Genomic DNA, 52,985 nt, shown 5'->3' with positions numbered 1-52,985 from the left:
GCGCGCGGCGAGCAAGCGGAGGCCATCCATCGACCTCCTCGAGGACCCCCGGACTCTCCATCGTCCGGGCTTCATCGCTCGACCACAGCCCGCCGTCGTCGAGGAGCGTGGATCCGACGCCCTCCCCATCGACGGGATGGGTAAAATATGCGCCCGGAATCCAGCGTGCGCAGAAGATCGGTTCGAGAAAAGGCGATGTGTCTGGAAAGGCGGGAGATCGTCCGCGCTATCCGACTATAGATTCGCGGATTGTCAGCACAGCGTCACGGCTTCCTTCTCCCCCAAGGGGAGAAGGGGACCTAGTTTGGCCGCCCCACGACCGCGTCGACCGAGTTGGTGGTGACCGGGTGATAACCCGGGCGGGCCCGGGCGTAGACGCGGGTGGCGATGGGGCGGCCCCAGTCGCCCTCGGCCCACAGGCTCTGGAACAGGGGCAGGACGAATTTGCGCCGGCCCTGGGTGGTGAGGAATTTCTCCAGCGTCGGCACGGCGGGCTGGTAGCGGTGCTGGACCGCGATCTGCAGCCACGAATACAGCACCTCGGCATTGCCCTCGTCGCGCAGGTTCAGGGTCGCCTCGAGGTCGGCGAGCTGGGCGGGGGTGAGCCAGTCGGCGCCCTCGCGCAGGTTCTCCGGCCGCCAGGCGAGGAAGCGCTGGCGCTCCTGGGTGGACCAGCCCGACCACGGGATGGCCGAGGCCGGACCCTTGTCGGCGAAGAAGGCGCGGGCGGCGGCGTCGACGGGGACGAAGGCGGTCGAGACCGGCGGAACCCAGTTCGACGGCATGCCCGGCTGGTAGATCCAGGCGTCCATCATCAGCTGCCGCTCCAGCTCCGGCGTGGTGACGAGGTGGGCGCGGATGTCCTCGAGGAATCGTTCGGTGGTCATCGGCCGGAAGGCGTTGCGTTCGAAATAGCCCTTGAGCCAGGCGTCGAAGCGTTCGCGGCCGACGATGCGCTCGATGGTGCGCAGGAAGGCGGCGCCCTTTTCATAGGCGACGTCGGTCATGCCCTCGTCCGGATCGCGGCCGGCGAGGTCGAGCTTGAGCCGGGTGTCGGCGGCGGGAAGGTCGGCCATGGTCGACTGCAGGTCGCCCCAGCCGAGCGACTGCAGCATCAGGGCGCGCTCGGGGCCGTAGAGGGCCTCCATGATCCGGTTCTCGAAATAGACGGTGAAGCCCTCGTTGAGCCAGAAGTCGGCCCAGGTGGCGTTGGTCACCAGATTGCCCGACCAGGAGTGGGCCAGCTCGTGCGCCACCAGCGACACCAGCGAACGGTCGCCGGCGATGATGGTCGGGGTGGCGAAGGTCAGGCGCGGATTCTCCATGCCGCCGAAGGGGAAGGAGGGCGGCAGGACCAGCAGGTCGTAGCGGCCCCAGCGGTAGGGGCCGTAGAGGCGCTCGGCGACGTCGACCATCCCGGCGGTGGGGACCAGTTCGTCGTGGGCCGCGTGCAGCATCGACGGCTCGGTCCAGACGCCGGTGCGCTCGTCGATGGCCTGGAAGGCGACGTCGCCGACGCCGATGGCGATCAGATACGGCGGCACCGGATTGGTCATGCGGAAGCGGGCGGCCGTGCGGCCGGGGCCGGCGGGCTCGGGCGCGCCGACGGCCTCGGCGCTCATCACCACCTTGAGGTCGGACGGAGCGACGATGCGGGCGTCCCAGGTCTGACGGATGCCCGGACTGTCTTGAGTAGGAACCCAGGTGCGGGTCAGGATCGCCTGACCCTGGCTGAACATATAGGGCTGGCGGCCGCCGGCGGTCTGGGCCGGGGTCAGCCACTGCAGGGCGGCGGCGTCGGGCCGGGTGGCGTAGCGGACGACGATGCGGCGGCGCTCGCCCGGGGCGAAGGCGGGGAAGCGGATGGTCAGGGGCTGGCCGAGGATCGGGTCGTTGGGCCCGGTCTCGAACTGCAGCGGGTTTCCGGCCGCGTCGCGGACGTCCTGGATGTCGAGGTTGCGGACGTCGAGGACGATCTCGTTGGCGCCCGGCTCGGCGGTGATGTCCAGCGCGGCCGTGCCCGACAGGGTCTTCGCGTCGAAGTCGGCGGCGAGGTCGAGGGCGACATGGGTGACGCGGGCGATCTCGGGCCGGGCGTACGAATGGATGTCGCGGACGTAGTCGACCGGCGCGGTGGCGGTCACGGGGGCGCGCGTCGCCTCCATGTTCAGGGAATCCATGGCGGCGCAGCCTCCGAGGGCGGTCATCAGGGCGAGGGCGGAAACGAGGCCGAGCTTGCGGATCATCGGGGCGTCCTTTGCGATTGTGCGCGGACAACGCCCCGATGGGCCGGAAAGATCAAGCCCCTCGGTTCAGCTCGCAGCCGCGGCCGGCGCCAGATGGTGCGCCTTGAACAGGCGTCCGCGCTCGGCGATCAGGACGAAGACGAGAGCGGTCAGGCCCATGACCATCATGCCGAGCGCCATGGGGGCGACCGAGCCGTTGAACTGCTGGCCGATCAGGAAGCCGAGGGTCGAGCCGGCGGTGGTGGAGATGAAGCCCTGGGCCGAGGAGGCGGTGCCGGCGATGTGACCCATGGGCTCCATGGCCATGGAGCCGAAATTGCCCGCGATCAGACCGAAGCAGAACATGGTCAGCCCCTGCAGGACGGCGAAGGTCCAGATCGTCTCGTGGCCGGTGAGGGTCACCGCCGAGTGGAGGGCCGCCATGGCGATGAAGCCGAGCAGGGCGGCGTGCGAGATCAGCCGCGAGCCGAGCCGCTCGACCAGCCGGGCGTTGAGCAGCGAGGCCACGGCGATGCCGCCGGCGACCACGGCGAAGACGGTGGTGAACAGCTGGGGGGCCTCGAACACGTCGAAGAAGATCTGCTGGCTGGAGTTGATGAAGCCGAACAGGGCCCCCGTGATGCAGGTCATCGCCAGGGTGTAGCCGATCGACTGGCGGTTGGTGACGGCCTGGCGGAAGGCGGAGGCGATGCGGCCGACCCGGATCGGCATGCGGTCTTCCGGATGCAGGGTCTCGGGCAGGCGGATGGCGGCCCACAGCATGAAGGAGCCGCCGGCCAGCGCCAGGACGCCGAAGATCCACGGCCAGGGGGCGACCGTCAGGACCAGCTGGCCGAGGGTCGGGGCGATGATCGGAATGCCGAGGAAGACGAGGAAGCTGAGCGACATGACCCGGGCCATGGTCCGGCCGCTGTAGCGGTCGCGCACGATGGAGACGGCGAGCACGCGCAGGGCCGCGGCGCCGAGGCCGGTCCCGACGCGGGCGGCGATGAGCAGCTCGAAGCTGGGGGAAAAGGCGGCGAGGACGCTGAACAGCACATAGAGCGACAGGCCGGCCATCAGCACCGGCTTGCGGCCGAAGCGATCGGCGAGCGGGCCGTAGACCAGCTGGGCGGCGCCGAAGCCGAGCAGATAGGCGGTGATGATCCACTGGCGGCTGTTCTCGGCCGCCACCTCCAGGGCGTCGCCGATGGCGGGCAGGGCCGGCAGCATGGCGTCGATGGCGAGGGCGTTGAGCGCCATCATCATGGCGATCAGGGCGACGAACTCGGGGAAGCCCGGCCCCTTGACGGCGGGCGGCGGCGTGTCGGCGGCGGGGGAGGTCATCCGGGGCCAGATGCGGACGACGGGCCCGGGACGCAACCGGCGGGGCTTGAAATAGCGGCGGCGAAACGTGAAGTGAGGGCCCCGCCCTCTTCCGCGAGCCACCCATGACCTACTTTCCCGTGACCGTGTTCCACAACCCGGCCTGCGGCACCTCGCGCAATGTGGTGGCCATGGTCGAGGCCGCCGGCTACCGGCCCGAGGTGGTGGAATATCTGAAGGCCGGATGGGACGCCGACCAGCTGCGCGCCCTGTTCGCCGAGGCGGGGCTGACCCCGCGGGAGGCGCTGAGGGAGAAGGGGTCGCCGGCCGCCGAGCTGGGGCTGCTGGAGGCCGGCGCCAGCGACGAGGCGATCCTGGCGGCCATGGTCGAGCACCCGATCCTGGTGAACCGCCCGATCGTGCGGACCCCGAAGGGCGCGGCGCTGTGCCGGCCGTCGGAGGCGGTCTACGACCTGCTGGAGCGGACGCCGGAGGGCTTCGTCAAGGAGGACGGGCAGGCGGTCTGAACCGCCGCGCCACGCCGAGGCTTCGCAGCGCATCCTGTTTGGCTTCAGCCGCCTGGATCGGTCCTGCGAAGCCCGGAGGGCCAAGCAGGATGGTGCGGGCGGTCGGGCTCGAACCGACACTCCTTTCGGAACCGGATTTTGAGTCCGGCGCGTCTACCAGTTCCACCACGCCCGCACAGGCCGTCTGGGTTATCCCGGCAGGCGGGACGTAGCGCGGGCGCGGCGGAGAGGCAATCGGCGCCGCGCCCGGATTCGGCGCCGGTCCGCGGCCGGCGCTAGCGCCGCGCCTCCCGCTCGCGCCGCTGCTGCTCGCGAATCCGCTGCTGGTCCTCGCGCGTCTCGTAGCCGCTGATGATGAAGTTGGTGCGGTAGAGGATCCGGCCGAGCGGCACCGCGGCGTCCGGGTCTTCGATGGTCGCCACGCGGGCGCGGCGGGTCGCCCGGAGCGCCGCCTCCCCGAAGCCGGCCTCGTGCGGGTGTTCGGACTCGATCGTGCAGTCGCGCAGCGAGCCGTCCGGATTGGTCAGACACATGACAGCCGCGAAGCCACGGGCGTAGCGCGTCCCGCCCGGGAACCGGGGGGTCGGCCGCCGCGCCCAGCGCAGGCCCAGCGGCAGGCCGCCCTCCGGCAGGGCCGCGAGTTCGGCGTCGCGCGGGTCGACGGAAGGCCGGCCGCATACCGTCAGGGTCTCGTCGATGGAGGCGGCGGACTCCGGCAAGGTCAGGTCGTACAGCAGGTTGCGCCCGCCCTCGGCCGCGCCCGGGATCATGATCCGCAGGCGCCCGCCTTCGCGCAGCTTGCGGGCGAACGGCGCCGGCAGCTCGCTGACCGCGACGGTGTCCTCGATGGCGACGTTCCAGCGCTGGCCATGCAGTTCGTCGTCGCCGAACGCGACGCGGAGCTCGCGCGTCTCGGCCTCTCCCGCGGGGGGCAGGCCGGTGATGAGGGCCTCGTAGCGGCCGTCGATGCAGCGGGCGGCGATGCCCGGCCCGGCGTCGAACTGGGTATAGGCCATGGTCAGTTTGAGGCGCGGGTCGCGCAGCATGTCCCAGTCGCGACCGGCGTCCTGGGCGAGGGCGGGGAGGGCGACGGCGCAGGCGAGGACGGCGACGAGGGGACGGGACATGGATCACGGCTCCGGAAGGGCGGGCGCAAGGTGAGGAAGGCCACGCAACCTAAAGGAATTCGCCGGCCGGTGAACCCGGGGAAGCTGTCGTCGTCGGGAATTGTCAGCCAGCCGCCTCGACGTGGCTGTCCGTTTCGCCGGCCAGGATGCGGCGGGCCCGGATATAGATCTCGACGCGCTGGGCGACGACGAGGCCGACGGCCAGCATCATGAAGGCGTCCTGCACCGCGAGGACATTGAGACCCCAACCGGCGGCATGGGGCTCGAGCAGGGCGCGCAGGCCCTGGCGGCCGACCAGCAGAACCACGATCAGGATCAGGCCGAGCGGCGAGGCCTGGGCCTTGAGCTCGCCCCCGGGCGTCTTCTGGATCATCACCATCTTGCCGCGCCACCAGCCGGCGGCGACGCCGAGCGCCAGGCCGGCGGCGAGCAGGGCCCAGTCGACGGGGCCGAACGGCACATGATCGGGATCGAAATAGATCGGCGCCCACAGGCCGAAGCCGATCAGCAGGACGATGATCAGCGGCACGACCCACATCCACCGCGGGCGCAGGGTGCGCGGACGGCGATTGCGCAGCAGCACCAGCGGCAGGACGATCGCGACCACGATCAGCGGGATCAGTTGCTCGGTCGGCATGGCGGTTCCCCCGGCGCCACGGGATGGGCGCGAACCTGTCGAAAGCTTAACCGGACCGGCGCATCCGTAAAGCGCCGTCGTCGCCTCCTGACCGGGCAAGGAGACGACGATGAAGCTCAGACATGTCATGACCGCGGCCCTCGGGGCCCTGGTGCTGTCCTGCCAGGGACCGGCGGCGGTGCTGGCGCAGGAGTCGGCGGCGAACGGGGCCGCAAGCCCGCATGCGGCGATCACGGAGGCGCACCGGGTGCGGGCGCTCGACACCCTGGACCGGCGGCTGGCCCACTATGTGATGCATGAGCGCACGCCGGCGATCCGGGCGCGGCTGGCGGAGCGGCGGGCGGACTACATCGCCCTGACCGACCCGGAGGCGTTCCGCCAGGCGGTCAACGCAGACCTGCTGGCGGTCTCGGGCGACAGGCATCTGCAGGTGTGGATCGAGCCGCGCAGCCGCGACGAGGTGATCGCGCAAGGCCCGCCACCGACCATGGAGCAGATGTCGGCCGAGGAGGCGCGCAACGGCTTCGGCGTGCGCGAGGCGAAGGTGCTGGACGGCGGCGTCGGCTATCTGGACCTGGCCTGGTTCAGCGGCCATCCGGACGCGGGCGCGGCCATCGACGCGGCCATGGCGAAGCTGGCGGGATCGCGGGCGTTGATCCTCGACCTGCGCAACAACGGCGGCGGCGGCGAGGCGGCGCTGAAGCGGCTGATGGGCCATCTGGCGCCGGCGCCGATGCGGCTGGAGGACATCCGGATGCGCCGCTGCGCGCCAGATCCGGCGGACCCGGAAGGCTGCATCCAGGACGGGTCGCGCGACGTGATGGAGCGCCATGCGGACGCGGTTGCGGCGCCGGCGTTTGCGACCCATCCGGTCTATGTGCTGACCTCGAGCGGCAGCTTCTCGGCGGCGGAGGCGGTCGCCTATGCGCTGCAGGCGAGCGGCCGGGCGACGGTGGTCGGCGAGGTCACCGGCGGCGGAGCCAATCCCTCGATCGCGATGGACCTGGGCCCGTGGTTCACCGTCATCATGCCCATCGGCGAGGCGCGGCATCCGGCGACGGGGTCCAACTGGGAGGGCGTCGGCGTGCGGCCCGACGTGGCCGTGCCGGCGGACGAGGCCCTGGACGAGGCGCTGAGGCGGATCGGTCAGGAGCCCCGGCGGAACCGCATTGTCGCCAGCAGAAGCGTTCCCGGCGGCGGTCCGCCCTCGTCCACTGTCGCCACCCGGGCATCACGAAGCGACCTCAGAGAGGCCTCTCCGAACCCATAGCGGGGGGCGTGACTCTCCCGCTCGGTCCGGCAGTCCGTCAGTCGGCCGTCCTCGGCGACGACGCAGCTGAAGGTGGCGAATCCCGAACCGAGATGAGCCGCCGCTTCCGGATAGTCGGGGACCGGCTGGCGGCGCCAGAGATCGGTCGTGCCGATCGGTAGATTCCAGCGGACCAGGTCGTCGCGCGGATCGGGCGCCCGGGCGCCGCAGGAGTCCAGCACACGATCCAGGTTGGCCGACCGCGTGGGCAGGTCGAGGGAATAGCGGCGAAGCGGGCTGGTCGTCGGAGATTCGAGGGCGACGGACAGCTGCAGCGGTCCACCCTGTCGCAGTCGGCGCGCATCGATGGCCGGGGCCGGACTGAAGATCAGCGAGCCGTCGTTGGCGGTGATCCAGGAACCGGCCTCCGTCCGCCCGTCCCGGTAGGTCGCCTCGATCCGACGGCTGGCTCCCTCCATCGGGGGCAGTCCGGAAACGAGGACGTCGAGTTCGCCGCCGCGACAACGGACCGCGACGGCCTGGCCGCTCGAATAGCCGACCGTGGCCAGGGTCACGCCCTGCGCCTCGTCGACGGTCAGGTCCCAGTCGTCGCCTCCCTCTTGCGCGAAGGCGGGGGTCGCAGCCATGGCCACGACGGCCGCCAGGACCGCGCTAGGCATCAGGCCGGCTCCACCGTCTGTTCGATGGCGCCGAAGATGGAGTGGTGCTGGTCGTCCAGCATCTCGATGCGGACGGTGTCGCCGTGGCGGAGGAAGGGGGTCTCGGGCTTGCCGCGCAGGATGGTCTCGACGGTGCGGACCTCGGCGATGCAGGAGTAGCCGAGGCCGCCCTCGCTGACCGGCTTGCCGGGGCCGCCGTCGGCGTCGCGGTTGGAGACCGTGCCCGAGCCGATGATGGTCCCGGCGCACAGGCTGCGCGTCTTCGCCAGATGGGCGATCAGGGTTCCGAAGTCGAAGGTCATGTCGACGCCGGCGTCGGCCTTGCCGAAGTCCTGGCCGTTCAGCTGGACGTTCAGCTGGCCCTTCAGCTTGCCGTCCTGCCAGCGGTCGCCGAGGGCGCGCGGGGTGACGAAGACCGGCGACAGGGCCGAGGCCGGCTTGGACTGGACGAAGCCGAAACCCTTGGCCAGTTCGGCCGGGATCAGGTTACGCAGCGACACGTCGTTGACGAGGCCGACGAGGCGGATGTGCGTCAGGGCCTCCTCGCGCGACACGCCTTGCGGCACGTCGCCGGTGACCACCACGACCTCGGCCTCGAGATCGCAGCCCCAGCTTTCGTCGGCGAGCGGGATGGGGTCGCGGGGAGCGAGGAAGCCGTCGGAGCCGCCCTGGTACATCAGCGGGTCGGTCCAGAAGCTGTCGGGCATTTCGGCGCCGCGCGCCTGACGGACGAGGGCGACGTGGTTCACATAGGCGGAGCCGTCGGCCCACTGATAGGCGCGGGGCAGGGGCGAAGCGGCCTCGCGCTCGTGGAAGCGGCCGCGCGGGACGCCGCCGTGTTCGAGGCTTTCGGCCAGGGCGCGCAGGTCGGGCTCGACCCGGTCCCAGTCGTCCAGCGCGGCCTGCAGGGTCGGGGCGATCAGGAAGGCGTCGGTGAACCAGGCGAGGTCGCTGGAGACGAGGACGAGGCGGCCGTCGCGGCCGTGCTTGAGCGAGGCGAGTTTCATGCCTCAGGCTTAGGGGGTTTCTGCGGCCGGGGAAACAGCCTGCGTCAGTGGTGATCGCCGCCGTGGCTGAGGCGCGGGCGGCGCGGCCCCGGGTTGCACAACTCGGCCACCACGGCGCGCATGTCGTTCTCGCGGGCGGAGCGGTGGCGCCAGTAGTCGTTGAAATCGGCCACCGCGAGGCGCAGGGCGTCGTTGCGCTCCTTCGTCGACATCGGCCGCCTGCCGTGTTCGGGCGGGTGGGGATGTGGGTGGACGGGCGCCGACGGGGCGTGGACCGAGACGATGGTGACGCTGGCTGCGGCGGAAGAGGCCGCGTGGCCGGCGTCTCCCACGCCGTGCCCGTCGTGACCGTGCCCGGCCTCAGAGGTGGGCGCCGGGGCGGGGTGATGGCCCTTGTCCTCACTCTCGCCCTTCAGGGCCGTGTCGAGCGCCTTGACGCGTTTGCCGAGGTCGCCGCCGAAGGCCAGGGTCTTGCCGAGCCGGGCGCCCAGGACGCGTTGAAGGTGAGAGGCGTGTGCGGGCAGGGACTCGGTGTCGGCCTTCATGGCGGCCTTGGCGGCCTCGTCAATCGCCTCCCAGATGTCGCCGGCCGCGTCGATCCGCTTCGATCGCGAGCCGCCGCCGATCAGCCAGCCGATCATGGCGGCCACCAGCAAGGCCAGCAGGACGGCGCCCCAGAAGACCGGGTCGGCCCCGATCATGATGGTCGGATCGAGCGGCGCGCCGGCCGTGTCGACGGTGGCGAAATCGTCGCCGTAGGACATGGAGCTCCCCGCTGGACCGACCGCCGTTCGCGGACGGCGCATCTTGCCCTGACCGCACCCGTTGGCAACGGTAAAGGTTAACGGCGGGGTGGATTCGCCGCCGAAGCGAGCGGCTCAGTCGGGGGTGATCAGGGCCTTGGCCTCGGCCCCGGTGCGGGCCCCGACATCGCGCACCTCGACCTCGACGGAGACGGCGCCCTCCGGCTCATGCGCCCAGAGGTAGCGGCGCTCGACCTCGACCTCGCGGCCGGAGGGGGCGAAGCCGGTGAAGCTGTCGCCCCAGGGCGTGATGGCCTTGATCTCGGGCCAGGCCAGGGCGCAGGCGGCGTCGAGCTCCTCGATCGCCATCAGGGACAGCTCGTCCTTCGGATCGGGGCGGGAGCCGGGGGCTACAGCCATCGCCGCACCCGGGCGCGGTACGCGTCGTGCTCCGCCCCGAATCTGGCCGACAGATAGCGCTCCTCGCGGGCGATGACGAAGCGGTCGACGACGAGCAGGCAGGGGATCAGCAGGAGCAGGACGAGGACGCTGTCCATGGCGATGGCCAGGCCGACGTAGGTGATGGCGAAGCCGAGATAGATGGGGTTGCGGCTGAGGCGGTAGAGGCCGCCGGTGGCGAGGGCGGTGCTGGGCTTCCAGGGCTCCACGGCGGTGCCGAGGCGGCGGAAATGGCCGGCGGCGGCGCCGTCCAGCAGCAGGCCGCCGATGACCAGGACCAGGGCCACGATGCGGCGCGACAGTGTCTCCATGCCGAAGCCGAGGCCCAGCCAAGCAGCGGCGACGGGGCCGACGAGTCCCGGCGTCGCTACGAAGCGAAAGATGACCCAGCCGAGCAGCAGGAAGCCGAGATAAATCAGCGGCGGCGGGGCGATGACGCCGGGGGTGTCGCGCCGGGCAGTCACGGGCGCAGGGCCTCGTCGCCGTAGATGGCGACGCGGGCGGGCTCGCTCGCCGAGACGGCGCCGCGGTACATTCCGGAGGTGTTCATGGCGAAGGCGGGGGTTCCGTCGAGCCCCATGACGATGACGCCGCCGTCGCCCCCGATGGAGCCGACGTCGGCGATTTCGGCTTCCGCGGCGGTCTGCACGCCGGCGCCGGCGGCGGTGCGGTGGCAGATGTCGCGCGCCACGGTCGCCCGGATGAAATACTCGCCCGAGCCGGTGGCGGACACCGCGCAGCCGTCGGCGTTGGAGGCGTAGGTGCCGGCGCCGATCACCGGCACGTCGCCGACGCGGCCCCAGCGTTTGGCGGTCATGCCGCCGGTCGAGGTGCCGGCGGCGAGGCGGCCCTGGCTGTCGAGGGCCACGGCGCCCACGGTGCCGAATTTGCGCTCGTTCAGCGGCGGGGCGGGAAGATCCGCGGCGGCCTGGGGCGAGGGGGCGCCGGCGGGGCGTTCCGGGATCGGCTGGTTCTGGCCCTCGAGCGCGCGCACCAGGCCCTGCCAGCGGCGCTCGGTGAAGAAGAAGGAGGGGTCGACCTGCTCCAGCCCGACCGAGGCGGCGAAGCTGTCGGCGCCCTGGCCGATCAGCATGACGTGGGGCGACCGCTCCATGACGGCGCGGGCGGCGGCGATCGGGTGGCGGGTGGTGGTCAGGCCGGCGACGGCGCCGGCGGTGCGGTCGGCGCCGTTCATGATGGCGGAGTCGAGCTCGTTGCGTCCGGCGGCGGTGAAGACGGCGCCACGGCCGGCGTTGAACAGCGGATCGTCCTCCATGATCTGGATCGCGGCCTGCACGGCGTCGAGGGCGGAGCCGCCGTTGGCCAGAACCGCGCCGCCCGCGTCGAGGGCGCGCTTGAGCGCGGCGCGATAGGCGGCGTCCTGCTCGGGGCTCAGGCTGTCGCGCTCGATCACCCCGGCGCCGCCGTGGATGGCGAAGGACCAGCGGGGAACCTCCACAGTGACGTTGTCGGGCACAGCCTGGGCGGCGACGGGCGCGGCGAGCAGGGCGAGCAGGGCGAGGGCGGCGGCGAGGGTCGCGCGCGAAAGGGCTTTCATGGCGTAATCCTTCATTTCGCGCTATCTATGCGCCATGTCGGAGATGACCGAAATCGTCGTTCCGGTGCTTCAGAAAATCCAGGCGCAGCTTGGACGCATCGAGACCGATATGGCCAACATCAAGGAAGACATGCACCACATCAAGGTGCGTCTGACCGGACTGGAGGCCAACGTGAACAGCCTCAACCGCCGCATGGATAATTTCGACCAGCGGATGGAGCGGGTCGAACGACGGCTGGAGTTGGTCGAGGTCTGACCTCCTGCCATCCTCAACTCAAGGCCTGACCGCAGCAGGGGCAGCCGGGCGTCTCGACGCCGAACAGGGCCCGGATGCGATCGGGGCCGAGGGCGTGCGCCGGGGCGGCGGCCTCGATCCAGTCCGGGCCGATGGCCAGCACGCGGTCGGCGCGGGCGGCGAACGGGAGGTGATGGGTCGAGGCGAGGACGATGCGGCCTTCGGCGGCGAGGGCGCGGATCGCCGCCTCGACGGCCTGCGCATGGGCGGGGTCGAGCAGGGCCAGCGGCTCGTCGAGCAGACAGACGGCGGCGTCCTGAACGAACAGGCGGGCGATCAGGACCAGCTGCTGCTGGCCGCTGGACAGGCGGTCGAAGGGTCGGTCGGCGAGGTCGGAGATGTCGAGCCGGGCCAGGGCGGCGCGGGCGGCGTCGACGTCGTCGGGGGTCAGGCCGGGAGACCAGCGCCGCCGGACGGCGCGGCCCAGGGCGGCCAGATGCAGGGCGGAGAAGCCGGCGGAGACGGCTCCGGGCGGCGGGAGCCAGGCCACGGGGCCGGGGCGGTCGATCTGGCCGGCGAGCGGCGGCAGCAGGCCGGCCACGGTCTTCAGCAGGGTGGTCTTGCCGGCGCCGTTGGGGCCGATCAGGGCCACGACCTCGCCGGGCCCGAAGCTCGCGCTCAGCGGGGGCAGGCGGAAACCGGCGCCCCGGCGCACGCGGCGGCCGGCGACGAGGTCGTGGAGGACGAGGGCCTTCACGCCCGCCTCGAGGTGGCGACGAACAGGGCGAGGAAGGCGGGGGCGCCGACAGCGGCGGAGAGCAGGCCGACGGGAAGCTCGGCCGGACCGAAGGCGGTGGACAGCCGGTCGATCAGCAGGGCGAACAGGGCGCCGACGGCCATGGCCGCGGGGATCAGCCGGCCGGCGCGCTCACCGACGATGCGGCGCGCGGCGTGGGGGGCGAGCAGGCCGATCCAGCCGACGATCCCCGCCACGGAAACCGCCGAGGAGGTCATCAGGGCGGCGGCGGCGAGAGCCAGAAGACGCAGGGGCGCGGCCCTCAGTCCGAGCGAGCGCGCCTGCTCGTCGCCGAGCGACAGGACGTCGAGCCGGAAGCCGAGCCAGAGCAGGATCGCCGCCCCGAGGCCGGCCGGAACGAGGGCCAGCGCGGCCTCGCCGGCCGTGGCGCGGGTGAAGGAGCCGAGCAGCCAGTAGGTGATCGACGGCAGCTGCGAATAGGGCTCGGCGGCGATGACCACGAGGCCGAGGCCGGCGGAGGCGAGGGCCCCGGCGACGATGCCGCACAGGATCAGGGCGAGGCGGCCGTCGCCGCTGCGGGTCAGGGCGGCGCAGGCGACGGCGACCGCGCCCGTGGCCAGGCCTCCCGCAAAGGCCGCGCCCTGGACCAGCACCGCGCCGGCGCCGAGCAGCAGGGCGAGGGCCGCCCCGAGGCCCGCGCCCGAGGTGACGCCCAGCAGGTCGGGCGAGGCGAGCGGATTGCGGAACAGGATCTGGAAGCCGGCGCCCGCCCCGGCGAGGGCCGCGCCGCAGCTCATCGCCGCCAGCAGGCGCGGGCCGCGCAGGGCCAGGGCCAGCTCGGCCTCAGGCGGACCTTGGCCGAAGAGGGCGGCGAGCAGGGCGCCCGGCGAGGCGGCGAGCGGGCCCGTGGCGAGCACGGCGGCGGCTCCGGCGAGGGCCAGCAGCACCAGGGCCAGGGGCGCGGCCGAGGCGCGCAGGGCGCTCAGGGGATCCACCGCGGGCGGGGAATTTCGGCCGGGGCCCAGCCGTAGAGCTGTCGGCTGAGCAGGGTCAGATCCATCCAGGCGCGATGCGGATCGGCCAGCCAGGCGCAGCCGAGCAGGCGGTTGATCGACGGCGGCCGGTCGATCCAGCCGAACGGCGTGGCCGGCAGCAGCAGGAGGCCGCGCCGGCCGCCGTCGCGCCGCCGTCGCCAGACCGGATCGCCGGCGGCCGCCCGGGCGAATTCGGCGCTAAGGGTGACGACGACCTCCGGATCCCAAGCCGCGACCTGCTCGCGGGTGACGCGGCCGATATCGCGCGAGCCCTCGGCCACATTGGTCCAGCCGGCGCCCTCCAGCACCTCGGTGGCGAGCGCGCCGCGAAAGCCGGTCTCGAGGCCGTCGACTCCCCGGGCGTAGTAGAAGGCCCGGCCGGCGGGGGCGCGGCGCCAGCCCGCGATGACGCCGGCGGCGGCGTCGGCGAGTTCGTCGCCCCGGCGGGCGGCGCCGAGCAGGCGACCGGTTTCGCGCAGCGCCTCGGGGATATGGGGCAGGGCGCCGTCGATCAGCCGCCAGTCGACCCCGAGACGAGCCTGCATGCGCGCAGCCAGCTCCTGGTGCTCGGGGTCGGCGTCGCCGTAGTCGATGACCAGCCGGGGGCGCAGCGCGGCGACGGCCTCGGGCGCGGCGGGTCGGCCGCCGCCGGCCAGGGCGCCGATCTCCGGCAGGTCGGCGGCGGGCGCGGGCAGGGCCGCCAGCGCGCCGGCGTCGGGCCTGCGCGGCCAGCCGGCGAGCCGCTCGCGCGCAACGGCCCAGACCAGAAGGGCGGCGGGCTGACCGGCCGCGACGACATCGCCGCCGACGGCGACGGGCGCCCGCGAACAGGCGGTCGCCAGCGCGGTTCCCGCCGCGGCGGAGAGCGTCAATGCGCGCCGTGTCAGCATGGCGGGCGGTCCTTCACAGCAGCGGGCGAGGCCTCTCACGATCGGTTACGGCTTGTAAAGGCTGCTGCACGGTGGTCCTATCGCCGCTTCGTCAGGGGAGGCGAGGTGCGCGGTTTCGCGCGCCTTCAATCGAGGGCAGTGCGTCCCCGCAGTCAAAGGTTTGGCATGAATTTAGTCATCTTGCTGGGGGTGGTCGTCACCCTCGTCACGGGCATTCCCGTACTTCTGCAGATCCTCAAGAACCATCCGAAGGGGCTGATCACCTGCTTCTTCGCGGAGATGTGGGAGCGCTTCTCGTTCTACGGAATGCGCGGGCTGCTGATCTTCTATCTGACCCAGCATTTCCTCTTCGATGACCGTTTCGCGTCCGGCCAGTACGGCACCTACGGCTCGCTGGTCTATCTGCTGCCGCTGATCGGCGGCATCGTGGCGGACCGCTACATCGGCACGCGCAAGGCGATCATGTTCGGCGCGGTGCTGCTGGTCATGGGCCACGGCCTGATGGCGTTCGAGGGCCGGGCGGCGACCCAGACGCTGGTCTATGGCGACCAGACGTACCAGGTCCAGATCGAAGGCCGCGGCGACAATCGCCAGACGCGCCTGCTGGTCGACGGCCAGCCCTACGCCTTCTCGCAGCGGGAAGCCTCGGGCCTGCAGATCGAGGGCGCTCCGGGCCTGCCGGCGACGCTGGCCGAGGACACCTACCAGATCACGGACCCGGTCGAGGTCGACAAGCCGGCCTGGGCGGTCCTGGGCGATCTGGTCGAGGTCGAGCGGACGGTGACGACGGAACAGACCCTGACCTACAACGGCCAGACCTATCCGGTCCGCAATGTGACCGAGGACGGCGAGACCCGCACCACCATCCAGGTGGCCGGCCGTGATTATCCGATGCCGACGACCGCCGGCCTGAACATCGAGGGACTTCCGGCGACGGCTTCGCTGCCGGCGTCGCTCGATCAGGAGGACTTCTCCTTCGAGGAGCAGCGCGATCCCCTGGGGCTGAACGTGTTCTGGCTCGCCCTGTCGCTGATCATCATGGGCGTGGGCTTCCTCAAGCCGAACATCTCGACCCTGGTCGGCCAGCTGTATCCGCAGGGCGATCCGCGCCGGGATTCCGGCTTCACCCTGTACTACTACGGCATCAACCTCGGTTCGTTCTGGGCCGCGGTGCTGTGCGGCTTCCTCGGCCAGACCTACGGCTGGGGATGGGGCTTCGGCCTCGCCGGCGTCGGCATGCTCGCCGGCCTGATCGTGTTCGTGCTCGGCAAGAAGCTGCTGCAGGGCAAGGGCGAGAGCCCCTATCCCGAACTGATCCGGAAGCCGGTCCTGGGACCGATCAACCGCGAATGGCTGATCTACATCCTCGCCTTCGTCGGCGTCGGGCTGCTGGCGACCTTCATCGTCTCCAACCACATGTTCGTCGGCATCGGCCTGGTCATCTCCACCCTGCTGTCGCTCGGCTTCATCACCTGGTTCATCATCACCAAATGCGACAAGGTCGCCCGCGAGCGGATGATGCTGGCGATGGTGCTGGTGTTCGGCTCGGCGGTGTTCTTCACCCTGTTCGAGCAGGCCGGTTCGTCGCTGAACCTGTTCGCCGACCGCAACGTCGATCTGGCGGTGACCAGCCAGGCCTACACCCTGTTCGGCATGCCGGTGGGTTCGCCGGACCAGCTGGCCGCGGCCGGGCTGGACACGTCGAACTGGTGGGGGTGGATCAACACCTCGCTGACGGCGTCGCAGACCCAGTCGTTCAACGCCGGCTTCATCCTGATCTTCGCGCCGGTCTTCGCCGCCCTCTGGGCCTTCCTCGCCTCGCGCAGGGTCGACCCGAACCCGGTGGTCAAGTTCGGCCTCGGCATCATCCAGGTCGGCCTCGGCTTCCTGGTGATCGTCTGGGGGGTCAAGTCCGGCATGGTCGACGAGGCCTTCCAGACGCCGCTGATGCTGCTGGCGCTGCTCTATCTGCTGCACACCACCGGGGAGCTGTTCCTGAGCCCCGTCGGTCTGTCGGAGATCACCAAGCTCTCGGTCCCGTCGATCGTCAGCTTCATGATGGCGGTGTGGTTCATGGCGTCGTCGATCGCCCACTTCCTCGGCGGCATCATCGCCGCGACGGCCGGGACGAACACGGTCGGCGGCGAGGTGACCGATCCGCAGGCGGCCCTGCAGAGCTCGCTGTCGACGTTCAACAGCATCGGCTGGGTCGGCGTGGGCATCGGGGTGGCCTTCATCCTGGCCAGCTTCTTCATCGCCAAATGGTCCAACGGCGTGAACGACCCGGACAACCATCCGGGACCGACGCTCACCGACCGTGGCGGGGAAGACGGCAACGTCGCCCGGCCAGGAACCTCGACCCTCGGCTAGGCCGGCGCCAAGCCGGACGGGAAAGGGCGGAGCCTCGCGGCTCCGCCCTTTTTTGTTGGCGCTACCGGCCTTCGGCCTGCTTGAGCGCGTGCTGTGTGCGCTATCGGCCTTTGGCCTGCTTGAGCGCTTTCTTGTTGCGCTATCGGCCTTCGACCTGCTTGAGCGCGTGCCGTGTGCGCTATCGGCCTTCGGCCTGCTTGAGCGCGGGGCGGGCGGTCAGAAGCTCCTGCGGATCTGCAGAAACAGCCAGGGACTCATCTTCGTGCGGCGCACCTCGCGGAAGGCGACCGGCGAGACGTCGCGCGGGCCCGTGTAGATGTCGCGGTCGTACCCCAGCTCACGGTCGCTGACGTTGGCGAGGTCGACCTTGATGGTCAGGTCCGACGACGGCTTCCACTGGCCGTAAAGGGTGATGAAGGGCTCGGCGTAGAGGGCGCGGACCTCGCGGACGCGGAACAGGCGACCCTTGTCCGTGTTGCAGCCGTGGTCGAAGCCCCAGGACCATTTCCCGCCCTGCAGGTCGTGGTTGAAGCTCACGCCGCAGCCGAAGGCCTGGTTGCCCTGGAAGCGGCGGGTCTCGCCCGTCAGCGGGTCGGTGACCTCGGTGTGGGCCCAACTGCCGCGCGCCTGCAGCCGGGCGTTGGGAATGCCCAGCCGGTCCATCGGCAGGGTCAGGCGGACCTGGTACTGATCGAACGAGCCGTCGCCGATGTTGCCGACGCCGTCGAAGCCGCCGGTCAGGGGGATGATGTCGACGACGTCCTCGACCTCGCCATGGGCCGCCGACAGCTCCAGCACGCCCTCGCCCCAGAAGCGGCGCTCGTAGACCACTTCGAAGATGGTCGTCTTGTCCGGTTCCAGGTCGGGATTGCCGCCCTCGACCTGGCCGATGTCGATGTCGGCCGAGGCGACGAAATCTCCGAAATTCAGCTGGCCCACCTGACGCTCGGCGCGGAAGCGGAACTGATGCCCCGCCCATGGCGTCCAGGTCAGCTGAACGCGGGGCTTGGGATAGACGAAGGACTTGCTCAGGTCGCTGTCGCCGGACTGGCTGATCTCGGACACCTCGACGCGCAGCCCGGCCTCGAGGGTCAGCTTCGGGTTCGGGCGCCAGGTGGCCTGACCGAAGACCTCGCCGCGCAGCTCCTCGACCTTGACCGCCGACGAGGGCAGCGGGACGGCCACGCCGTTCTCCTCGTAGGCCGTGGCGCTGTCGAGGAAGTTGTAGGCCACCTCGCCGCCGCCCTCGAAGGCCCAGCGGTCGTTCGGCCGGAAGCGCAGCACGGCGCGGGCGATGGATTCGCCCACGCTGGCGTCTTCCGAGAAGGTCGAGCTGTCGGCGCCGGTTTCCGAGATTCCGACGTAGTCGGAGGCCGAATAGCGCTGCAGTCCGACCAGTTCGAGACCCAGGCGGGGCGACAGGTCGCCGGTCCAGTTGAGCCCCAGCTCGCCGTTGACCGACTCCTGCTCCTCGTTGTTGAAGCTGTCGAGGCCGGGGCCCGAGCGGATCAGCAGGTCCTGCGACCAGGCATGGGTGTCCCAGCCGAGCAGGCCGTTCACCCGCAGGCGGCCGCCGGCGAACGGGCGCTGGATGGCGCCCGTGCCGCGCACGTTCTGGAACCTGTCCCACAGCACCAGGTCGGCGTCCTGGATCAGCGCCCCGGACGGGTCGTAGCGGCGGCGGAAGCCCTCGCCGGTGCCGTCGGTGCGGTCGGTGGTGGCGCTGAACGACCCCTCGATCGAATTGTCGCCCTCGCGGCGCGAAAACTGCCCGGCGATGATCGGCCCCATATAGCCGTCGGGATAGAAGTAGGTGTTGAGCTCGAGCACCCGCTCGACCGTGACGGTGCGGCGCAGGACGACGTTGGCGATGACGGGCTGGCCCTGCATGTCGATGCCGGGCGCGCCGCCGCGGATCAGCTCTATGCGTTCGACGCTGTCGGCTGAGATGCGGCGCAGCACCTGGTCGAGGCTGTCGCTCTTGGACGAGGGGCGGTCGCCGTCGATCAGGACGTTGCCGGCGGCGCCGGCGAAGCCGCGGGCGCCGGTGTCGCCGGTGTCGAGACCGAAGCCCGGCAGGCGGGCGATCATGTCGAGCGCGGTGTCGGGCCGGGAGTCGGCGAAGAAGGCCGGCTCGAAGACCAGCACGCCCCGCTGGGCGGCGTCGACTTCAGGGGCGGACCGGGCCGGGCCGGTCGGCACGGGAGCCTGGGCGGCGCTGTCGGGGGTGGGCGACGGGTCGGGCGCGGTCTGCGCCATCGCAGGGAGCGCCAGCACGGACAGGGCGGCGGTGGCCAGCCAGATGGTCTTCGTCATAGGTCCCTCTCCCGAAGTGAGCGGACCGTGCTCCCGCCCGTGCGGGAGCTTCCAGTTACAAGCTGGACAGGTGGATTAATTCGCAGACAGGCTTGCGGCGCGGGCGTGTTCCATCCTGACGGGCTGGCGGGAACAGGACATTGGTCGCCGCTAGGGCCGGCCCAGCTCCCTCGCCAGGGCGACCAGCACGGCGCGCTTCGCGGGCGGGAGGCGGCCTGTGATGCGGGCGATCTGGAGCACGACCCGCGTCTCCGGATCTTCGGCGGAGCCGCTGTCGAAGGCGTCGCCGATCAGGGCGCTCAGGGGCGTCTCGAGTGCCTGGGCGATCTGCACCAGACGGCCGAACGGCACCGCCATCTCGCCGGTCTCGTAGCGCTGGATGAGCTGGTGACCGCCGCCGACGGCGGCGGCGAGCTCGGCCAGCGTCAGTCCCCTGGCGGAGCGGGCGAGCGCGATGCGCTGGCCCAGCAGGCGGTTGTTCCGGGCCTCGGCCGCTCCGTCGGATTTGCGCTTGGTCGTCATCTTTCCCGGCGTCCCCGCTTCGGAACTAGCGCAGCGGCAACTCAGATTTGTGTCGTTTCGGGGAAGGTTTGCCGGCGCCCGCGCCGTTCAGCGAGGCAGGCCCAGCGGACCCAGAAGCCAGGTCAGCCACACGCCCAGCGCCAGGAAGACGCCGAACGGCAGGCGGTCCGAGCCCGAGATGCGGCCTCCGGTCAGGAGGCGCGCGGCGACCACGCTCAGTCCGCCCAGGGCGGCCCAGAGCAGGACGCTGGGCAAGCCGGTCCATCCGGTCCAGGCGCCGCCGGCGGCCAGCAGGAACGGGTCGCCGCCGCCCAGGCCCTCGCGGCCCCGGATGCGGCGGTAGGCGCGGCCGACAAGCCATAGGCCGGCAAGGCCGACCCCGGCCCCTGTCAGGGCGCCGGCGACGGAGAGCCGGTCGAGGACCGCGGCGGCGAGGATCCCGGTTCCGAGCAGGGGAAGGGTCAGCTGGTCCGGAAGCCAGAAATGCTCGCCGTCGACCACCGCGATCAGCAGCAGCTGCCATCCGAGCAGGGCCGTAAGCAGGGCCGCGAGGATCGATGGCTGGGTCAGGGCCGCACAGAGGCCGATGGCCGCGCCCGCCAGCTCCATCGCCGGATAGCGGATCGGAATGGCCGCCCCGCAGGCGGCGCACCGGCCCCTCGAAACCGCATAGCTCAGCACCGGGATCAGCCGCCATGGATCGAGCGGCCGGTCGCAGCCCCGGCAGCGGGACCGCCCGCCGACAAAACCCTCTCCCCGCGGAAGACGCAGGCTGACGAGGCCGAGGAAGCTTCCCGCCAGCAGCCCCAGGCCGCCGAGCGCGATGGCGAGAAGCGCGGGCCCTGTGTTGAAATCCATCGGCTTCCCGGAGTGTCACACATGTTTCGAGGCGGTTCAGACACGCCCCGGGCCGCCAGCTCTACCCTTCGATTGTGACGATCCCGCCGTACCGGGACGGTGTTTCACCGAACGGCCAAAACAACTTCACAGAGGTGCGCCGCAACCGTCACGGTTCGGCGGCCACGGTGTCACAACCGCCTTCTATCGAGAGCGCCGGGCAGGGGGGCGAGTTCGCCGCGACGGGACCGCGCGTCCGGTCGTCCTGCCGAATGATCCTTTGGACCAGACACGGTGGAAACGATGACCGGCCTTCGACTGACAACCCTGCTCGCGGTCTCCGCCAGCGCCCTGACCCTCGCCGCCTGCGGCTCCGCCGAGGTCGCCTCGCCCGGCGAGGGCGATTTCGGCGGCGGAACGGGTGGCGGCGGCGGACCGACCACGCCTCCTCCCGGCACCCCGGCCGCGGACTGCCCGAGCGGCTTCGCCAACGTCGGCCTGGTCGCCAACAACACCCTGCGGGTCTGCCAGCTGCCGCAGCAGATCCTCGGCGCCCTGACCGTGCCGCTGCGCGCCGGCACCATCTATTCCATCAGCGGCCGCACCGAAGTCGGCACCGACCGCGGCATCGACCCGGCCTCGCCCACCCCGGGCAGCACCCAGGGCATCCTGACCATCGAAGCGGGCGTGCGCATCTTCGCCTCGGGCGGTTCGGACTATCTGCTGGTCAACCGCGGCTCGCAGATCTTCGCCGAGGGCACCGCGACCCAGCCGATCATCTTCACCAGCCGCCAGAACGTGGAAGGCACGACCACCGAAACCTCGCAGGGGCAGTGGGGCGGCCTGGTCATCGCCGGGCGCGCGCCGCAGGCCAACTGCCAGCTGACCGCGCCGGTCACCTGCACCGGCACGGTGGAAGGCACCAGCGCCTTCTACGGCGGCAACACCCCGGCCGATAACTCGGGCCGGATCCGCTACGTCCAGATCAAGTATTCGGGCTTCGAAATCTCGGCCGGCAACGAGCTGCAGGGCCTGACCATGGCCGGCGTCGGCTCGGGCACCACGGTCGACCACGTCCAGATCCACAACAGCTCGGACGACGGCATCGAAATCTTCGGCGGCGCCGTCAACCTGCGCCACCTGGTCATCACCGGCGCCGACGACGACGGCCTGGACACCGACACCGGCTGGCGCGGCGGCGCCCAGTTCGGCATCGTGACGCAGCGTCCGCCGAACGCGACGAGCCGCAGCGCGGGCTTCGAGTTCTCGTCGGCCCCGGCCTCGACGCCGCTGGCCTCGCGCTTCGTGTCCCAGCCGAAGATCGCCAACTTCACCCTGGTCGGCCGCAACTCGCCGACCAATGCGCATACGGTGGCCCACTTCGACACGGGGACCGACCCGACGATCATCAACTCGGTGTTCACCAGCGTGGCCGGGTCGCAGGCCGGTTGCCTCGACATCGCCGACGCCGACACCGAGACCAGCATGCCGACCTTCAGCTCGGTCTATATGTCGTGCGGGATCTCGTATCGCCCGGCCAACGCCGCGCGGTCGCAGACGGTGTTCACCGCCGGGACCAACAACACGCCGGCCGGCGCCTCGACCCTGACCGCCCCCGCCTCGGGCACCAGCCTGAGCAACCAGGTGCTGACCTTCATCAACGGCGCCAACGAGACGGCGGTGACCCCGGCCAACGCCCCGGCGGTCCATTCGTTCTTCACCGCCACGACCTACATCGGCGCCGTCCAGAACGCCTCCGACACCTGGTGGCAGGGCTGGACCTGCGGCCTCACGTCCGGCGCGAACTGCTGACGACGGATGCGCGGCGGCGGCTCAAGCGAGCCGCCGCCGGCTTTCGCCCCGTCCGTTAAAACTCTCCAAGGCGCAGATCATGAAGACCGCTCCCCTGACCCTCACCGGGCTCCTGCTGGCGACCAGCGCGCTGATCGCGCCCGGAACCGCCCTTGCCCAGACCAGCCCCGCGCTTCCCGATCAGGACACGGCCACCGTGGTGGACGAGATCGTGGTCCTGGGCCGCAACATCCCCGAGCCCAATCGCGAGAGCTCGGAAGTGGCCGCCTTCCTGACGGCTGAAGACCTCGAGCGGACCGGCGATTCGACCGCGGCCGCCGCCCTGACGCGGGTCACCGGCCTGACCATCGTCGAGGGCCGGTTCATCTATGTGCGCGGTCTGGGCGAGCGCTATTCGTCGGCCCTGCTGAACGGTTCGCCCCTGCCCAGCCCGGAGCCGCTGCAGCGGGTGGTGCCGCTGGACCTGTTCCCGGCCAGCATCCTCGAGAGCGTCACGGTCCAGAAGAGCTATTCCGCGAACTTCCCGGGCGAGTTCGGCGGCGGCGTGATCGACCTTCGCACCGTGGATGCGCCGCGCGAGCCCTTCTTCAACATGTCCGCCTCGATCGGCGCCAACACCGAGACCACCAACGAAGAGAGCCTGATCTACTACGGCTCCCGCACCGACTTCACCGGCTTCGACGACGGCACGCGGGATATCCCGGGCCCGATCGCCCTGGCCTTCGGCTCCGGCCGCCAGATCAACCGGGCGAACTTCTCCACCGACGAGCTGCAGGTGATGGGCCAGTCCCTGGTCAACGCCCCGCTGCGCCTGCTGCAGCGCGAGACGACCCCGGTGAATTTCGGCTTCGACCTGGCCGGCGGCTTCTCCAGCGACAGCAGCATGGGGACGCTCGGCCTCATCGCGGTCGCGGGCTACAGCAACAACTGGAGCACGCGGCGGGGCTTCCAGGAGGAAGGCCAGTTCTCTGGCGACGTCCTCGTTCCGGTCACCAGCAAGGCCTTCGAGTCCAACCAGAACGACCTGCAGCTGAACCTGCTGGGCGGGCTGTCGCTCACCAACAACGACCACGAGCTGAAGTGGACCAATCTCTACGTCCGCAGCACCACCAAGGAAGCGCGGACCAGCGCCGGTCCGGACCTCAGCGTCGGCGGCGGCATCCTGCGGGACGACTATACCGAATGGTTCGTCCGTCAGCTGTTCTCCAGCCAGCTGGCCGGCGATCACTACTTCATGGACGGGGCGCTCGAGTTCGACTGGCGCGCGGCCTGGGCCCATACGTCCCGGGACGCGCCCTATGAATCGCGCTTCCAGTACGGCGTGAACGCAGCCGGGGACTACATCCACAATCCGTCGAACCTGATCTCGTTCAGCGAACTGGACGAGGACGTGCTCTCGGGCGGGGCCGACGTAAGCTACGCCCTGCCCCTGTCGGATGCGCGGGAGGCGGTATTCAGCCTTGGCGCGGCCTATATGGACAGCAGCCGGGAAGCGACCCGCTACGACCTGCAACTGGCGGCGGTGAGCGGGCTGACCGATGAGCAGCGCCGGTCGCGGATCGATTTCCTGTACTCCGACTTCAACATCAATCCGACGACGATCGAGCTGCGCCAGGTGGCGGGCACCAACGGAGCCGGCGCCTACGACGCCTCGCTCGAGGTCGCCGCCGTCTATGCCCAGGTCGACGCCGAGATCATCCCGCTGGTCCGCACCACGCTCGGCGTCCGCTTCGAGGACAGCCAGCAGTCGGTCACGCCGCGCGACCTGTTCGGGGGATCCACCACGTTTCCCGCGACGGAGATCGAGGAGCAGTACTACCTGCCCTCCTTCACCACGACCTGGAATTTCGCCGAGGACCAGCAACTCCGGCTCGGCGTGTCGCAGACCATCGGCCGGCCGCAGTTCCGGGAACTGGCGCCGCAGTCCTACATCGATCCGGACAGCGACCGCGAGTTCACCGGCAACCCCTTCCTGGTCGACACCGAAATCCTCAACGCCGACGTCCGGTACGAGTGGTATTTCGCCCCCCAGCAGTATGTGACGGCGGGAGTCTTCTACAAGGATCTGGACAAGCCGGTGGAGTCGGTCGTGGTGCTGACGGGCGACCAGCGCCAGCAGTCGTTCCTGAACGCGCCGAAGGCGACGGTCTATGGCGCCGAGGTCGAGGCCAAGAAGTATTTCGAGTTCCCGGACGCGGGCTGGTCCTTCATCGCCAACAAGCGCTGGCTCGTCCAGGCCAACTACACCTGGTCGACTTCGGAGGTGCAGGTGGGGCCGGACGACGTGGTCTTCACCCAGGGCGGCGGCGGCGCCCCCGAGCAGGCGTCCTTCTTCATCGAGGACGGCAGCCGCCTGCAGGGCCAGTCCGATCACGTGGCCAATCTGCAGATGGGTTGGGAGGATGACGCCGCCCGCTCGCAGGCGACCCTGATCGTCAACTACGTCAGCGAGCGGATCACCGCCCGTGGCGCCGGCGCCGCCGGCGCGCGCGAGCCGGACTACATCCAGGACCCGGGCGTGTTCCTCGACTTCGTGTACCGCAAGGACTTCGAGTATGCGGGCCGCGATCTCGGCTTCGCCCTCGAACTGCGCAATCTCCTGAACACCGATTACGACGAGTTCCAGGAGCTCGGGAACAAGATCCGGATCAACAGCTACGACCTCGGATCCTCGGCCACGGTCAGCCTGAGCGCCCGCTTCTGAGGCCCGGCGAGGCCGCCGCTCCCGGGCGGCGGCCTCGTCATTCCTGATTGCCGAAATGCGGCAGTTGCTCCGCATCCGCCCTAACCGTCACGGCAAGTTCTCCGCACCGTCATGGGCCCGTGAAGCCCGGACACGGACGATTGGTCTACGACGCTTCCGGGCCGTCGGGGCCCATCGGGGCCTGCGATCGTGATCGGCGCAATTCGCAACTGGAGCACGGGAGCGCGCGAGGCCCTCGCGGCCCGCCCGGACCGCGTCAGGACCGCAGCGGAGGCGACGCTGGCCCTGTTGCTGATCGTGCAACTGGGGCGGCTGGTCTGGATCGCCGTCGAGCCCGTCGACGTCCCGGCAGCCCCGGTGACGCGGCCCGAGGTGAAGCCCGTCGACTACGCCGTCTTCCAGCGCTTCGACGCCTTCTTCCGCACCGGCGGCCAGAGCAGTCTCGCCGAGGACACCGCCGCGGGCAGCGGCCAGATGCGGCTGTTCGGCGTCCGTGCGGACGGCTCGGGCGGCGGCTCGGCGATCATCGGCCTGGCTGACGGCCGGCAGGTGTCGGTCGCGGTCGGCGAGGCCATCGAGCCCGGGCTCCTTCTACGGTCCGTCGGCTCCGATCACGTGGTGCTGGCGCGTGGCGATTCTCTCAGCCGGCTGATCTTCAGCGATCTGCCCACAGGCGCGCCGCCGCCGCCGCCGCCGCCCGCCGGCGAGCAGACCGTCACCCCCGCGCCGCCTCCCGCAAGCGCCGCCACGGTCGACCCCGCCAGTCTGGTGGCGGAGGCCTCGCTGCGTCCCCGCATGCAGGGCCTCAGGATCAACGGCTTCACCGTGACCTCGGGCGGCGACGCCCCGGCGTTGGCCGCCGCCGGACTGAAATCCGGCGACGTCATCCTGGCGGTCAACGGCCAGCCCCTCGACGGACCCGCCCGGATCGCCGCCCTGCGCGGCCAGCTGGCCGACGCCGGCAGCGCCGAAATCCGCTTCGAGCGGAACGGCGCGGTTCAGACAACCACCATAAGGACAGGCCGTTGAAGCGATCGAACCGCAGCGTCCCCGGCCTCGCCCTGGCGGCCCTGCTCGCCCTCCAGCCCCTGGCGGCGCCCGTGGCGCTGGCCCAGACGGGCGGGCAGACCCTGAACGTTCAGGGCGCCGACATCCGGGCCTTCATTCAGGACGTGGCCCGGTCGACCGGCCGGACCTTCATCGTCGATCCGGCGGTGACCGGGACGGTGACGGTGACCAGCGACCGGCCCCTGTCGCGCGCCCAGCTGTTCGAGGTCTTCCTGTCGACCCTGCGCGCCAATGGTCTGGTCGTGACGCCGACCAGTTCGGGCGCCTACCGGATCAGCCCGGCCCAGGGCGCGGCCCAGGGACCGGCGACGGTGGGGGCGGAGCGGTTCGCCACCGAGGTCTTCCAGCTGCGCAACATCGACGCCGCCTCGGCCGCCGAAACCATCCGGCCGCTGGTCGGGCCGCAGGGGCAGGTGCTGCCCAATGCGGGCGCCAACAGCGTCGTCGTCGCCGACTTCGCCGACAACCTGGCCCGCATTCGCGCCCTGATCGGCCGCATCGACGTCGACCGGACCGGCTTCGAGGTGGTGACTCTGGAGAATTCCTCGGCGCGCGAGATCGCCGGGGTCCTGCAATCCGTGCTCGCCCCTCCGGGCGGACAGCCGGGGCAGGGCATGGTTTCGGTGACGCCGGTCGAGAGCTCGAACTCCGTCGTGCTGCGCGGCGATCCGTCGGCCGTGGCGCGGGTGCGTCCGCTGATCGAGGATCTCGACCGCCGCGCCCGGTCAGCCGACGACGTCAAGGTGATCTTCCTGCAGCACGCCAACGCCGAGGCCCTGCTGCCGGTGCTGCAGCAGATCGTCGGCCAGCCGGTGACGGCGGCCAGCGCCAATGCGGAGCCGGCCGGGGGGCGGGGCGGGGTCGGAAGCGCCGCCGAGGCCGATGCGGCGCCCGCGCCCGCCGCCGCCGTCGCGCCGGTTCCCGGCCAGCGCGCCACCATCGCCCGCTTCCCCGGCGCCAACGCCCTGGTCATCTCGGCCTCGGGCGACACCCAGCGGATGCTGGCCGAGGTCATCCGCCAGCTGGACCAGCGCCGCCAGCAGGTGCTGATCGAGGCCATCGTGGTGGAGCTGTCCGACAACGCCGTGCGCGAGCTCGGGGTGCAATGGCTGCTCGCCGGCGAGGACGGCAACCCCATCGGCCTTACCAACTATTCCGACAGCGCCACGCCGCTGGTTCCGATCGCCGGCGGCGCCGCGGCCGGCCAGCTCGACGAGGACGATCCGCTGCGCGAGCAGCTGCAGAACCTCGCGCTGAACACCCTGCTGGGCGCCAACGGCTTCGTCGGCGGCGGCGGCGGGCGGATCGGCGACGGCCTGTTCGGCTTCATCATCAACGCCGCCAAGACCGACGACGGCTCCAACCTGCTGCAGACCCCGTCGCTGATGACGCTGGACAACGAGGAGGCGACCATCCTCGTCGGCCAGGAGGTGCCGATCACCACCGGCGAGACCCTGCTGGACGGCAACTCCAATCCGTTCCGCACGACCCAGCGCCAGGACATCGGCGTCAAGCTGATCGTCCGTCCCCAGATCAACGCTGGCGGCTCGATCACCCTGTTCCTGCGCCAGGAGGTGTCGAGCATCAACGGCGTGCTCTCCAACTCGGCCAGCGACCTGGTGCTGAACAAGCGCGAGCTGGAGACGACCCTGGTGGTCGACGACGGCGACATCGCCGTGGCCGGCGGCCTGCTGGACCAGAACGACCGGCTGTCGGTCGACAAGGTGCCGGGGCTTGGCGACATCCCCGGCATCGGGGCCCTGTTCCGCTCGACCAGCCGGCAGCGGGGGCGGACCAATCTGATGGTCTTCATCCGCCCGACCATCATCCGCACTCCCGCCGACGCCCAGGCCCTGAGCGCCGACCGCTGGGGCTATATGCGCCAGCAACAGCTGACCAACGCCCCGGGCGTCGAGCCGAGTCTCGACGAGATGCTGCGCGACTACATGCGCACCCAGGCGCCGGCCGCACCGGTCGCCACGGAGTGAGGGCGGCATGATCACCCTCGTCAATCCGACCCTGCCCTACGGCTTCGCCAAGCGGCACGGCGTCATCCTGCTCGACGCCGGAGACATCGCCCTGGTCGGCCTGCGCGAGGGGGCCGATCCGGCGGCCCTGGTCGAGACCCGCCGGGCGCTGGGCCGGCCGCTGCGCCTCGAACGGCTGAGCCAGGCCGAGTTCGACCGGCGGCTGTCGCAGGTCTATGCGGGCGATCCGCTGAACGCCGCCGATGGCGATGATCTCGACATGCCCTCGGGCCTCGGCAGCCTGATCGACGACATCCCGGCCGCCGCCGATCTGCTCGACACCGCCGACGACGCCCCGGTGATCCGCCTGATCAACGGGATAATCGCCGAGGCGGTGCGGGCGGGAGCCTCCGATATCCATCTGGAGCCGTTCGAGAGCGCCCTGACGGTGCGCATGCGCGTCGATGGCGTGCTGCGCGAGGCGCTGTCGCTGAACCCCCGGATCACGCCGCTGCTGGTGTCGCGGATCAAGGTCATGGCGCGGCTCGACATCGCCGAGAAGCGGGTGCCGCAGGACGGGCGCATCCCGCTGGCGCTGGGCGGCAAGACGCTGGACGTGCGGGTCTCGACCCTGCCGTCGCGGGCGGGCGAGCGGGTCGTGCTGCGCATCCTCGACAAGGACCAGGCCGAGCTGAGGCTGGACGAGCTGGGCATGACCGGCGAGACGCTGGACGCCTTCCGCGCCGCCCTGCGCGAGCCCAACGGCATCATCCTCGTCACCGGCCCGACCGGCTCGGGCAAGACCACCTCGCTCTACGCCGGCCTGTCGCTGCTCAACGACTCGACCCGCAACATCCTGACGGTGGAGGACCCCGTCGAATACGCCATCGACGGCGTCGGCCAGACCCAGGTCAACACCAAGGTCGGCATGACCTTCGCCGCCGGCCTGCGCGCCATCCTGCGTCAGGACCCGGACGTGGTCATGGTCGGCGAGATCCGCGACGTCGAGACCGCCCAGATCGCCGTTCAGGCCTCGCTGACGGGCCATCTGGTGCTGTCGACGGTGCACACCAACGATGCGGCGGGCGCCATCACCCGGCTGCGCGACATGGGCGTCGAACCCTTCCTGCTGGCCTCGACCCTGCGGCTGATCGTGGCCCAGCGGCTGGTGCGGCGGCTGTGCCCGGCCTGCCGCCGCTCCGAGCCGGCGGACGGCGCCACGGCGCGGCTGATCGGCGTCCGGACCGGCCAGCCGGTGTGGCGCGCCCAGGGCTGCGAGCGCTGCCGCCAGACCGGCTATGTCGGCCGGGTCGGCCTCTATGAGGTGATCGCCGTCGACGACCGCATCCGCCGCCTGATCGCCGCCGAGGCCGACGAGGAAGCCGTCAACGCCGTCGCCTTCGAGCGCATGGACACCTTGGCGCGGCGCGCGCGGGCCTTTGTCCTGGGCGGCCTGACCTCGGTCGAGGAGGCGGTGCGGGTGACGCGGCAGGACGTCGGCGCCCTTCAGGACGACGCGTCCGCGGCCGGGGCGGCGGCCTGATGGCGGCCTTCGACTATGTGGCGGTGGACGCCGGCGGCCGCACCCTCACCGGCGCCCTGACCGCCGCCGACGAGGCCGCCGCGCGCGCGCTGCTCGAGCGCCGCAAGCTCCTGCCGCTGGAGGTCACGGGCGGGCGCGGCGCCCTGCAAAAGGCCGATCGCCTCACGCCGGCGAAGGGCGCCGTGCTGAACGCCAGGACCCTGGCCCTGACCACCCGTCAGCTAGCCACCCTGGTGTCCGTCGCGCCGATCGAGGAGGCGCTGCGCACCATCGCCCTGCAGGCCGACCGGCCGGCTGTGCGGCGGGTGCTGGAAGGCGTCCACGGCGGCGTCATGGAAGGCCGGCGGTTGTCGGACGCCATGGCGTTGCAGGGACAGGCCTTCCCGCCGCTGTATCGCGCCATGGTCTCGGCGGGCGAGACCTCGGGCGCGCTGGAGCCGATCCTCGAGCGGCTGGCCGACGGGCTGGAGCGGGACCAGACGGTGCGCGGCAAGGTGATCACGGCCCTGGTCTATCCGGCCGTGCTGGCGGTGGTGGCGCTGGGCGTCATCGGGGCGCTGATGACCTTCGTGGTGCCCAAGGTGGTCGACCAGTTCGACAGCATGAACCAGACCCTGCCGCTGCTGACCCGGCTGGTGATCGGCGTCTCCGACCTGATGCGCGACTGGGGCTGGCTGGCCGGCCTGGTGCTGGTGCTGGCGATCTTCGGCGGCGGCCTTGCCCTGCGCAATCCCGCCGTCCGTCTCAGGGCCGATGCCGCCCTGCTGCGCCTGCCGCTGGCCGGCCGGCTGATCCGCGACCTGCACGGGGCGAAGATGGCGCGAACCCTTTCGACCATGATCGCCGCCGGCCTGCCGGTGCTGGAGGGGCTGACCATCACCGGCCGCACCGTCGCCAACCGCCGCCTGCGGATCGCCACCGAAGCCATGGCCGACGCGGTGCGTGAGGGCGGCGGCCTGTCGGCGGCCATGCGCCGGGCCGACGTCTTCCCGCCGATCCTCGTCCACATGACCGCCTCGGGCGAAAGCAGCGGCCGGCTGGAGCCGATGCTGGAGCGCGCCGCCGACTATCTGGAGCGCGAATTCTCCACCTTCACCGCCGTGATGCTGAGCCTGCTCGAGCCGGCCATCATCGTCGTCATGGGCGGGGTGGTGGCCCTGATCGTCCTGTCGATCCTCCTGCCTATCCTTCAGATCAACACCCTGGCCATGGGGTGATGGAGTAACTGCCATGACCGAGACCGAACGCAAGATCGCGGAGGCCCGCCGCAAGCGCGCGGGCTTCACCCTGGTGGAGCTGATGGTGGTGATCGTCATCATCGGCCTGCTGGCCACGGTGGTGGCGATCAATGTCCTGCCCAGCCAGGACAGGGCCATGGTCGGCAAGGCGCGGGCCGACATCTCGGTGCTGGAACAGGCGATCGAGACCTATCGCCTCGACAATCTGACCTTCCCCGACGACCTGCAGGCCCTGGTCGCCGCCCCCGCCGGCCTCGCCCGGCCTGAGCGCTACCGCCAGGGCGGCTACGTCCGCCGCCTGCCCGAGGATCCGTGGGGCAATCCCTACCAGTACCGCCGCCCCGGCACGCACGGCGGCCAGTTCGACGTCTTCTCCCTCGGGGCGGACGGCCGGGAAGGGGGCGAGGGCAATGACGCCGACCTCGGCAACTGGCAGGTTTAGGGGCGCTAACGCTTGCGACGCGGTCGCTCGCTGTCTGAGCGCGCGCCGCGCCTGCCGCGCCGGTTTCACCCTGGTCGAGCTGCTGATGACGGTGGCCATCATCGGTCTGGCGGCCGGCGCGGTGGTGCTGTCCGTGCCCGATCCCCGGCCGTCCGTCGAGCAGGACGCCGAGCGCTTCGCCGCGCGCCTGTCGCGGGCGCGGGAAGAGGCCGTGCTGACCAACCGGTCGGTGGCGGTGGAGGCGACGGCCGCGGGCTACGGCTTCTCCGCCTTCGACGGGGCGGAATGGTCGCCGCTGTCGGACGGGCCATTCGGGCCCGAAGCATGGAGTGCGGGCGTGTCGGTGTCGCCGGCCGGGCCGGTCCGGGTCGTGTTCGATCCCACCGGCGTGGCCGAGCCCGCGACCATCACCCTCAGCCGCGACGGCCACGCCTCACGCATCACCGTCGACGGGGCCGGGGAGGTCGCCATCGATGGCTGATCGAGGCGGCTTCACCCTGATCGAACTGTTGGTCGCCCTGGCCGTGTTCAGCCTCGCGGCCATGGCCCTGCTGAACCTGTCCGGCGAGAACACCCGTTCCGCCGCCCGCGTCGAGACGCGCACGCTCGGCGGCGTCGTGGCCGAGAACCTGGCCGTCGAGGCCATGATCGACCCGCGCCTCGCCGAAGGGGAGACGGACGGCGCACTTCCGCTGGCGGGCCGCCATTGGCGCTGGAGCCGCTCGGTCAGGAGCGTCGAGGCCGGCATGCTGCGCGTCGACATCCGAGTCGCGACGGACGAGGGACAGGCCGCCGACCGCGTCGTGTTCCGGGCGCGGCCATGACCGGTCCGCGATCCGGCTTCACCCTCGTGGAGGTGCTCGTCTCCCTGCTGATCTTCGCCCTGATCGCAGCGGCGGGGGCGGCGGTGCTCAGCCTGTCGATAGACAACCGCTTCGCCATCAAGGCCGCGACGGACAGGACCGCTGACCTGCAGCGGATGCGCAGCCTGCTGAAGGCCGATCTGGGGCAGGCGAGCGGCCGCCGCTCGCGCGGCCCGACCGGGCGGCCCATGCCCCAGCCGATGAGCGGCCAGACCACGCCCGGCGAGCCGGTGCTCGTGCTGACGCGGGCAGGCTGGAGCAATCCGGGCGACCAGCCGCGGCCGTCGCTGCAGCGGGTCGAGTACCGGCTGGTCGAGGGGCGGCTGGAGCGGCGTGTCGCCAGCCATCTGGACGGGGCGCGGCCGGGACCGCCCCAGGTGCTGTATCGCGGCGTCCGGGACCTGACACTGGCCTTCATCAAGGACGGGCAGGAGGCGCCGGCCTATATCGTCACGGCCGAGCGGCCGCTGCCAGACGCGGTGCGCATGCGGATGGCGCTGGACGGCTACGGCCCGGTCGAACAGCTGTTCCTGGTGGGCGGCGGCTGATGCGGCGAGAATCCGACAACCGCGAGGGCATGGCCCTGCTGACCGTGCTGCTGCTGGTGGCCGTGATGTCGGTCGTCGCCGTGGCGGTGCTGGACGACGTGCGCTTCTCCGTGCGCCGGGCGACCAATGCGGAGACCCAGGCCCAAGCCCAGTGGTACGCTTCGGGGGCCGAGGTTCTCGCCCGGCGGCAGGTGGCGCGTCTGCTGGCGGCGGGACCGGCCCGCACCCCGCTGGAGCCGGAGTGGAATGGTCGCCGTCTCGGCTTCCCGATCGACGACGGTTCGATCAGCGCCGTGGTCACCGACGGGCAGGCCTGTTTCAATCTGAACAGCCTGGTCGAGGGCGTCGGCGAGGATCTGATGGCCCGGCCGCTGGGGAGGGCGCAGTTCCTCGCCCTGGGGCGGGCCGTGGGCGCGCCCGCGAGTCGCATGCGCGCCGTGGCCGACGCCCTGACCGACTGGCTGGACGCCGATGGCGAGGCGCGGCCGCTGGGAGCCGAGGACGGCGCCTACGCTGGCCTGGCCCGGCCCTATCGCACCGGTGGGGTGATGCTGGCCGAGGTCAGCGAACTGCGGGCGGTCAAGGGCGTCGACGCCGACCTCTATCGCCGCCTTCGACCGTGGGTCTGCGCCCTGCCGACCAGCCGGCTGTCGCCGCTGAACGTCAACACCCTGACGCCGGAGCAGGCGCCGCTGCTGGTGATGCTGACCGACAACGCCCTGGATCTGCAAGGCGCCCGCGCCGTCATCGCCCGACGGCCGCGCGCGGGATGGCCGGACGTCGCGGCCTTCTGGAACCAGCCCTCCATGGCGGCGGTGGAGGTTCCGGGAGAGGTCCGCGATCAGGTCACCGTCCTGACCCGCTACTTCAATCTCCGTGTGGACGTCGCCTACGGCGGCGGCCGCGCCGTCCGCACCGCCCTTATCCACGCACAGCCCGACGGCGCCGTGCGGACCGTCCTTCAGCGCTGGACTCCCGAAGAATGAAACCGATCCGCCTGATCCTCATCCCGACGCTCACCGGGCAGCCGGCGCCCTTTTTGATCGTCGCGCCGGACGGCGGCGTCCTCCAGCGCGGCGTGCTGACCCTGGACGCGGTCGAGCGGCCGGAGCCGATGCGCACCGTCGCCATCTGTCCCGGCGCCGACGTCTCGGTCCGCTGGCTCGACCTGCCGGCGGGGGGCGCCGCCCAACTCCGGGCCGCGGCCGCCTGGCGGCTGCGCGACGAACTGGTCGCGACGCCGGACCGGGTGGCGACCGTGGTCGGGCCCCCGGCCGGACCGGGACAGCCACGTCCGGTCGCCGTGGCCAGCCTCGCGCTGCTGCAGGCGTGGTCGGACTATCTGGAGGCCCTGGGCCTTCGCGCCGACGTGCTCACGCCTGACATGCTGACCCTCGCCGAGCCCGAAGCTGACGATGTCGTTCTGGCGGTGACATTCGGCGAGAACGTCGCCCTGAGAGGCCGGCGCTTCGCCGTCACGGTGCAGGCCGATCTGGTCGATCTGGTCGCCGGCGGCCGTCAGGTGGTCGCGGTCGAGGATGCAGCGGCGGTGGAGCGGGCGCTGGCGGCGGCCGCGCTTTCGCCGCTCGTCAACCTGCTCGACGCCGGCGTCCGGGAGGGGGCGGACGTGCGCCGTAGCTGGCGGCGGGCGGCCGGGCTGGCCACCGCGGTGCTGGTCTCTCCGCTCCTGCTGACCGCCGCCTCGGCCGCCCGCGACGACATGGCCGCCCGCCGGCTCGACGCCGAGGCGGTCGCCGCCATCGCCGCCGCCGCCCCGGATCTGGCGCGGGAGGCCGACCCGGTAGCCGCCCTTCGCCGGCGGGCCGATGCGGCGCCGCCGCCCGGCGGCGTGACGGCCGCCGCCGCCGCCCTGTTCCTCGCGATCGAGGCGGTCGAGGGGGCCGAGCTGGACATGCTCGCCGCTGCACCGGAGGCCGGGGTCAAGGCCACGGTCAGCCACCCCGGATATTCGGACATGGAAGCGATCACCCGCCGGATGGCCGAGGCAGGCATGGCGGTGACCGAGACAGCCACCCTCGACGACGCCGGCCGCGTGGTCAGCGACATCAGCATCGGAGCCCGTCCATGAACCGCCTGTTCGCCGAACTGCATCAGGCGTGGGACGGCCGCACCCGACGCGAGCAGCGGATGCTCGCCGCGATGGCGCTGCTCGTGGCGGCGGTGGTCCTGTGGCTGGGCGTCGTCCGCCCGGTGAGCGGCTGGCGGAACGAGGCCGCCCGGGACCGGGCGCGCGCCGAAGGCGAACTGGTCGAGGTGCGCTCCGCCCTGGCGAGGCTGGCGCAGGAGGCCGGTCCAGGCGTTCGCCGGGCGGACGCCCGCGGTCTGGAGCCGGTGGTCCGGCAGACAGCGGAAGCGGCCGGGCTCGAGCTGGTCACCGGCATGGACGCCTCGGGCCGGCTGGGGTTCCGCGTGGCGAACGCGCCGGCCGCCGCCGTCTTCGGCTGGCTGGCCGCCCTCGAGACGACACACGGGCTGCAGCCCGCCAGTCTCAGCGTGGTCGAGAACGCCGACGCCTCGCTGCAGGTCGAGGGGGCGTTCTGAGCCGCCCCCTCGCCCTTCAGTCGAGCGGCCGGATCAGAAGGCCGCGCGCACGGTGAGCTGATACAGCACGCCCGAGCGCTCGCTCTCCAGCTCGTATTCGTCGAGATCGCCGTTGGCGCGGTTGTCGAGAATCTCCTCAATCGAGTCGCCGTCGTACTTCAGGAAGGTCTCGCGCTTCTCCTTGTCGAGGAGGTTCTGCGCCGACAGGCGGACCACGAACCGCTCGCCGATCCGCTTCTCGACGAAGGCCTCCAGATCCTGGTCGTATTCGACCTTGACCAGTTCATCGAGACCCGACTCATAGCCTTCGTCGCGGCCGTAGAGGCTGGCCCCGAAGCTGGCGCCCCAGGTCGGCAGGTTCTGGATGAAGCCGACGTTCCAGACGTTCTGCGGCTGGTTGCGGAACTGGCGCTCGACGCCGGTCCAGGGATCGAGAACCTCGCTTTCCAGCCAGGTGTAGTTGAAGAAGACCCCGGTCTCCGGCATGCCGAACACGTCGAGCGGCGCCGACAGGTCGATCTCGACGCCCCAGGTCGTGCCGTCGCCGATGTTGCGCGGCTCGACGAGGTTGTAGGCGTCGTCGCCCGGGTCGACCGGACCGCCGTCCTCGTCGACCTCGGTCCCGGTGTCCGTCAGCTCGATCAGGTTCTCGATCTCGCGGTAGAAGACGTTGACGCCGAAGACGCCGCGCGAGCCGAGGCGGCGCTCGTAGCCGAGGTCGAAGCCGGTCGCGAACTCGCTCTCCAGCAGGGGGTTGCCCTGGAGGGCGTCCTCGTCGGCCGGCTCCTCGCTGGCGAGATAGGGGGCCAGGAAGCTGTAGTCCGGGCGCCGCTGGGTGCGGGCCCAGGAGGCGCGGAACTGGTCCCTCGCCGTCGGCGACCAGGTCAGGTGGAGCGACGGGAAGAACTCCTCGGCGTCGGACGAGACGACGCCCAGATCGCTGGTTACGTCCCGCTCCATCGATTCGAAGCGCAGGCCGGCGTCTATGGTCAGGGCGTCGGTCGGCTCCCAGGTCAGGCGCGCGAACGGCTCCAGCCGGGTCTCCTCGATGGTGTAGATCGCGCCGGGCTCCGGATCCGGGTCGTCGATCGCGCCGTTGTCGATGTCGAACTCGACCACGGCGGCGTCGCGCTCCTTGGTCAGCCAGTCGGCGCCGAGCTTGAGGCGCAGCGAGTCGGGGCCGAAGGTCCAGGCGGCGCCGAACTCGTATTCGTCGTCGGTGATGTCGGTCTCGACGTACTCGTCCAGCTCAAGCGGATCGCCCGGGTCGGCGACGTCGACGCGGCTGGTGGAGTCGTCGCGGAAGCCGGACCAGCCGGCCTTGAAGTCCAGCTCGCCGCCACCAACCTCGAACTCCCCGTCGACGCCCAGGGCGTAGCTCTGCTGGCTGATGCGCTCGGCCTGGACCTCGGTCTCGTCCAGCTCGTCGAACACGCCGGAGCCGTTGTCGACGAAGGTCAGGGAGGTCTCGTCCTCGTCACGGCTGGTGTCCACCGCCAGGCCGTTGAAGCGGAGCCGGCCGCGGTCGAATCGCACGGTGTATTCCGCGTTGGCGGACAGGTCCTCGCCGTCCCGGGTGTCGTCCTGCAGCTCGATGTTGTCGAGCACCCCGCCGGCCGCGGGGGCGTCGTCGTAGCGTTCCGAACGCTTCTCCTTCGGATTGCGCCGGCCCTGGTAGTTGAGCCCGAGCCACAGCGAGGTGTTGTCGGTGGCGCCGGCCCAGGAGATCGAGCCGGAGCCACGGATCTCGCCGTCGGCGTTGACGAGGGCCCCGGCGCGGATGGCGCCGCCGTCCAGCTGGGCGCCTTCCTTGAGGACGATGTTGATCGCACCCGCGACGCCATCGGACGGCTGGTCCGCACGCGGACTGCGGATGATCTCGATTCGCTCGACCAGTTCGGCCGGAATGCGATCGACCAGGAAGGCTCCGTCGTCCTCCCCGCCGGGGGCGCGGCGGCCGTTGATCAGGATGTTGGTGTAGCCGGGCGGCAGGCCGCGCATCGAGACGCCGTCGAACTCAAGCACATCGGAGGTGAAGGTCACCCCCGGGACGCGCTTCAGCATCTCCCCCACCGAGACCGGCTCGAAGCGCTGGAAGTATTCGAGGTCGTAGGACAGGATCGGGTTCTCGTCCGTGGTCCGGTTGCGGAACACGATCTCCCCGTTGACGATGACGTCCTCGACGGCCGTGGCCTCGACCCGGCCGGCCTCCTGGGCGCAGACGGTTCCGGCGAGAACGAGAGGCGCCACAGCGGCGCCGAGCAGAAGCTTGAGTTTCATGGCGAGCATCCCCGTGACCGGTTCGACCCCGCGGCCGCCGGTTCCGTGGCCCAGCTAGGCCGTTGCGGCGACGCCCCCGCGATGGTTTGGCGAAGGCCCGTTGGCGCTTTTCCGATGGTCCGGTGACGAATGATCCTGGTGCGGACCGGTGTTCATCAAACCGCAGACGGATCGTCACGGAGCTTGCGTTGACGCTCCGGCCAACGCGTGGTCTGGCCGGGCTCACACCCTGTCCTGAGGAGCGCCATGATCATCCGGACCGTGACGGCCCTTGTGGCGTCAACCACCCTCCTGGCCGCGTGCGCGACGCACGACGGCGACGCCCAGGGCGAAGGCGCGGCCGTGACGGCGCGGCTCGAGACCCCGTCGGTCGGCACGGCCGGCCAGGACGCCGCCGACGACCCCGCCATCTGGGCCTCCTCCGCGCCCGTGCGGATCGGCGGCGTGTCGACCATGGGCTTCGTCGCCGGAACCGACAAGAAGGCCGGCCTGTACATCTACGGCCTCGACGGGGCCGTGCTGCAGTTCCTGCCCGAAGGCCTGCTGAACAATGTCGACCTGACCGGGGGCCTGTCCGTCGAGGGCCGTCCGCAGGTGGTGCTGGGCGCCAGCGACCGCACCCCGGGCAAGACCGGCGTCGCCCTGTATCTGTTCGATCCCGCGGGCGAGGCCGGAGTCCGTCCCTGGGGCGCCATCCGCTCCGACGTGGTGGAGCCATACGGATTCTGCTTCGCCCGGCGCGGCGCCGAGGTGCACGCCATCCTTGTCGGCCACGAGGGCGAGGTCCGCCAGTTCGTGCTCGCCGCGGACGCCGCCGGCCGTCCGGATGCGCGCGAGGTCCGCCGCTTCAAGATCGGCACGATCTCGGAAGGCTGCGCCGCCGACGAGGCGACCGACGCCCTCTACATCGCCGAGGAGAATGTCGGGCTGTGGCGCTACCGCCTCGACCCGTCAGGGGGCGACGGCCGCGCCCTGGTGCAGCCGGTCACGCCGGGCGTTCTGGTCGCCGACGCCGAGGGGCTCGCGGTCATCGAGGACGGCGCGGCGCGCTATCTGATCGGCTCGAGCCAGGGCGATTCGACCTTCCCGGTCTGGCGGATCGACGGCCCGCAGCCGGTCTTCGCCGGCCGCTTCGTGGTCGGGACCGGCGAGGTCGACCGCGTCACCGGGACCGACGGCGTCGACGCCCTCGGCGGCTCCGTCGGCGCCGCCTTCCCGGAAGGCCTGGTGGTGGTCCAGGACGACGTGAACGACGCCGGGACCCAGAATTTCAAATACATCGACTGGCGCGACATCCGCGCAGCGTTGGGCTTGAACTGATCAGGTCCGATTTTCCGGATTGCCAGACTGCGCCGCGAGACCGCCGGGGCGGGCGGCGCCCGCCCGGGAACTGGAGCGGCCGGCGGGAATCGAACCCGCGACATTCAGCTTGGGAAGCTGACGTTCTACCTCTGAACTACGGCCGCGACCGGGTTGCCGATCGGAGGCGGACCATAGCTTCGCGCGGGCAAAAGAAAAGGCCCGGCGCGGCGGCCGGGCCCCTCCTGCGGCATGGTCGGCGGGATCAGTTGATCCGTTCGACCTCGACGCCGCGCCGGTCGAGGATGGACTGGACGCTGTCGCCGCCCGCCAGGTGGGCGGCGCCGACGGCGATGAACACCGTGCCCGAGCCATCCAGCATGGTCTGGATCTGGTCGGCCCAGTTGGCGTTGCGCTTGACCAGCAGGGCCTCGTAGACGGAGCGGTCGGAGCGGCGCATCGGCTGCACGCCGAGCCGGTCGATGGCCCGGACATCGCCGGTCGACCAGGCCTCGACCAGGCGGTCCAGGTCGGTGGTGGCGGTTTCGAAGTCCTCCAGGGTGCTGCGCAGGAAGGACAGCTGGTCGTCCTCGCTGAAGCCGGCGAGGATGCGGATCTGCTCGTCGATCGTCTCGAAGCCGCCGACCTCCTTGCCGGCCGCGGCGGCGCGGGCCTTGAGCGCTATCTCGACGCCGGACTGCGGATCGTAGCCGGCCTTGACCAGCGGGGCGACCGACAGGGTCAGGGCCGCGAGCCACGGACGCATCGGATCCAGGGCCGCGCCGCTGGCCCCCATGGTCTGGGCGGCGGCGTCGAGCCGGCTGCGCTCCTCGGCGTTCAGGAGGCTGGAGAGCGGGCGGTCGGGCGACAGGCCGTGCTGCTGGATCAGCGGCATCATGGCGGCCTGGTCGTCGGGATTGGAGATCTCGAGCACGAGGCGGTCGGCGCTGTCGAAGGCGCTCTCGACGGGGGCCCAGCGCCACAGGGTGGCGGGCCGCAGCACATGGACGGTGCCGAAGAGATAGAGGGTCGAGTCCTCGTCGCGGATCACCCACAGGGCCGGGCCCCCGGCGCCGGACGCCTGGACCGGCGCGGACGCCAGGGCGGCCGAGGGGGCGGCCGGGAGGGCGAACGCCTCGGCCGGCTGGAAGACGAGGGCGGCCGCCATGCCGAGGCCGAGCGTCGCGCCGAGGGCCGAGCGGAAGGCGCCGGCGAGGCGGCGGGGGGCGGGAAGGGCGTTCATCAGGCGGCGGGTCCTTGTTCGGGGTCGATGAAGATGGCTTCGATGGGTTGGGCGAAGACGCGGGCGATGCGGAAGGCCAGGGGCAGGGACGGGTCGTAGCGGCCGGTTTCCAGCGCGTTGACGGTCTGGCGCGAGACGCCGAGCCGCTCGGCCAGGTCGGCCTGGCTCCAGTCGCGTTCGGCGCGGAGCACCTTGAGGCGGTTGTTCATCGGCGGCTCCTAGCGGTGCTTGAGCCACCATACGGCCCAGGCCACCGCATAGCCGGCGAGCTGGAACAGCATGATGGTCCACATGCCCCCGGCGATAAGGTCCGGCGCGCTGAGGCCCACATCGGCGGTGGTCGAGCCGTCGTCGCCGAGGGTCAGGGTGATCAGCAGGACGGCGCCGACGGCCATGCCGCCCGAGCCGCCCCACCACCAGGCCCATTTGTGGGCCTCGCGCGCCGCCTCGTCGATGCCGCGCCACCACCAGATGCAGGCGGCGAAGGCGATGGCCATGGCGCAGGCGATGATGGCGGCGGTGACGGCCAGGCCGAGCATTCCCGGCAGCTCGCCGAGCAGGGCCCGGGCGGCGCCGGCCAAGCCCCCGACGAGGCCGACCCCGAGGATCATCAGAACATAGGTTCCGAGGCCGAACGGGCGTCTGGGCTTCTGGCCTGGGTTCATCGGGAGGCTCCGTGTCGTGGTGACAAGGGTGTTTTACATCGCGGCGGAGCAGTGTCAAGCAGGCTTGTCAAAAAGTCGGTCAGCCTTGTCGTGCCTATTCGGCGGCCACGTCAGTGGCCGGGGCGGCCAGCTCCGGGCGCGAGAGAGACCGGGGCGACTGCTCCACCGGGGGCAGGCCGGGCAGGTCCTTGCCCTCGTGGTCGACGTGCAGGTCCTCGAAGCGGCGGGCCGAGACCATGACCTGGCTCTCCAGCGAGCCGACGAACTGGTTGTATTTGCCGACCGCCGTGTCGAGGGCGCGGCCGACGGCGGCGGCGTGGCCGCCCATCACCGACAGGCGTTTGTACAGCTCCTTGCCCAGTTTCGCGACGTCCTCGGCGTTCTTCGCCTGCTCCTCGGCGCGCCAGCCGTAGGCGACCGCCTTGCACAGGGCGAACAGGGTCGTGGGGGTGACGATGACCACGCGCGAGGCCATGGCCTGGGTCATCAGCTCGGGCTCATGATCGAGGGCGGCGGCGAGGAAGGCGTCGCCGGGCACGAACATGGCGACGAAGTCGGGGCTGGGCTTGAACTGGTCCTGATAGGCCTTGGAGGCCAGCTGGCGGACGTGGGTCTTCATGCTGGCGGCGGTGCGCAGCGAGGCGGCGAGGCGCTGGGCCTCCTCGTCGCCGTCGGACTCGTCGCCGAAGGCCAGCGACACCTTGGCGTCGATCACGAACATGCCGCCGCCGGGCAGGCGGACGACGAAGTCGGGCCGCGACTGGCGGCCCTCCTCATTGGCGGCGGAGGTCTGTTCCTCGAAGTCGAAGCGGCCGGCCATGCCGGCGGCCTCGAGCACATTGCGGCAGGTCTGCTCGCCCCAGCGGCCGCGGCGGCCGGTGTTGCCCTTCAGCGCCTCGGTCAGGCGGCGGGCCTCGTCGCGGGTGGCGGTGGAGGCGGTCATCAGCAGCTGGAGCTGCTCCTTGAGGCCGCCGGTCTCCTCTGCGCGGACCTTCTCGAGCGCGGCGACGTGTTCCTGAAACGACTTGAGGGTCTCGGCCACCGGCTTGAGCTGGGCCTCCATGCGCTGCCGGGCCATCTCCTCGCGGTTGCGGAAGGTCTCGTCGGTGCGCTTGAGCAGCTCCTCGGCGACGGTGGAGGCGGACTCGCGCGCTTGGGCGCGGAGTAGTTCGGTCGAGGTCGCGGCCTGATCCTCGAACAGCTTCATCCGCGCCTCGGTCTCGGCGTGACGCGTGTGCAGGTCCCAGGCGCGGGCCTCGGCGGCGGCGGCGCGGCGGCGCTCCATCAGGGCCCAGACGAGGGCGACGACGGCGAGCAGGGCGGCGGCGAAAAAGGCGATGAGGGAGGCGTTCATGCTCCGTTCCTTACCGGGAGTCGGTAGTGGGTCACTTTGAATTCTGCGTGACCACCGGCTGGGATATCCAGTGACATCATGTCAGGGGATATCCTTGACTGGTGCGCCACCACCGCACGACCAAGGGCATTATGTCGCGTATCAGGGACAAGACTCTTGAAGGGCGGTTTGAATCACCCAATCTTGAGCGGAATCGAGTCGGGAATCGGCAGGCGCGATTTGGCTCGGGAGTCAAATTTTAATTGAAACTTAGGCCGCGATGTCCTAGTTATAGGTCGTCTAAAGGGAAGACGGCTCTCCGCGAGCGTCTGGACGCCTTGCTAGCTTAGGAGCCTCACGGCTTGGGCAAGGTTAACGTTTCGAAGCGGAGACGTGCTGCTAGCGTTGACGGGGTTCGCTCTCGTCGGGCCGCTCTTTCTGAAATTCCAGCGGCTCCTTCGGTCGCCGGAAAGGCAATGCGGTAACAATCGACCAAAACTGTCCTTGCCAGTGCAGGACAAGCGCGTTCATGCCGCCCGGGCACTCGACGGCGATCGTAATCCGTCCGTTTACTCCCAGGTGCAGATGGGTCCAGCCGGCTGCCACAGCAAATGCGTAGTCTTTTGGCGTCTGAAAGCCCCGCCCCTCGATAGCCTTTGGGCGATCCGCTTCATACATGTGCGCAAGTCCGAAGCCCCCTCTTCCTTGTCGGCCCTGAAGAAGACGGATAGGCCCCGCATTCACGCCAGCGGCAGCGGCACCGGCCGGACAAATTTCTCCGCAGTGGAGATCATCCCGATTAGGCATGATGACCACATTGGCGTCCGCTTCGGGGAAGGGCTGCTCAGTCAACGGCTCTCTTCTTGTAAGGGCCGCGCTTGGCGGGGGCCTTCTCTGCCGCCTCCACGATAGCGACGAGATCGGACATATTCCACAACTTGTCCGATACCCCCGCAGCCATAGCAGGGGTCACACGCAGGGTCTTATGGACCCGGACGAAGTTGTAATAGGCGAAGTGCAGGCTGATCGCGTTGACGTGGTTCTCGACCTTCTTTGAGAAGGCGTTGGTCAACCGGGTGAAGCGGCGCATGTGCATCCGCATGGTCAGGTTCTGGCGTTCCACAAACGACGTGGAGATATGCATGGGGTCCGGGTTCCCCATGACGGGCTTGTATTCCACCTTGGTCAGCCCGGCGGGGCTGTAGCGACCGCCGCCGCTGGCGGACCCGCTGGACCCGCCGCCATAGATCTTCACCACCTGCCCGTAATCGACGTTCTCGCCGAAGGCCCGCTTCACCGCGCGGCGGTAGATCGCATAGCCGTCTGACGTGATCTGGACCCGCTCGCCGTCCAGACGGTCGTGAATGTCGCGCAGGAAATCCTCCGCAATCTCTTCGTTGCGGTCCCCGACGAAGAAGGAAAAGACCAGCTTCGTATCGGCGTCGATGGCGGTCCAAGTCCACACGTCGCCAGCGCCCTCCGGGGCGGCTTTGGCCTTGGCGACGTTCTTCTCCTTGGCGTAGCAGAAGCTCCAGATTTCATCGACCTGCACATGTTCACAGGACAGGTGGCGGAAGGCCCGATCCTGATAGGCGCCAAGCGCCGCGCCAGCGTCGTTCAGCAGCTTCGTGACGGTGTTTTTCGACGCCCCGGTAAGCCGCGTCACGGCGCGGATCGACATGCCCTCACACAGCAGGTGAAGGATTTTGGCGCGCTCGTCGGAGGACAGCCGGTTCATGAAGCAAGCATGCATGCGTTTGTGCTTGCATGCAAGCATATTATCGTTCATGCTTACATCAATCCGGACATACCGGGATGGAGGCACACATGAACGACGACACGCCTACCGGGCGGGCCAAGGGCGGCGCGGCCCGGGCCAGCGCCCTTTCCCCTGAACGCCGCCGAGAGATTGCCAAGGCCGCTGCCGCGAGCCGCTGGCAGGTCGCCAACCTGCCGACCGCCACCCACGGCTCGCCAGAGCAACCGCTCCGCATTGGGGGCGCTGAAATCGACTGCTATGTCCTTGAGGGGGACATGCGGGTGGTCACTCAGCGCAGCATGATCCGCGCTATCGGATTGACTCGGGGCGGCGTCCGGAGCGACCTGGAGGCGGAAAAAGGGGCTGGCGCCGAACTGCCCCGATTTGCGGCCCAGAACTGGATAAAACCCTTTCTCGGCAATGACTTGGAATTGGCGCTGAGATCGCCGATTGTCTTCAAGCTTCCGGTGACGGGGGCGGTTGCCTATGGCTACCCGGCGACGATCTTGGCCGATGTCTGCGATGCGATCCTGCGAGCCCGTGACGCCGGTAAGGCGGGTCCGCGACAAGCGGATATCGTCAAACAGGCCGACATTCTGGTCCGTGGTTTCGCGCGGGTCGGCATTGTTGCGCTCGTCGATGAAGCGACCGGGTATCAGCGCGACCGGGCCAAGGACGCACTTGCCAAGATACTGGAGGCGTTCGTGGCCAAGGAGCTGGCCGCGTGGGTCCAGACGTTCCCGGCGGACTACTATGAGCAGATGTTCCGGCTTCGCGGTCTGGAGTTTCCGAAGGCCACGGTTCAGCGCCCGCCTTACTTCGGCACACTGACGAACGACATCGTCTATAAGCGGCTGGCGCCGGGCGTTCTGGCGGAGCTTAAGCGGGTCACGCCGCGCAATGACCACGGGCGGCCCAAAGCGAAGTATTTCCAGAGCCTGACGTCCAATGTCGGCTACCCCAAGCTGAAAGAGCATCTAGGGGCGGTGGTGGCCCTCATGCGGATCAGCAAGACGTGGGATGGGTTCATGGCGCTTCTGAACCAGCACTACCCTCGCTACGGCGACACCATGATGCTACCGCTCGACTACGACCCCGGGGAAGACAGCGGGCGCGGCCTCTAGTCGTCGCGCGTGAGTGAATCCACGACGCTCTTCGCCCGCTGGCTGGCGTCAAGAGAGCCGCCCCGAACATAGATTGTGTCCATGGCGGCTTCCTCCGCCTTGGCTCGGCAGTCTGCAATTGTGTCGTCTAGGAAGCGGGGATTGACGCGCAACGTCACCCCGTTGTCATCCTGAATAGCCTGTTCTCCGCGCAGTCCACGCACCGCCTCAATCAGCAGGCGCTTCTTGCCAACGGGCGGCTTCTCGCCCTTCGCCAGATAAACAATCTCGACCATTCCGACAGGATAGCGGTGGTCCCGCCGAATGCGAAGTCACGCAGAATTCAAAGTGACCCACTACCCGGGAGTCGGAGGCGGCCGCCATGGCGGGGCGGGGCGGAATAAAACCCGGGTGAAACCCGAAAAGCGGTGTGTGCAGAGTCTGCAGGGTGTACTCGGGCAATGGCCGCGGGCCGCCTTGAAGGGCGTTCCGGATTATACCCGGGTGAAACCGGGAAACGCGGTGTGCAGAGTCTGCACAGTCTGCTTCGTCCCAAGTCTGCATGTCGGTCCCGACTCCTCCGGACGGGCCGGATGGCCGTCCACGCCGCAGTCTAAACCGTGCCTGCGTCAAAATCGGACGTAGGCGACGGCCCCTTGCTCCATCGCCGTCATCCTCCGGCTTGACCGGAGGATCAGATGTCGGGCGAGGCTGTGCATTTGGGAGGCCCTGGGACGGTCCCGCGTCGTTTTCGACGCAGCACCGGACGGTCTGGCCCCCGGGTCAAGCCCGAGGGTGACGGCGGCGAGGGAGGGTTCGGCTAGGCCGGCCGGCGCTGGCGCAGGGCCTGGATGATGGTGCCGTCGTCCAGCCAGTCGAGCTCGCCGCCGACGGGGACGCCGCGGGCGAGGGAGGTGATCTCGACGCCGGAGCCGGCGAGCCGCTCGGCGAGGTAGTGGGCGGTGGTCTGGCCGTCGACGGTGGCGGGGAGGGCGAGGACGACTTCCTTCGCTTCGCCGCCGCGCACCCGGCCGACCAGTTCGGCGACGCGCAGGGCGTCGGGGCCGACGCCGTCGAGGGCCGAGAGCAGGCCGCCGAGGACGTGGTATTTGCCGCGGAAGGCGCCCGAGCGCTCCATGGCCCACAGGGCGCCGGCCTCCTCGACGACGCAGATCAGGCCGTTGTCGCGCGATGCGTCCGAGCAGATCGAGCAGGGGTCGCGGGTGTCGGGCGCGCCGCACACCGAGCAGGAGGTCACCTTGTCGGCGGTCTCCTGCAGGGAGGCGGCGAGAGGAACCAGCAGCTGGTCACGCTTCTTGAGCAGGGCCAGGGCCGCGCGTCGGGCCGAGCGCGGCCCCATGCCGGGCAGTTTGGCGAGCAGGCTGATGAGCCGCTCGATCTCGGGCCCGGCGGACGCGGCCACCTAGAACAGCTTGGGCATGCCGGGGATGTTCATCCCGGCCATGGGGCCGGCGGCCTCTCGCATCAGGGCGCCATTGACCTCGTCCAGCTTGCGCTTGGCGTCGGCGTGGGCGGCCACGATCAGGTCGGCGAGGATCTCGGTCTCGCCCGGGACCATCAGACTGTCGTCGATGCTCACGCGGGTGACCTCGCCGGGGCCCTTCAGGTCGATGGTGACGAGGCCGCCGCCGGAGCTGCCGGAGGCGGTGGTTTCGGCCATTTTCGCCTGGGCGTCCTGCAGCTTCTGCTGCATCGCCTGGGCCTGCTGCATCAGGGCGTTGAGGTCTTTCATGGGGCCTAGATAGGCCTCGCGGCCCGGGCCCCGCAAGGGCGGGGCGCAAGCGTGGCCATATCCGCAACAGAATTTGTGGCCGATCCCCTTGGCGAGGCCGTGAGGCGTTCCTAATTAGCATCCGCCACCGTTGCTAATACCGATCAGGAGGATCTCCGTCATGGCTTTCGACACCACAACCGCCCGCGACCGCCCGCTGTCCGACAGCGTCCTGGCCCAGCTGTTCACCGAGGCGCGGACGCGCAACGCCTGGTCGGACCGGCCGGTGCCGGAAGAGCTGCTGCGCAAGCTGTACGATCTGACCAAGTTCGGGCCGACGGCGGTGAACGCCACGCCGGCGCGGTTCGTGTTCGTGACCTCGCCGGAGGCCAAGGCGCGGCTGGCGCCGCTGATGTCGGACGGCAACCGCGAGAAGACGCTGCAGGCGCCGGTCAATGTCATCATCGGTCAGGACATCGATTTCCACGAGCAACTGCCCAGGCTGTTCCCGCATGCGCCGGGGGCGAAGGACTGGTTCGCGGACGTGGCCGGGCGGCGCGAGGCGGCCTTCCGCAACGCCTCGCTGCAGGGCGGCTATTTCCTGCTGGCGGCGCGGGCGCTGGGGCTGGATGTCGGGCCGATGTCGGGCTTCGACCCCGAGGGCGTGAAGGCCGAGTTCTTCGCCGGCACGACGGTGGAGCCGAACTTCATCGTCAATCTCGGCTACGGCACGGACGAGAACCTGTTCCCGCGCTCGCCGCGGCTGGCGTTCGAGGAGGCGGCGTCCATCTTGTAGTGAGTGGCGCTTGTCATCCCGGCCGACGCGAAGCGGAGAGCCGGGACGGGACGGCGCCAACATCACCGACTCTCCCGGAAGCCGCGCAGCGGTTATCCGGGAGACGGGTGGCCGCAGCTCCGATCCTGACCTGTCCCCGGCTCGCTGCTGACGCAGCGTCCGGGAGGATGGATTGTGGGGTGACGCGTCCCGGATCGCCGCTTCGCGGCGTCCGGGATGACAAGGCAGAAGAATGACCGACCGCAAGCGGACTTCGCCAAGGGCCGCGATGGGTGGTTAGCCGACGTCTCCAGAGACGAACTCAATCTTGTCGCCAATACTGAAATCAGAAGCCGTGAAACCTCTAACCAATAGTGCAGCCTGGACGTGGTCGCCGATTGGGCGGTCTACGACGGCGGTAGTTTCAATCGCACCGCGCTTGCCGGGATTGAGCCGCACGCGGCAAGCATTGCCCGGAACCCACGCCTTCACCTGGAGGACCGCTCCGTGATCCGGCAGATCAAAGGCATCTTCGATACGCACGGTCTTTCCCCAAGGTGGGGCGCGATCAGCGGGATCGTGTCGATTCAAGCTCATGTGCGTAGTCTGCCAGCCGGAGCTGAAGTCCGCTATGGGTCGGAAGCGGTCCTTGGTGGCGGTCAGGGTCAGTCCCCCTCCAGATCCGTCTGGATCCATTCCGGCGAGTGGTGGATGTCGATGGTCTGGAGCCGGCCGGGGCCGAGGTTCTCGAAGCGGTGGGGGACGCCCGCGGGGCCGAAGACGACCTCGCCTGCCTCGGCGTCGAGGATGGTGTCGCCGACGTAGAAGCGGGCGCGGCCCTCGATGAGGATGAAGGTCTCGTCATAGGGGTGGACGTGGAGCCGGGGGCCGGCGCCGACCGTGTCCGTGCCGTAGGCCAGCACGGTGTTCTGACCGCCCAGCGTCAGGCCGGGGACCGAACCCCGCCAAGGGCCCTCCGTTGCGGGGTCGAAGAGCCGGCCTTTGGTCGCCGCGCGGCCATCGGGCTTGACCGTCGCCGGGTCGAAGTCTCTGCGCGCCATGGCTTTTCTCCTCCGCGAGCGGCCGTCAGTCCTCGTCCCCCGCCTCGTCCGGGATCGCCGGCAGCTCCACCGCCGGGGCCAGGGTCTTGATCTCGCCGATCCTGGCGCCGGGGAAGGCCTCCATGACGGCGACGATGAAGGGGTCGGCCTCGATGGCGGCGCGTTCCTCGGCCCGCTTGCGGCGGTCGATCTCGATCATGGTCTCGCCGCCGCCCTGGCCGTTGGCGGCGATCAGCCAGGTGCGGCCGGTCCATTCCTTGAGGCGCGAGGACAGGCGGCGGGCGAGGTCGATCGGGGCGCCCTGGATGCTCTCGTAGGTGATGGCGCCGGGCTTGAAGGCGACGGGGCGGACGTAGCGCTGGACGTCCATCTGCAGGCCGACCTCGCGCTTTTCGCCGATCAGGGCGACGACCTGTTCGAACGACTGCGGATCGGGCAGGGCCGGGGCCTGCACAGGGCGGGCCGCGAGCTGGGCGGAGGCGCCGCCGCCGCCGCTGCCGCCGGACGGGCCGCGCGGGGCCGCGCCGCCGCCGAGGGGCTCGCCGTCGCGCAGGGCCTTCAGCGCCTCTTCCGGTCCCGGCAGGTCGGCGGCGTAGGCGAGGCGGACGATGGCCATCTCGACGGCGTCGGCGGGATTGGGGGCGCGGCGGACCTCATCGAGCGCCTTGAGCAGCATCTGCCAGACGCGGGCCAGGGTGCCGGCGGAGATGACGGCGCCGAGGGCGGTCAGCTTCTGGGCCTGGTCATTGGGCAGGCGGGTCGCCTGGGGCCCCAGCATCTTGGCGACCGAGGCGGCGTGGCAGTGTTCCAGCAGGTCGTTGGTGACCTGCACCGGATCGGCGCCGTAGCCGTAGAGGGTACGGAACAGCTCCAGCGCCTCGGGCGTGCGGCCGGCCATGATCGATTCGAACAGGGCGATGGTCTGGCTGCGGTCGGCGAGGCCGAGCATGTCGCGGACGACCTCGGTCTTCACCGTCTCGGTCTTGTCGCCCTGGACGAGGGCCTGATCCAGCAATGAGAGGCCGTCGCGGACCGAGCCCTCGGCGGCGCGGGCGATCAGGGCGAGGGCGTCCTGTTCGATCTTCATGCCCTCGCGGTCGGCGATGCGGGCGAGGTGTTCGACGAGGATCTCCGGCTCGACGCGCCGCAGGTCGAAGCGCTGGCAGCGCGACAGGATGGTCACCGGCACCTTGCGGATCTCGGTGGTGGCGAAGATGAATTTGGCGTGCGGCGGCGGCTCTTCCAGCGTCTTCAGCAGGGCGTTGAAGGCCTGGTTCGACAGCATGTGGACTTCGTCGAGGACATAGACCTTGTAGCGCGCCTCGACCGGGGCGTAGCGGACGCTCTCGATGATGTCGCGGATGCCGTCGATGCCGGTGTGGGAGGCGGCGTCCATCTCGACCACGTCCATGTGCTGGCCGGCCATGATGGCGGCGTCGTGCCGGCCGTGGGCGGTCAGCTCCAGCGACGGACGATCGATGACCTCGGTCTCGTTGTTGAGGGCGCGGGCCAGCAGGCGGGCGGTGGTGGTCTTGCCGACCCCCCGGACGCCGGTGAGCATGAAGGCGTGGGCGATGCGGCCGGTGGCGAAGGCGTTGGTCAGGGTGCGGACCATGGCCTCCTGGCCGATCAGGTCCCCGAAGGTGCGCGGCCGGTATTTGCGGGCGAGGACGGTGTAGGCCTCGCCGTCGTCCGCATGGGCGGCGGGACCGTCGTCGGCGGGCGCGGGCGGCGCCTTCTTCGCCGCGGCCTTGGGAGCGGGCTCGGGCTCGGGCGCGGCGGCGGCCTCGGCCTCGCGCATGCCGGCGGGCTCGGGCGCGCCGAACATGTCGTCGGTGTTGGGATCGCGCTCCTCGGCTTCGGGCGCGTCCTCCTCCCACGGAGGCCCTTCGAGATTCGGTCCGACGTCGCTCATGCGATGGTCATAGCGCGGCGGGGGCCGGGGGCGAAGGGGATGTGGGAAGGGAGTTGTGGGCGGGCCGGTCGCCGGCCCCTGCGCGGTCGTTTCGCCCCTCCACCGCTTCGCGGTCCCCCTCCCCACTGAGTGGGGAGGAGACACGGGCGCGCGCGCTCAAGCAGCGAGGCTCCGCGAGCCGAGCGATAGCGCACTAAAGAAGGGAAGGTGGAGACCGCGACCCGAAGGGGAATTCGTTGTGGCTGCTGCCTTCCGGCCCTGACCAGGTTGGCGAAGCCTTCGCCCGCGATCTCCGGGAGGGGATATGAAGGGTCGCGCTGTGGGAATCAAGACTCCAGCCGGCCATCCGACCACCGAAACCCCACTCCCTCCCACGCAACTTTCGTTGCGCGGGCCCCTCCCTCTCCCTGTGGGAGAGGGTAAAGGGAGGCCATGCCTCTCCCCGCCCTGAACACCTTCGCCGGCAATCCGCTCGATCGGGCGGGAGACCTGAGGAACGACCCGGAGTGGCTGGCGGAGCAGGGGGCGAACCCGGAGGCGCTGGCGCTGGTGCTGTGGGAGGGGCGGCCGCTGCTGGAGGCCGGCGACGAGCCGCGGCTGGCCTGGCTGCCGATGGCGCAGGCGCGGGCGGTGGTCCCGGACCGGGAGCTGTTCCTCGGCCTGTGGAAGGGCGCGCCGGTGTTCGCGGTGGAGGTCGAGGGGTCGGTCGATCCGACGGCGGGGCCGCTGCGGGGCGTGGGCGTATTCCACGAGATGCGCGAGGCGGCGGCGCTGCTGCCGGGACCGGACGCGGCCATGGCGGGGACGGCCAAGTCGCTGTTTGACTGGCGGCGGCGGCACGGATTCTGCGCCGCCTGCGGGGTGCAGACGGTCGATGGCTGCGGCGGCTGGAAACGGGTCTGCCCCGCCTGTTCGACCGAGCATTTTCCGCGGGTGGACCCGGTCACCATCATGCTGGCGGTGTATCGCGGCGGGGACGAGCCGCGCTGCCTGCTGGGGCGGCAGGCGAGCTGGCCCGAGGGGCGGATGTCGGCGCTGGCGGGGTTCCTCGAGCCGGGCGAGACGATCGAGGAGGCCTGCGCCCGCGAGGTGGCGGAGGAGGCGGGGCTGACGGTGACGGCGGTGCGCTACCACTCCAGCCAGCCGTGGCCGTTCCCGTCGCAGCTGATGATCGGCCTCGTCTGCGAGGTCGATTCGGAAGACGCCGCGCCGGACCAGACCGAGCTGGAGGCGGTGGCCTGGCTGACCCGGGACGAGGCGCGGGCCTGTCTGGCGGGGACGCACCCGGCCATCAAGGCGCCGCCGCGGATCGCCATCGCGCGGACGCTGCTGCAGGCGTGGGTGGACGGGTTCGAGGTCTGACGCCCTCTCCCGCAAGGGGAGAAGGGCGCTAATCAGCGAACCGTCGCGCCGCTTCCAGGTCCGCGGGGCTGTCGACCGAGAGGGGCGCCTCGTCGATGACGGCGGCCCAGATCTGCAGGCCCATTTCGAGGGCGCGGAGCTGCTCCAGCTTCTCGCGGCGCTCGAGCGGCGAGGGCGGGGCGGCGCAGAAGCGTTCGAGGGCCGCGCGGCGGTAGCCGTAGAGGCCCACATGGCGCCAGACGGGGCCGTCGCCGTAGAGGGTGGAGCGGGTGAAATAGAGGGCGCGGCCGTGCCGCTCCCCCTCGGGAAGGGCGAGGATGGCCTTGACCACATCGGGATTGGTCCGGTCCGACGGGTCCGCCTCGGGCGCGACCAGTGTGGCGATGTCACAGGCCGGCTCGCCGTGAAGCAGGGCGGCGCAGGCTGTGGCCAGGCCCGGATCGGCGAAAGGCATGTCGCCTTGCAGATTGATGACGGCGTCGTGGGCGCCATCCGGATCGATCGCGTCGAGGGCGGCGCGGATGCGGTCCGAGCCGGAGGGCAGGTCGGGATCGGTCAGGACGGCGACGCCGCCGGCCGCCTCGATGGCGGCGACGATCTCGGGGTCGCCCGCAGCCACGGCGACCGGGAGGCCGGATTCGGTCGCGCGGCGCCAGGCGCGCACGATCATCGGCTGGCCGCCGATGTCCGCCAGCGGCTTGCCGGGAAGGCGGGTCGCGGCCATTCGCGCCGGGATCAGAACGAGGGGGTTCATCGTTGCCTTCCTGCCTGCGACGCCCGGACGCCAACGGAGACGCCCGGGGCCGGTTGCGAAGGCCGCGCTAGCGTGTAAGAGACGCGCACGCAAGAATTCGCCCGACCGCCCCCGCGGCCGGGCCACAGAACGGGATGCGACGACGCGGATGAGCGGCGATCTGAACGGGAACAAGATTTTGGGCGCCGTGCTGGCGACCGCCTTCGTCATCATCAGCGTTCAGCAGGTGACGGGCGCGATCTACCACACCGAGGCCCCTGAAAAGATGGGCTATTTCGTCGATGCGCCGGAAGAGGCCGCTGGCGGAGCCGCTGAAGCCGAGCTGCCGCCGGATTGGGGCACGGTGCTGCCGACCGCCGACCTGGGCGCCGGCGAGGCCGCCTTCGCCCGCTGCCAGGCCTGCCATACCGCCACCGCCGGCGGGCCCAACGGCACCGGACCCAATCTGTACGGCGTGC

General features: G+C 70.5%; 51 protein-coding genes, 2 tRNA genes and 1 other RNA gene (1 of these 54 only partly in view). 22 read left to right on the top strand and 32 right to left on the bottom strand.

What is annotated here, in order from left to right:
• Positions 1–299: 299 nt before the first annotated feature.
• Both VEA62_RS10920 and VEA62_RS10915 read right to left on the bottom strand, forming a co-directional pair.
• On the bottom strand, positions 300–2,246 hold the full coding sequence (locus VEA62_RS10920) for a M1 family metallopeptidase (RefSeq protein WP_324821532.1): 1,947 nt from the start codon (positions 2,244–2,246) through the stop codon (positions 300–302).
• Between the two features lie 66 nt (positions 2,247–2,312).
• Positions 2,313–3,572, bottom strand: coding sequence for a multidrug effflux MFS transporter (locus VEA62_RS10915; protein ID WP_324821530.1), 1,260 nt, complete (start codon positions 3,570–3,572; stop codon positions 2,313–2,315).
• 104 nt (positions 3,573–3,676) lie between these two features.
• Here VEA62_RS10915 and arsC point away from each other — a divergent pair, with 104 nt between their 5' ends.
• Entirely contained in the window at positions 3,677–4,078 is a 402-nt protein-coding gene (gene arsC / locus VEA62_RS10910; protein WP_324821527.1) for an arsenate reductase (glutaredoxin), read from the top strand.
• Between the two features lie 90 nt (positions 4,079–4,168).
• Here the strand turns inward: arsC and VEA62_RS10905 are convergent.
• The 3 genes from VEA62_RS10905 to VEA62_RS10895 all read right to left on the bottom strand — a co-directional run bounded on the left by VEA62_RS10905 (position 4,169) and on the right by VEA62_RS10895 (position 5,842).
• Positions 4,169–4,253: transfer RNA gene (locus tag VEA62_RS10905), tRNA-Leu, on the bottom strand.
• A gap of 100 nt (positions 4,254–4,353) precedes the next feature.
• Complete coding sequence (locus tag VEA62_RS10900) at positions 4,354–5,205, bottom strand: hypothetical protein (RefSeq protein ID WP_324821526.1); 852 nt, start codon at positions 5,203–5,205, stop codon at positions 4,354–4,356.
• 103 nt (positions 5,206–5,308) lie between these two features.
• A complete protein-coding gene (locus VEA62_RS10895) occupies positions 5,309–5,842 on the bottom strand; it encodes a DUF1453 domain-containing protein (protein ID WP_324821524.1) in 534 nt (177 codons plus the stop codon).
• 109 nt (positions 5,843–5,951) lie between these two features.
• On the opposite strand from VEA62_RS10895, the gene VEA62_RS10890 reads away from it, so the two are divergent.
• Positions 5,952–7,112: a S41 family peptidase gene (locus VEA62_RS10890; protein WP_414641887.1), complete on the top strand. Its 1,161-nt coding sequence runs from the start codon at positions 5,952–5,954 to the stop codon at positions 7,110–7,112.
• Between the two features lie 658 nt (positions 7,113–7,770).
• On the opposite strand, the gene VEA62_RS10880 is transcribed toward VEA62_RS10890, so the two are convergent.
• The 5 genes from VEA62_RS10880 to VEA62_RS10860 form a co-directional block, all read right to left on the bottom strand.
• Complete coding sequence (locus tag VEA62_RS10880) at positions 7,771–8,778, bottom strand: fumarylacetoacetate hydrolase family protein (RefSeq protein WP_324821520.1); 1,008 nt, start codon at positions 8,776–8,778, stop codon at positions 7,771–7,773.
• A 44-nt stretch (positions 8,779–8,822) separates the two neighbouring features.
• Positions 8,823–9,542 (bottom strand): hypothetical protein, encoded by a 720-nt coding sequence (locus VEA62_RS10875; RefSeq protein WP_324821518.1) that lies wholly within the window; start codon positions 9,540–9,542, stop codon positions 8,823–8,825.
• Positions 9,543–9,656: 114 nt separating this feature from the next.
• Positions 9,657–9,941: a hypothetical protein gene (locus tag VEA62_RS10870; protein WP_324821517.1), complete on the bottom strand. Its 285-nt coding sequence runs from the start codon at positions 9,939–9,941 to the stop codon at positions 9,657–9,659.
• Positions 9,932–10,444 carry an isoprenylcysteine carboxylmethyltransferase family protein gene (locus VEA62_RS10865; protein WP_324821514.1) on the bottom strand — a complete coding sequence of 171 codons (513 nt, stop codon included), beginning with the start codon at positions 10,442–10,444 and terminating at the stop codon, positions 9,932–9,934. Before VEA62_RS10865 ends, VEA62_RS10870 begins: the two co-directional genes overlap by 10 nt.
• A complete protein-coding gene (locus VEA62_RS10860; protein WP_324821512.1) occupies positions 10,441–11,538 on the bottom strand; it encodes an isoaspartyl peptidase/L-asparaginase in 1,098 nt (365 codons plus the stop codon). The genes VEA62_RS10865 and VEA62_RS10860 overlap by 4 nt, the downstream gene beginning before the upstream one ends.
• Positions 11,539–11,572: 34 nt before the next feature.
• Between VEA62_RS10860 and VEA62_RS10855 the strand changes: the two genes are divergently transcribed.
• A complete protein-coding gene (locus tag VEA62_RS10855) occupies positions 11,573–11,794 on the top strand; it encodes a hypothetical protein (RefSeq protein ID WP_324821510.1) in 222 nt (73 codons plus the stop codon).
• Positions 11,795–11,807: 13 nt separating this feature from the next.
• On the opposite strand, the gene VEA62_RS10850 is transcribed toward VEA62_RS10855, so the two are convergent.
• Genes VEA62_RS10850 through VEA62_RS10840 form a run of 3 tightly spaced genes read right to left on the bottom strand, consistent with a single transcriptional unit; the run spans position 11,808 to position 14,454 of the window.
• Complete coding sequence (locus VEA62_RS10850; protein WP_324821508.1) at positions 11,808–12,530, bottom strand: ABC transporter ATP-binding protein; 723 nt, start codon at positions 12,528–12,530, stop codon at positions 11,808–11,810.
• Complete coding sequence (locus tag VEA62_RS10845; protein ID WP_324821506.1) at positions 12,527–13,525, bottom strand: iron ABC transporter permease; 999 nt, start codon at positions 13,523–13,525, stop codon at positions 12,527–12,529. Before VEA62_RS10845 ends, VEA62_RS10850 begins: the two co-directional genes overlap by 4 nt.
• Entirely contained in the window at positions 13,513–14,454 is a 942-nt protein-coding gene (locus VEA62_RS10840) for a hypothetical protein (RefSeq protein WP_324821504.1), read from the bottom strand. The genes VEA62_RS10845 and VEA62_RS10840 overlap by 13 nt, the downstream gene beginning before the upstream one ends.
• 165 nt (positions 14,455–14,619) lie before the next feature.
• Here VEA62_RS10840 and VEA62_RS10835 point away from each other — a divergent pair, with 165 nt between their 5' ends.
• Entirely contained in the window at positions 14,620–16,824 is a 2,205-nt protein-coding gene (locus VEA62_RS10835) for an oligopeptide:H+ symporter (protein WP_324821502.1), read from the top strand.
• Between the two features lie 216 nt (positions 16,825–17,040).
• On the opposite strand, the gene VEA62_RS10830 is transcribed toward VEA62_RS10835, so the two are convergent.
• The 3 genes from VEA62_RS10830 to VEA62_RS10820 all read right to left on the bottom strand — a co-directional run bounded on the left by VEA62_RS10830 (position 17,041) and on the right by VEA62_RS10820 (position 20,520).
• On the bottom strand, positions 17,041–19,140 hold the full coding sequence (locus VEA62_RS10830; protein ID WP_324821501.1) for a TonB-dependent receptor plug domain-containing protein: 2,100 nt from the start codon (positions 19,138–19,140) through the stop codon (positions 17,041–17,043).
• A gap of 150 nt (positions 19,141–19,290) precedes the next feature.
• The gene (locus VEA62_RS10825) at positions 19,291–19,662 is read right to left on the bottom strand and encodes a helix-turn-helix transcriptional regulator (RefSeq protein WP_324821498.1); all 372 of its coding nucleotides are present in this window, start codon (positions 19,660–19,662) and stop codon (positions 19,291–19,293) included.
• Positions 19,663–19,749: 87 nt separating this feature from the next.
• Complete coding sequence (locus tag VEA62_RS10820; RefSeq protein WP_324821496.1) at positions 19,750–20,520, bottom strand: A24 family peptidase; 771 nt, start codon at positions 20,518–20,520, stop codon at positions 19,750–19,752.
• Between the two features lie 282 nt (positions 20,521–20,802).
• Here VEA62_RS10820 and VEA62_RS10815 point away from each other — a divergent pair, with 282 nt between their 5' ends.
• From VEA62_RS10815 to gspM, 13 genes are all read left to right on the top strand, one after another.
• On the top strand, positions 20,803–22,311 hold the full coding sequence (locus tag VEA62_RS10815) for a hypothetical protein (RefSeq protein WP_324821494.1): 1,509 nt from the start codon (positions 20,803–20,805) through the stop codon (positions 22,309–22,311).
• A 79-nt stretch (positions 22,312–22,390) separates the two neighbouring features.
• Complete coding sequence (locus VEA62_RS10810; protein WP_324821493.1) at positions 22,391–25,015, top strand: TonB-dependent receptor domain-containing protein; 2,625 nt, start codon at positions 22,391–22,393, stop codon at positions 25,013–25,015.
• A gap of 189 nt (positions 25,016–25,204) precedes the next feature.
• A complete protein-coding gene (locus VEA62_RS10805; RefSeq protein ID WP_324821491.1) occupies positions 25,205–26,044 on the top strand; it encodes a type II secretion system protein N in 840 nt (279 codons plus the stop codon).
• Entirely contained in the window at positions 26,041–28,071 is a 2,031-nt protein-coding gene (gene gspD, locus VEA62_RS10800; protein WP_324821489.1) for a type II secretion system secretin GspD, read from the top strand. Before VEA62_RS10805 ends, gspD begins: the two co-directional genes overlap by 4 nt.
• Positions 28,072–28,078: 7 nt before the next feature.
• A complete protein-coding gene (gene gspE, locus VEA62_RS10795) occupies positions 28,079–29,593 on the top strand; it encodes a type II secretion system ATPase GspE (RefSeq protein ID WP_324821487.1) in 1,515 nt (504 codons plus the stop codon).
• Positions 29,593–30,810: a type II secretion system inner membrane protein GspF gene (gene gspF, locus VEA62_RS10790; RefSeq protein WP_324821485.1), complete on the top strand. Its 1,218-nt coding sequence runs from the start codon at positions 29,593–29,595 to the stop codon at positions 30,808–30,810. Before gspE ends, gspF begins: the two co-directional genes overlap by 1 nt.
• 13 nt (positions 30,811–30,823) lie before the next feature.
• Positions 30,824–31,273, top strand: a complete 450-nt coding sequence (gene gspG / locus VEA62_RS10785; RefSeq protein WP_324821483.1) for a type II secretion system major pseudopilin GspG — start codon at positions 30,824–30,826, stop codon at positions 31,271–31,273.
• A 34-nt stretch (positions 31,274–31,307) separates the two neighbouring features.
• Positions 31,308–31,754, top strand: a complete 447-nt coding sequence (locus VEA62_RS10780) for a GspH/FimT family pseudopilin (protein ID WP_324821536.1) — start codon at positions 31,308–31,310, stop codon at positions 31,752–31,754.
• On the top strand, positions 31,747–32,097 hold the full coding sequence (gene gspI / locus VEA62_RS10775) for a type II secretion system minor pseudopilin GspI (protein WP_324821481.1): 351 nt from the start codon (positions 31,747–31,749) through the stop codon (positions 32,095–32,097). Before VEA62_RS10780 ends, gspI begins: the two co-directional genes overlap by 8 nt.
• Positions 32,094–32,684, top strand: a complete 591-nt coding sequence (gene gspJ / locus VEA62_RS10770) for a type II secretion system minor pseudopilin GspJ (RefSeq protein WP_324821479.1) — start codon at positions 32,094–32,096, stop codon at positions 32,682–32,684. The genes gspI and gspJ overlap by 4 nt, the downstream gene beginning before the upstream one ends.
• Positions 32,684–33,670, top strand: a complete 987-nt coding sequence (gene gspK, locus VEA62_RS10765) for a type II secretion system minor pseudopilin GspK (protein ID WP_324821477.1) — start codon at positions 32,684–32,686, stop codon at positions 33,668–33,670. The genes gspJ and gspK overlap by 1 nt, the downstream gene beginning before the upstream one ends.
• Complete coding sequence (gene gspL, locus VEA62_RS10760; RefSeq protein WP_324821475.1) at positions 33,667–34,773, top strand: type II secretion system protein GspL; 1,107 nt, start codon at positions 33,667–33,669, stop codon at positions 34,771–34,773. The genes gspK and gspL overlap by 4 nt, the downstream gene beginning before the upstream one ends.
• The gene (gene gspM / locus VEA62_RS10755) at positions 34,770–35,246 is read left to right on the top strand and encodes a type II secretion system protein GspM (protein WP_324821473.1); all 477 of its coding nucleotides are present in this window, start codon (positions 34,770–34,772) and stop codon (positions 35,244–35,246) included. Before gspL ends, gspM begins: the two co-directional genes overlap by 4 nt.
• Before the next feature lie 33 nt (positions 35,247–35,279).
• Here gspM and VEA62_RS10750 read toward each other — a convergent pair whose 3' ends face one another.
• Positions 35,280–37,526 (bottom strand): TonB-dependent receptor plug domain-containing protein, encoded by a 2,247-nt coding sequence (locus VEA62_RS10750; protein WP_324821471.1) that lies wholly within the window; start codon positions 37,524–37,526, stop codon positions 35,280–35,282.
• 246 nt (positions 37,527–37,772) lie between these two features.
• Here VEA62_RS10750 and VEA62_RS10745 point away from each other — a divergent pair, with 246 nt between their 5' ends.
• Entirely contained in the window at positions 37,773–38,846 is a 1,074-nt protein-coding gene (locus tag VEA62_RS10745; protein ID WP_324821469.1) for a phytase, read from the top strand.
• 71 nt (positions 38,847–38,917) lie between these two features.
• On the opposite strand, the gene VEA62_RS10740 is transcribed toward VEA62_RS10745, so the two are convergent.
• From VEA62_RS10740 to VEA62_RS10710, 7 genes are all read right to left on the bottom strand, one after another.
• Positions 38,918–38,992 (bottom strand) — tRNA-Gly (locus tag VEA62_RS10740).
• Between the two features lie 98 nt (positions 38,993–39,090).
• Positions 39,091–40,068, bottom strand: a complete 978-nt coding sequence (locus tag VEA62_RS10735; protein ID WP_324821467.1) for a TraB/GumN family protein — start codon at positions 40,066–40,068, stop codon at positions 39,091–39,093.
• Positions 40,068–40,277: a helix-turn-helix transcriptional regulator gene (locus VEA62_RS10730; protein WP_324821465.1), complete on the bottom strand. Its 210-nt coding sequence runs from the start codon at positions 40,275–40,277 to the stop codon at positions 40,068–40,070. Before VEA62_RS10730 ends, VEA62_RS10735 begins: the two co-directional genes overlap by 1 nt.
• Positions 40,278–40,286: 9 nt before the next feature.
• Positions 40,287–40,733, bottom strand: coding sequence for a hypothetical protein (locus VEA62_RS10725; RefSeq protein WP_324821463.1), 447 nt, complete (start codon positions 40,731–40,733; stop codon positions 40,287–40,289).
• A 94-nt stretch (positions 40,734–40,827) separates the two neighbouring features.
• Positions 40,828–42,087: a DNA recombination protein RmuC gene (locus tag VEA62_RS10720; protein ID WP_324821461.1), complete on the bottom strand. Its 1,260-nt coding sequence runs from the start codon at positions 42,085–42,087 to the stop codon at positions 40,828–40,830.
• 378 nt (positions 42,088–42,465) lie between these two features.
• A complete protein-coding gene (locus VEA62_RS10715; RefSeq protein ID WP_324821459.1) occupies positions 42,466–42,918 on the bottom strand; it encodes a hypothetical protein in 453 nt (150 codons plus the stop codon).
• The gene (locus tag VEA62_RS10710; protein WP_324821457.1) at positions 42,911–43,804 is read right to left on the bottom strand and encodes a helix-turn-helix domain-containing protein; all 894 of its coding nucleotides are present in this window, start codon (positions 43,802–43,804) and stop codon (positions 42,911–42,913) included. Before VEA62_RS10710 ends, VEA62_RS10715 begins: the two co-directional genes overlap by 8 nt.
• Before the next feature lie 89 nt (positions 43,805–43,893).
• Here VEA62_RS10710 and VEA62_RS10705 point away from each other — a divergent pair, with 89 nt between their 5' ends.
• Complete coding sequence (locus VEA62_RS10705; protein WP_324821455.1) at positions 43,894–44,949, top strand: P63C domain-containing protein; 1,056 nt, start codon at positions 43,894–43,896, stop codon at positions 44,947–44,949.
• Here VEA62_RS10705 and VEA62_RS10700 read toward each other — a convergent pair.
• From VEA62_RS10700 to VEA62_RS10690, 3 genes are all read right to left on the bottom strand, one after another.
• A complete protein-coding gene (locus tag VEA62_RS10700; RefSeq protein WP_324821453.1) occupies positions 44,946–45,224 on the bottom strand; it encodes a hypothetical protein in 279 nt (92 codons plus the stop codon). The two genes, VEA62_RS10705 and VEA62_RS10700, sit on opposite strands and share 4 nt — an antisense overlap.
• Before the next feature lie 524 nt (positions 45,225–45,748).
• The gene (gene recR, locus VEA62_RS10695; RefSeq protein ID WP_324821451.1) at positions 45,749–46,351 is read right to left on the bottom strand and encodes a recombination mediator RecR; all 603 of its coding nucleotides are present in this window, start codon (positions 46,349–46,351) and stop codon (positions 45,749–45,751) included.
• Positions 46,352–46,681 (bottom strand): YbaB/EbfC family nucleoid-associated protein, encoded by a 330-nt coding sequence (locus VEA62_RS10690; RefSeq protein WP_324821449.1) that lies wholly within the window; start codon positions 46,679–46,681, stop codon positions 46,352–46,354.
• A 160-nt stretch (positions 46,682–46,841) separates the two neighbouring features.
• On the opposite strand from VEA62_RS10690, the gene VEA62_RS10685 reads away from it, so the two are divergent.
• Positions 46,842–47,456 carry a malonic semialdehyde reductase gene (locus VEA62_RS10685; RefSeq protein WP_324821447.1) on the top strand — a complete coding sequence of 205 codons (615 nt, stop codon included), beginning with the start codon at positions 46,842–46,844 and terminating at the stop codon, positions 47,454–47,456.
• 276 nt (positions 47,457–47,732) lie between these two features.
• Here VEA62_RS10685 and VEA62_RS10680 read toward each other — a convergent pair whose 3' ends face one another.
• The 4 genes from VEA62_RS10680 to ffs all read right to left on the bottom strand — a co-directional run bounded on the left by VEA62_RS10680 (position 47,733) and on the right by ffs (position 50,708).
• Positions 47,733–47,978 (bottom strand): hypothetical protein, encoded by a 246-nt coding sequence (locus tag VEA62_RS10680; RefSeq protein WP_324821445.1) that lies wholly within the window; start codon positions 47,976–47,978, stop codon positions 47,733–47,735.
• Positions 47,979–48,100: 122 nt separating this feature from the next.
• Complete coding sequence (locus VEA62_RS10675) at positions 48,101–48,496, bottom strand: cupin domain-containing protein (RefSeq protein ID WP_324821443.1); 396 nt, start codon at positions 48,494–48,496, stop codon at positions 48,101–48,103.
• Positions 48,497–48,521: 25 nt separating this feature from the next.
• Positions 48,522–50,411 (bottom strand): DNA polymerase III subunit gamma/tau, encoded by a 1,890-nt coding sequence (locus tag VEA62_RS10670; protein WP_324821441.1) that lies wholly within the window; start codon positions 50,409–50,411, stop codon positions 48,522–48,524.
• Between the two features lie 203 nt (positions 50,412–50,614).
• Positions 50,615–50,708, bottom strand: an RNA gene (ffs, locus tag VEA62_RS10665) — signal recognition particle sRNA small type.
• Positions 50,709–50,843: 135 nt separating this feature from the next.
• Between ffs and nudC the strand changes: the two genes are divergently transcribed.
• On the top strand, positions 50,844–51,773 hold the full coding sequence (nudC, locus tag VEA62_RS10660) for an NAD(+) diphosphatase (RefSeq protein ID WP_324821439.1): 930 nt from the start codon (positions 50,844–50,846) through the stop codon (positions 51,771–51,773).
• Between the two features lie 28 nt (positions 51,774–51,801).
• Here nudC and VEA62_RS10655 read toward each other — a convergent pair whose 3' ends face one another.
• Entirely contained in the window at positions 51,802–52,527 is a 726-nt protein-coding gene (locus VEA62_RS10655; RefSeq protein WP_324821437.1) for a 3-deoxy-manno-octulosonate cytidylyltransferase, read from the bottom strand.
• Between the two features lie 148 nt (positions 52,528–52,675).
• Between VEA62_RS10655 and VEA62_RS10650 the strand changes: the two genes are divergently transcribed.
• Positions 52,676–52,985: the start of a cytochrome c family protein gene (locus tag VEA62_RS10650; RefSeq protein ID WP_324821435.1), read on the top strand. 440 nt of this gene lie beyond the right edge of the window; the window shows 310 of its 750 coding nt (coding positions 1–310); it begins with the start codon at positions 52,676–52,678; its stop codon lies off the right edge, out of view.

The organism is Brevundimonas sp., assembly GCF_035627475.1.
GTDB lineage: Bacteria > Pseudomonadota > Alphaproteobacteria > Caulobacterales > Caulobacteraceae > Brevundimonas.
This window is presented reverse-complemented; position numbering and strand designations above follow the sequence as displayed.

Excerpts from the sequence above, each read along its gene's own strand:
- VEA62_RS10920 (WP_324821532.1), bottom strand. The coding sequence starts at position 2,246 with ATGATCCGCAAGCTCGGCCTCGTTTCCGCCCTCGCCCTGATGACCGCC.
- VEA62_RS10915 (WP_324821530.1), bottom strand. The coding sequence starts at position 3,572 with ATGACCTCCCCCGCCGCCGACACGCCGCCGCCCGCCGTCAAGGGGCCG.
- arsC (WP_324821527.1), top strand. The coding sequence starts at position 3,677 with ATGACCTACTTTCCCGTGACCGTGTTCCACAACCCGGCCTGCGGCACC.
- VEA62_RS10900 (WP_324821526.1), bottom strand. The coding sequence starts at position 5,205 with ATGTCCCGTCCCCTCGTCGCCGTCCTCGCCTGCGCCGTCGCCCTCCCC.
- VEA62_RS10895 (WP_324821524.1), bottom strand. The coding sequence starts at position 5,842 with ATGCCGACCGAGCAACTGATCCCGCTGATCGTGGTCGCGATCGTCCTG.
- VEA62_RS10890 (WP_414641887.1), top strand. The coding sequence starts at position 5,952 with ATGAAGCTCAGACATGTCATGACCGCGGCCCTCGGGGCCCTGGTGCTG.
- VEA62_RS10880 (WP_324821520.1), bottom strand. The coding sequence starts at position 8,778 with ATGAAACTCGCCTCGCTCAAGCACGGCCGCGACGGCCGCCTCGTCCTC.
- VEA62_RS10875 (WP_324821518.1), bottom strand. The coding sequence starts at position 9,542 with ATGTCCTACGGCGACGATTTCGCCACCGTCGACACGGCCGGCGCGCCG.
- VEA62_RS10870 (WP_324821517.1), bottom strand. The coding sequence starts at position 9,941 with ATGGCTGTAGCCCCCGGCTCCCGCCCCGATCCGAAGGACGAGCTGTCC.
- VEA62_RS10860 (WP_324821512.1), bottom strand. The coding sequence starts at position 11,538 with ATGAAAGCCCTTTCGCGCGCGACCCTCGCCGCCGCCCTCGCCCTGCTC.
- VEA62_RS10855 (WP_324821510.1), top strand. The coding sequence starts at position 11,573 with ATGTCGGAGATGACCGAAATCGTCGTTCCGGTGCTTCAGAAAATCCAG.
- VEA62_RS10840 (WP_324821504.1), bottom strand. The coding sequence starts at position 14,454 with ATGCTGACACGGCGCGCATTGACGCTCTCCGCCGCGGCGGGAACCGCG.
- VEA62_RS10835 (WP_324821502.1), top strand. The coding sequence starts at position 14,620 with ATGAATTTAGTCATCTTGCTGGGGGTGGTCGTCACCCTCGTCACGGGC.
- VEA62_RS10830 (WP_324821501.1), bottom strand. The coding sequence starts at position 19,140 with ATGACGAAGACCATCTGGCTGGCCACCGCCGCCCTGTCCGTGCTGGCG.
- VEA62_RS10825 (WP_324821498.1), bottom strand. The coding sequence starts at position 19,662 with ATGACGACCAAGCGCAAATCCGACGGAGCGGCCGAGGCCCGGAACAAC.
- VEA62_RS10820 (WP_324821496.1), bottom strand. The coding sequence starts at position 20,520 with ATGGATTTCAACACAGGGCCCGCGCTTCTCGCCATCGCGCTCGGCGGC.
- VEA62_RS10815 (WP_324821494.1), top strand. The coding sequence starts at position 20,803 with ATGACCGGCCTTCGACTGACAACCCTGCTCGCGGTCTCCGCCAGCGCC.
- VEA62_RS10810 (WP_324821493.1), top strand. The coding sequence starts at position 22,391 with ATGAAGACCGCTCCCCTGACCCTCACCGGGCTCCTGCTGGCGACCAGC.
- gspE (WP_324821487.1), top strand. The coding sequence starts at position 28,079 with ATGATCACCCTCGTCAATCCGACCCTGCCCTACGGCTTCGCCAAGCGG.
- gspF (WP_324821485.1), top strand. The coding sequence starts at position 29,593 with ATGGCGGCCTTCGACTATGTGGCGGTGGACGCCGGCGGCCGCACCCTC.
- gspG (WP_324821483.1), top strand. The coding sequence starts at position 30,824 with ATGACCGAGACCGAACGCAAGATCGCGGAGGCCCGCCGCAAGCGCGCG.
- gspI (WP_324821481.1), top strand. The coding sequence starts at position 31,747 with ATGGCTGATCGAGGCGGCTTCACCCTGATCGAACTGTTGGTCGCCCTG.
- gspJ (WP_324821479.1), top strand. The coding sequence starts at position 32,094 with ATGACCGGTCCGCGATCCGGCTTCACCCTCGTGGAGGTGCTCGTCTCC.
- gspK (WP_324821477.1), top strand. The coding sequence starts at position 32,684 with ATGCGGCGAGAATCCGACAACCGCGAGGGCATGGCCCTGCTGACCGTG.
- gspL (WP_324821475.1), top strand. The coding sequence starts at position 33,667 with ATGAAACCGATCCGCCTGATCCTCATCCCGACGCTCACCGGGCAGCCG.
- gspM (WP_324821473.1), top strand. The coding sequence starts at position 34,770 with ATGAACCGCCTGTTCGCCGAACTGCATCAGGCGTGGGACGGCCGCACC.
- VEA62_RS10750 (WP_324821471.1), bottom strand. The coding sequence starts at position 37,526 with ATGAAACTCAAGCTTCTGCTCGGCGCCGCTGTGGCGCCTCTCGTTCTC.
- VEA62_RS10745 (WP_324821469.1), top strand. The coding sequence starts at position 37,773 with ATGATCATCCGGACCGTGACGGCCCTTGTGGCGTCAACCACCCTCCTG.
- VEA62_RS10735 (WP_324821467.1), bottom strand. The coding sequence starts at position 40,068 with ATGAACGCCCTTCCCGCCCCCCGCCGCCTCGCCGGCGCCTTCCGCTCG.
- VEA62_RS10730 (WP_324821465.1), bottom strand. The coding sequence starts at position 40,277 with ATGAACAACCGCCTCAAGGTGCTCCGCGCCGAACGCGACTGGAGCCAG.
- VEA62_RS10725 (WP_324821463.1), bottom strand. The coding sequence starts at position 40,733 with ATGAACCCAGGCCAGAAGCCCAGACGCCCGTTCGGCCTCGGAACCTAT.
- VEA62_RS10720 (WP_324821461.1), bottom strand. The coding sequence starts at position 42,087 with ATGAACGCCTCCCTCATCGCCTTTTTCGCCGCCGCCCTGCTCGCCGTC.
- VEA62_RS10710 (WP_324821457.1), bottom strand. The coding sequence starts at position 43,804 with ATGAACCGGCTGTCCTCCGACGAGCGCGCCAAAATCCTTCACCTGCTG.
- VEA62_RS10705 (WP_324821455.1), top strand. The coding sequence starts at position 43,894 with ATGAACGACGACACGCCTACCGGGCGGGCCAAGGGCGGCGCGGCCCGG.
- VEA62_RS10700 (WP_324821453.1), bottom strand. The coding sequence starts at position 45,224 with ATGGTCGAGATTGTTTATCTGGCGAAGGGCGAGAAGCCGCCCGTTGGC.
- VEA62_RS10690 (WP_324821449.1), bottom strand. The coding sequence starts at position 46,681 with ATGAAAGACCTCAACGCCCTGATGCAGCAGGCCCAGGCGATGCAGCAG.
- VEA62_RS10685 (WP_324821447.1), top strand. The coding sequence starts at position 46,842 with ATGGCTTTCGACACCACAACCGCCCGCGACCGCCCGCTGTCCGACAGC.
- VEA62_RS10675 (WP_324821443.1), bottom strand. The coding sequence starts at position 48,496 with ATGGCGCGCAGAGACTTCGACCCGGCGACGGTCAAGCCCGATGGCCGC.
- VEA62_RS10670 (WP_324821441.1), bottom strand. The coding sequence starts at position 50,411 with ATGAGCGACGTCGGACCGAATCTCGAAGGGCCTCCGTGGGAGGAGGAC.
- nudC (WP_324821439.1), top strand. The coding sequence starts at position 50,844 with ATGCCTCTCCCCGCCCTGAACACCTTCGCCGGCAATCCGCTCGATCGG.
- VEA62_RS10655 (WP_324821437.1), bottom strand. The coding sequence starts at position 52,527 with ATGAACCCCCTCGTTCTGATCCCGGCGCGAATGGCCGCGACCCGCCTT.